The sequence below is a fragment of the Asanoa siamensis genome, from assembly GCF_016862555.1.
Lineage (GTDB): Bacteria > Actinomycetota > Actinomycetes > Mycobacteriales > Micromonosporaceae > Asanoa > Asanoa siamensis.
The window spans coordinates 1-55642 of the sequence record NZ_BONE01000036.1; the positions used below are offsets into that span (position 1 = coordinate 1).

55 protein-coding genes, 1 tRNA gene, 1 pseudogene and 2 riboswitches (1 of these 59 cut by a window edge) are annotated in these 55642 nt (G+C 74.0%); of the genes and pseudogenes, 23 read left to right on the forward strand and 34 right to left on the reverse strand.

Annotation, left to right across the window (positions count from 1 at the left end; genetic code table 11):
* Together Asi02nite_RS21935 and Asi02nite_RS21940 are read right to left on the reverse strand one after the other, a co-directional pair.
* Positions 1-262: pseudogene (locus tag Asi02nite_RS21935) on the reverse strand (tetratricopeptide repeat protein); the annotation flags it as partial.
* A gap of 123 nt (positions 263-385) precedes the next feature.
* A complete protein-coding gene (locus tag Asi02nite_RS21940) occupies positions 386-835 on the reverse strand; it encodes a MarR family winged helix-turn-helix transcriptional regulator (protein WP_203715761.1) in 450 nt (149 codons plus the stop codon).
* A 49-nt stretch (positions 836-884) separates the two neighbouring features.
* Here Asi02nite_RS21940 and Asi02nite_RS21945 point away from each other — a divergent pair, with 49 nt between their 5' ends.
* The gene (locus tag Asi02nite_RS21945; protein WP_203715762.1) at positions 885-1403 is read left to right on the forward strand and encodes a VOC family protein; all 519 of its coding nucleotides are present in this window, start codon (positions 885-887) and stop codon (positions 1401-1403) included.
* A 24-nt stretch (positions 1404-1427) separates the two neighbouring features.
* Positions 1428-2327 (forward strand): hypothetical protein, encoded by a 900-nt coding sequence (locus tag Asi02nite_RS21950; protein ID WP_239126900.1) that lies wholly within the window; start codon positions 1428-1430, stop codon positions 2325-2327.
* On the opposite strand, the gene Asi02nite_RS21955 is transcribed toward Asi02nite_RS21950, so the two are convergent.
* The 3 genes from Asi02nite_RS21955 to Asi02nite_RS41740 form a co-directional block, all read right to left on the reverse strand.
* A complete protein-coding gene (locus Asi02nite_RS21955) occupies positions 2308-2805 on the reverse strand; it encodes a potassium channel family protein (RefSeq protein ID WP_239126903.1) in 498 nt (165 codons plus the stop codon). The genes Asi02nite_RS21950 and Asi02nite_RS21955 overlap by 20 nt on opposite strands.
* A gap of 76 nt (positions 2806-2881) precedes the next feature.
* Positions 2882-3055: a DUF4236 domain-containing protein gene (locus tag Asi02nite_RS21960; protein ID WP_089248056.1), complete on the reverse strand. Its 174-nt coding sequence runs from the start codon at positions 3053-3055 to the stop codon at positions 2882-2884.
* 89 nt (positions 3056-3144) lie between these two features.
* Positions 3145-3375 (reverse strand): hypothetical protein, encoded by a 231-nt coding sequence (locus Asi02nite_RS41740; RefSeq protein ID WP_239126908.1) that lies wholly within the window; start codon positions 3373-3375, stop codon positions 3145-3147.
* A gap of 60 nt (positions 3376-3435) precedes the next feature.
* Here Asi02nite_RS41740 and Asi02nite_RS21965 point away from each other — a divergent pair, with 60 nt between their 5' ends.
* The 4 genes from Asi02nite_RS21965 to Asi02nite_RS21980 all read left to right on the forward strand — a co-directional run bounded on the left by Asi02nite_RS21965 (position 3436) and on the right by Asi02nite_RS21980 (position 9000).
* On the forward strand, positions 3436-4500 hold the full coding sequence (locus tag Asi02nite_RS21965) for a PQQ-dependent sugar dehydrogenase (RefSeq protein WP_239126909.1): 1065 nt from the start codon (positions 3436-3438) through the stop codon (positions 4498-4500).
* A gap of 58 nt (positions 4501-4558) precedes the next feature.
* On the forward strand, positions 4559-5452 hold the full coding sequence (locus tag Asi02nite_RS21970) for an alpha/beta hydrolase family protein (protein WP_203715765.1): 894 nt from the start codon (positions 4559-4561) through the stop codon (positions 5450-5452).
* Positions 5453-5531: 79 nt separating this feature from the next.
* Positions 5532-8147 carry a LuxR C-terminal-related transcriptional regulator gene (locus Asi02nite_RS21975; protein WP_203715766.1) on the forward strand — a complete coding sequence of 872 codons (2616 nt, stop codon included), beginning with the start codon at positions 5532-5534 and terminating at the stop codon, positions 8145-8147.
* Positions 8148-8160: 13 nt separating this feature from the next.
* A complete protein-coding gene (locus Asi02nite_RS21980) occupies positions 8161-9000 on the forward strand; it encodes an SAM-dependent methyltransferase (protein WP_203715767.1) in 840 nt (279 codons plus the stop codon).
* Here the strand turns inward: Asi02nite_RS21980 and Asi02nite_RS21985 are convergent.
* Positions 8990-9574 (reverse strand): suppressor of fused domain protein, encoded by a 585-nt coding sequence (locus Asi02nite_RS21985; protein WP_203715768.1) that lies wholly within the window; start codon positions 9572-9574, stop codon positions 8990-8992. The genes Asi02nite_RS21980 and Asi02nite_RS21985 overlap by 11 nt on opposite strands.
* A gap of 48 nt (positions 9575-9622) precedes the next feature.
* Positions 9623-10207: a TetR/AcrR family transcriptional regulator gene (locus Asi02nite_RS21990; protein WP_239126911.1), complete on the reverse strand. Its 585-nt coding sequence runs from the start codon at positions 10205-10207 to the stop codon at positions 9623-9625.
* 70 nt (positions 10208-10277) lie between these two features.
* Between Asi02nite_RS21990 and Asi02nite_RS21995 the strand changes: the two genes are divergently transcribed.
* Positions 10278-11405 (forward strand): FAD-dependent monooxygenase, encoded by a 1128-nt coding sequence (locus Asi02nite_RS21995; RefSeq protein ID WP_203715770.1) that lies wholly within the window; start codon positions 10278-10280, stop codon positions 11403-11405.
* Positions 11406-11427: 22 nt separating this feature from the next.
* Positions 11428-11787, forward strand: coding sequence for a TraR/DksA family transcriptional regulator (locus tag Asi02nite_RS22000; protein WP_203715771.1), 360 nt, complete (start codon positions 11428-11430; stop codon positions 11785-11787).
* Here Asi02nite_RS22000 and Asi02nite_RS22005 read toward each other — a convergent pair.
* The 6 genes from Asi02nite_RS22005 to Asi02nite_RS22030 form a co-directional block, all read right to left on the reverse strand.
* On the reverse strand, positions 11764-12417 hold the full coding sequence (locus tag Asi02nite_RS22005) for a hypothetical protein (protein WP_203715772.1): 654 nt from the start codon (positions 12415-12417) through the stop codon (positions 11764-11766). The genes Asi02nite_RS22000 and Asi02nite_RS22005 overlap by 24 nt on opposite strands.
* Before the next feature lie 116 nt (positions 12418-12533).
* On the reverse strand, positions 12534-13073 hold the full coding sequence (atpF, locus tag Asi02nite_RS22010) for a F0F1 ATP synthase subunit B (RefSeq protein WP_203715773.1): 540 nt from the start codon (positions 13071-13073) through the stop codon (positions 12534-12536).
* 43 nt (positions 13074-13116) lie between these two features.
* A complete protein-coding gene (locus Asi02nite_RS22015; RefSeq protein WP_203715774.1) occupies positions 13117-15051 on the reverse strand; it encodes a penicillin acylase family protein in 1935 nt (644 codons plus the stop codon).
* Positions 15048-17297, reverse strand: a complete 2250-nt coding sequence (locus tag Asi02nite_RS22020; RefSeq protein WP_275410378.1) for a GNAT family N-acetyltransferase — start codon at positions 17295-17297, stop codon at positions 15048-15050. Before Asi02nite_RS22020 ends, Asi02nite_RS22015 begins: the two co-directional genes overlap by 4 nt.
* Positions 17294-18592, reverse strand: a complete 1299-nt coding sequence (locus Asi02nite_RS22025; RefSeq protein WP_203715775.1) for a lysine N(6)-hydroxylase/L-ornithine N(5)-oxygenase family protein — start codon at positions 18590-18592, stop codon at positions 17294-17296. Before Asi02nite_RS22025 ends, Asi02nite_RS22020 begins: the two co-directional genes overlap by 4 nt.
* Positions 18592-20046 carry a pyridoxal phosphate-dependent decarboxylase family protein gene (locus tag Asi02nite_RS22030; protein ID WP_373312313.1) on the reverse strand — a complete coding sequence of 485 codons (1455 nt, stop codon included), beginning with the start codon at positions 20044-20046 and terminating at the stop codon, positions 18592-18594. Before Asi02nite_RS22030 ends, Asi02nite_RS22025 begins: the two co-directional genes overlap by 1 nt.
* A 92-nt stretch (positions 20047-20138) precedes the next feature.
* On the opposite strand from Asi02nite_RS22030, the gene Asi02nite_RS22035 reads away from it, so the two are divergent.
* The gene (locus Asi02nite_RS22035; RefSeq protein ID WP_203715777.1) at positions 20139-20804 is read left to right on the forward strand and encodes a sulfotransferase family protein; all 666 of its coding nucleotides are present in this window, start codon (positions 20139-20141) and stop codon (positions 20802-20804) included.
* Here the strand turns inward: Asi02nite_RS22035 and Asi02nite_RS22040 are convergent.
* Positions 20789-21637, reverse strand: a complete 849-nt coding sequence (locus tag Asi02nite_RS22040) for a helix-turn-helix transcriptional regulator (RefSeq protein ID WP_203715778.1) — start codon at positions 21635-21637, stop codon at positions 20789-20791. The two genes, Asi02nite_RS22035 and Asi02nite_RS22040, sit on opposite strands and share 16 nt — an antisense overlap.
* Before the next feature lie 7 nt (positions 21638-21644).
* Entirely contained in the window at positions 21645-22640 is a 996-nt protein-coding gene (locus tag Asi02nite_RS22045; RefSeq protein ID WP_203715779.1) for an aldo/keto reductase, read from the reverse strand.
* Between the two features lie 142 nt (positions 22641-22782).
* Positions 22783-22871, forward strand: a riboswitch (adenosylcobalamin (AdoCbl) riboswitch).
* A 43-nt stretch (positions 22872-22914) separates the two neighbouring features.
* Between Asi02nite_RS22045 and Asi02nite_RS22050 the strand changes: the two genes are divergently transcribed.
* A complete protein-coding gene (locus Asi02nite_RS22050) occupies positions 22915-23136 on the forward strand; it encodes a CbtB domain-containing protein (RefSeq protein ID WP_239126912.1) in 222 nt (73 codons plus the stop codon).
* A gap of 13 nt (positions 23137-23149) precedes the next feature.
* Positions 23150-23875: a CbtA family protein gene (locus tag Asi02nite_RS22055; protein ID WP_203715780.1), complete on the forward strand. Its 726-nt coding sequence runs from the start codon at positions 23150-23152 to the stop codon at positions 23873-23875.
* Positions 23876-23909: 34 nt separating this feature from the next.
* On the opposite strand, the gene Asi02nite_RS22060 is transcribed toward Asi02nite_RS22055, so the two are convergent.
* The 12 genes from Asi02nite_RS22060 to cobF all read right to left on the reverse strand — a co-directional run bounded on the left by Asi02nite_RS22060 (position 23910) and on the right by cobF (position 39016).
* Positions 23910-24758, reverse strand: coding sequence for a sirohydrochlorin chelatase (locus Asi02nite_RS22060; protein WP_203715781.1), 849 nt, complete (start codon positions 24756-24758; stop codon positions 23910-23912).
* Positions 24755-25357 carry a precorrin-8X methylmutase gene (locus tag Asi02nite_RS22065; protein ID WP_203715829.1) on the reverse strand — a complete coding sequence of 201 codons (603 nt, stop codon included), beginning with the start codon at positions 25355-25357 and terminating at the stop codon, positions 24755-24757. Before Asi02nite_RS22065 ends, Asi02nite_RS22060 begins: the two co-directional genes overlap by 4 nt.
* On the reverse strand, positions 25354-27051 hold the full coding sequence (gene cobJ, locus Asi02nite_RS22070; protein ID WP_203715782.1) for a precorrin-3B C(17)-methyltransferase: 1698 nt from the start codon (positions 27049-27051) through the stop codon (positions 25354-25356). Before cobJ ends, Asi02nite_RS22065 begins: the two co-directional genes overlap by 4 nt.
* Before the next feature lie 76 nt (positions 27052-27127).
* On the reverse strand, positions 27128-28285 hold the full coding sequence (gene cbiE / locus Asi02nite_RS22075; protein ID WP_239126917.1) for a precorrin-6y C5,15-methyltransferase (decarboxylating) subunit CbiE: 1158 nt from the start codon (positions 28283-28285) through the stop codon (positions 27128-27130).
* Entirely contained in the window at positions 28278-29078 is an 801-nt protein-coding gene (cobM, locus tag Asi02nite_RS22080; protein ID WP_203715783.1) for a precorrin-4 C(11)-methyltransferase, read from the reverse strand. Before cobM ends, cbiE begins: the two co-directional genes overlap by 8 nt.
* The gene (cobI, locus tag Asi02nite_RS22085; protein WP_203715784.1) at positions 29075-29788 is read right to left on the reverse strand and encodes a precorrin-2 C(20)-methyltransferase; all 714 of its coding nucleotides are present in this window, start codon (positions 29786-29788) and stop codon (positions 29075-29077) included. The genes cobM and cobI overlap by 4 nt, the downstream gene beginning before the upstream one ends.
* Entirely contained in the window at positions 29779-31107 is a 1329-nt protein-coding gene (locus Asi02nite_RS22090; RefSeq protein WP_203715785.1) for a cobyrinic acid a,c-diamide synthase CobB, read from the reverse strand. The genes cobI and Asi02nite_RS22090 overlap by 10 nt, the downstream gene beginning before the upstream one ends.
* On the reverse strand, positions 31101-31715 hold the full coding sequence (gene cobO / locus Asi02nite_RS22095; protein ID WP_203715786.1) for a cob(I)yrinic acid a,c-diamide adenosyltransferase: 615 nt from the start codon (positions 31713-31715) through the stop codon (positions 31101-31103). Before cobO ends, Asi02nite_RS22090 begins: the two co-directional genes overlap by 7 nt.
* A gap of 1 nt (position 31716) precedes the next feature.
* Complete coding sequence (locus Asi02nite_RS22100; protein WP_203715787.1) at positions 31717-33711, reverse strand: VWA domain-containing protein; 1995 nt, start codon at positions 33709-33711, stop codon at positions 31717-31719.
* Positions 33712-33767: 56 nt separating this feature from the next.
* Positions 33768-33940, reverse strand: a riboswitch (cobalamin riboswitch).
* 35 nt (positions 33941-33975) lie between these two features.
* On the reverse strand, positions 33976-37524 hold the full coding sequence (cobN, locus tag Asi02nite_RS22105) for a cobaltochelatase subunit CobN (protein ID WP_239126918.1): 3549 nt from the start codon (positions 37522-37524) through the stop codon (positions 33976-33978).
* The gene (locus Asi02nite_RS41750) at positions 37521-38273 is read right to left on the reverse strand and encodes a cobalt-precorrin-6A reductase (protein ID WP_239126920.1); all 753 of its coding nucleotides are present in this window, start codon (positions 38271-38273) and stop codon (positions 37521-37523) included. The genes cobN and Asi02nite_RS41750 overlap by 4 nt, the downstream gene beginning before the upstream one ends.
* Complete coding sequence (cobF, locus tag Asi02nite_RS22110) at positions 38270-39016, reverse strand: precorrin-6A synthase (deacetylating) (RefSeq protein WP_203715789.1); 747 nt, start codon at positions 39014-39016, stop codon at positions 38270-38272. The genes Asi02nite_RS41750 and cobF overlap by 4 nt, the downstream gene beginning before the upstream one ends.
* 42 nt (positions 39017-39058) lie before the next feature.
* Here cobF and Asi02nite_RS22115 point away from each other — a divergent pair, with 42 nt between their 5' ends.
* Complete coding sequence (locus tag Asi02nite_RS22115; RefSeq protein ID WP_203715790.1) at positions 39059-39850, forward strand: (2Fe-2S)-binding protein; 792 nt, start codon at positions 39059-39061, stop codon at positions 39848-39850.
* A 4-nt stretch (positions 39851-39854) separates the two neighbouring features.
* Here Asi02nite_RS22115 and Asi02nite_RS22120 read toward each other — a convergent pair whose 3' ends face one another.
* On the reverse strand, positions 39855-40331 hold the full coding sequence (locus Asi02nite_RS22120; RefSeq protein WP_203715791.1) for a MarR family winged helix-turn-helix transcriptional regulator: 477 nt from the start codon (positions 40329-40331) through the stop codon (positions 39855-39857).
* Positions 40332-40415: 84 nt separating this feature from the next.
* Here Asi02nite_RS22120 and Asi02nite_RS22125 point away from each other — a divergent pair, with 84 nt between their 5' ends.
* From Asi02nite_RS22125 to Asi02nite_RS22135, 3 genes are all read left to right on the forward strand, one after another.
* Entirely contained in the window at positions 40416-41048 is a 633-nt protein-coding gene (locus Asi02nite_RS22125) for an FMN-dependent NADH-azoreductase (RefSeq protein WP_203715792.1), read from the forward strand.
* Between the two features lie 200 nt (positions 41049-41248).
* Entirely contained in the window at positions 41249-41824 is a 576-nt protein-coding gene (locus tag Asi02nite_RS22130; RefSeq protein WP_203715793.1) for a hypothetical protein, read from the forward strand.
* A 74-nt stretch (positions 41825-41898) separates the two neighbouring features.
* The gene (locus Asi02nite_RS22135) at positions 41899-42534 is read left to right on the forward strand and encodes a lytic polysaccharide monooxygenase (RefSeq protein ID WP_203715794.1); all 636 of its coding nucleotides are present in this window, start codon (positions 41899-41901) and stop codon (positions 42532-42534) included.
* Between the two features lie 64 nt (positions 42535-42598).
* Here Asi02nite_RS22135 and Asi02nite_RS22140 read toward each other — a convergent pair whose 3' ends face one another.
* On the reverse strand, positions 42599-43030 hold the full coding sequence (locus Asi02nite_RS22140; protein ID WP_089247988.1) for an SsgA family sporulation/cell division regulator: 432 nt from the start codon (positions 43028-43030) through the stop codon (positions 42599-42601).
* A gap of 303 nt (positions 43031-43333) precedes the next feature.
* On the opposite strand from Asi02nite_RS22140, the gene Asi02nite_RS22145 reads away from it, so the two are divergent.
* The 4 genes from Asi02nite_RS22145 (at position 43334) to Asi02nite_RS22160 (ending at position 47116) form a co-directional block, all read left to right on the forward strand.
* Positions 43334-43852: a TIGR02611 family protein gene (locus Asi02nite_RS22145; protein ID WP_239126922.1), complete on the forward strand. Its 519-nt coding sequence runs from the start codon at positions 43334-43336 to the stop codon at positions 43850-43852.
* A 59-nt stretch (positions 43853-43911) separates the two neighbouring features.
* Positions 43912-43983, forward strand: a tRNA-Val gene (locus Asi02nite_RS22150).
* A gap of 308 nt (positions 43984-44291) precedes the next feature.
* On the forward strand, positions 44292-45641 hold the full coding sequence (locus Asi02nite_RS22155) for an ArnT family glycosyltransferase (RefSeq protein ID WP_239126923.1): 1350 nt from the start codon (positions 44292-44294) through the stop codon (positions 45639-45641).
* A 17-nt stretch (positions 45642-45658) separates the two neighbouring features.
* Positions 45659-47116, forward strand: a complete 1458-nt coding sequence (locus Asi02nite_RS22160) for a bifunctional glycosyltransferase/class I SAM-dependent methyltransferase (RefSeq protein WP_203715797.1) — start codon at positions 45659-45661, stop codon at positions 47114-47116.
* 47 nt (positions 47117-47163) lie between these two features.
* Here Asi02nite_RS22160 and Asi02nite_RS22165 read toward each other — a convergent pair whose 3' ends face one another.
* From Asi02nite_RS22165 to Asi02nite_RS22175, 3 genes are read right to left on the reverse strand one after another with little or no spacing between them, the layout of a single operon-like run.
* Positions 47164-47640 (reverse strand): SRPBCC family protein, encoded by a 477-nt coding sequence (locus tag Asi02nite_RS22165; RefSeq protein ID WP_203715798.1) that lies wholly within the window; start codon positions 47638-47640, stop codon positions 47164-47166.
* Entirely contained in the window at positions 47637-47942 is a 306-nt protein-coding gene (locus Asi02nite_RS22170) for an ArsR/SmtB family transcription factor (protein ID WP_203715799.1), read from the reverse strand. Before Asi02nite_RS22170 ends, Asi02nite_RS22165 begins: the two co-directional genes overlap by 4 nt.
* 32 nt (positions 47943-47974) lie before the next feature.
* Complete coding sequence (locus Asi02nite_RS22175; RefSeq protein ID WP_203715800.1) at positions 47975-48514, reverse strand: DinB family protein; 540 nt, start codon at positions 48512-48514, stop codon at positions 47975-47977.
* Between the two features lie 126 nt (positions 48515-48640).
* On the opposite strand from Asi02nite_RS22175, the gene Asi02nite_RS22180 reads away from it, so the two are divergent.
* The 3 genes from Asi02nite_RS22180 (at position 48641) to Asi02nite_RS22190 (ending at position 53647) form a co-directional block, all read left to right on the forward strand.
* Positions 48641-49216: a dienelactone hydrolase family protein gene (locus Asi02nite_RS22180; RefSeq protein WP_203715801.1), complete on the forward strand. Its 576-nt coding sequence runs from the start codon at positions 48641-48643 to the stop codon at positions 49214-49216.
* Positions 49213-50361, forward strand: a complete 1149-nt coding sequence (locus tag Asi02nite_RS22185) for a DNA glycosylase AlkZ-like family protein (RefSeq protein WP_203715802.1) — start codon at positions 49213-49215, stop codon at positions 50359-50361. Before Asi02nite_RS22180 ends, Asi02nite_RS22185 begins: the two co-directional genes overlap by 4 nt.
* Positions 50362-50560: 199 nt before the next feature.
* Positions 50561-53647 carry an AfsR/SARP family transcriptional regulator gene (locus Asi02nite_RS22190; RefSeq protein ID WP_203715803.1) on the forward strand — a complete coding sequence of 1029 codons (3087 nt, stop codon included), beginning with the start codon at positions 50561-50563 and terminating at the stop codon, positions 53645-53647.
* Here the strand turns inward: Asi02nite_RS22190 and Asi02nite_RS22195 are convergent.
* Complete coding sequence (locus tag Asi02nite_RS22195) at positions 53632-54738, reverse strand: NAD(P)/FAD-dependent oxidoreductase (protein WP_203715804.1); 1107 nt, start codon at positions 54736-54738, stop codon at positions 53632-53634. The two genes, Asi02nite_RS22190 and Asi02nite_RS22195, sit on opposite strands and share 16 nt — an antisense overlap.
* Before the next feature lie 97 nt (positions 54739-54835).
* Here Asi02nite_RS22195 and Asi02nite_RS22200 point away from each other — a divergent pair, with 97 nt between their 5' ends.
* The gene (locus Asi02nite_RS22200; protein ID WP_203715805.1) at positions 54836-55504 is read left to right on the forward strand and encodes a TetR/AcrR family transcriptional regulator; all 669 of its coding nucleotides are present in this window, start codon (positions 54836-54838) and stop codon (positions 55502-55504) included.
* On the opposite strand, the gene Asi02nite_RS22205 is transcribed toward Asi02nite_RS22200, so the two are convergent.
* Positions 55501-55642, reverse strand: the 3' portion of a protein-coding gene (locus Asi02nite_RS22205) for a glycoside hydrolase family 44 protein (protein WP_203715806.1). The gene runs 2258 nt beyond the window's last position; 142 of the gene's 2400 nt are visible here — the last part of the coding sequence; its start codon lies beyond the right edge, outside the window — the gene reads right to left on this strand; the stop codon is at positions 55501-55503. The two genes, Asi02nite_RS22200 and Asi02nite_RS22205, sit on opposite strands and share 4 nt — an antisense overlap.

Sequence of the window (55642 nt, forward strand, 5' to 3'; positions counted from 1 at the left end):
TGCGCGGGTCGTGCGCCCCGTAGAGCCGCGTGGCCGCCGAGTGGGCGTAGGACGCCCAGCCCCGCGCGCCGTGCGCGTCGCCGAGCGCGAGCAGCACCTTGGCCTGCAGCGCGGCGGCGAGCGCGAGCTCGTCGGTGGCGGTCGCCGGCGAGGGGTCGGCCTTGGCGAGCGCGGTGCCGAGCAGTTCCTCCGCGCCGGCCAGGTCACCGGCATGGATCCGGTCCTGTGCCCGCGCGGTGAGGTCACGAAGGCCGATGGACATCGCCTCATCGTGGCTGTCCGGCGACGTTCGGTACAAGAGCCAGTTGGCGGAGATATTGACCGGACCCTACGTGACCTGGGCTCTCCGGCGCAGAAGTCGTCCGTTCGTGCGTATCGCGCAACGCTAGTCGGCCAGGACCGCCTCGCTGATGCCGCGGAGCTGGGCCACCTGCTCCTTGGTGAGCCGGTCGAAGAGGTGGCGGCGGACGCCCTCGACGTGGCCGGGTGCCGCCTCGACCAGGACGCGGTGGCCGTCCGCGGTGAGCACGGCGAGCTGACCGCGCCGGTCGGTCGGGCAGTCCTGGCGCTTGACCCAGCCGGACTCCTCGAGCCGGGCGACGGCGTGCGACAGGCGGCTGCGGGAGGAGCCGCAGGCGTCGGCCAGCTCACTCATCCGCATCTGGCGCTCGGGCGCCTCGGAGAGCCGCACCAGGATCTCGTAGTAGGCGTGCGGCATGCCGGCCTCGTGCTGCAGCTCGCGGTCCAGGGAGTCCATCAGGGCCCGGGTGGCACTGAGGAAAGCACGCCAGGTGGCCTGCTCCTGGTCGTCCAGCCATCGCGTCATGACAGGCATCATACCCTCTTTGTTGAACTCTCAACTAGATGGCGCTACCGTTGTGCCCATGGGCATCCACCGACTCAACCACGCGGTCCTGTTCGTCAGTGACCTCGCCCGCAGCGTCGCCTTCTACCAGGACGTCCTCGGCTTCACGAAGGTCCCGATGACGCCCGACGGGTTCGCGGGCGCCGCGTTCCTGCAGGCTCCCGACTCGACCAACGACCACGACCTCGGGCTGTTCGAGGTCGCGGGTGCCGGCCCGTCGCCGGCCGGCCGCGCCACCGTCGGCCTCTACCACCTCGCCTGGGAGGTCGACACGCTCGACGAGCTGTCGTCGACCGCCGAGCGGCTCAGCGCCGCGGGCGCGCTGGTCGGGGCCTCCGACCACGGCAGCACCAAGTCGCTCTACGGCAAGGACCCCGACGGGCTCGAGTTCGAGATCGTCTGGCTGATCCCGGCCGACCGGCTCGACGACACGGCGCTGGACGCCCGCCGCCGGATCGGCCGGCTGGACATCGAGGCCGAGAAGGCGCGCTACGGCGGTCAGACGCGAGGCGGTGTCGGCATCTCTGTTCCGGCCTGACGCCGGATCGGCCAAACTGGAGGCATGACCGGGCCGATCGACGACGTCGTACGCGAGATCCTCGTGCGGCAGCTCGACGCCTGGGGCCCGGCCGCGCTGCACCGTTCCAAGCGGGCCACCTTCGCGCAGGCCTACGGTGGCCCGCCCGACGGCCTGCCCGAGGCGGCGCTGCGGGTCTTCGACGAGTTCACCGACCTGCTGCGCGGCCGCCGGCTGACCGCCCCGGTGATCGCGCCGAGCCCCGACCGGGCCGCGCTCGACACGGTCTACCAGGAGCTCGACCGGCCGTCCGGGTTGGACATCCACGCCGTCGACGGCGGCGTCGACACGCTGCCGGCCGTGCTCAGCGCGGCCTCGGCGGCGGGCGCGCCGCTGCTCGCCTTCCTCGACGCCGGGTCGGGCCCGCCGCCGTCCGCCGGCACGCTGGCCGCGGTCGCCCGCGGCAAGCCCGGCGAGCTGCTGCTCGTGCTGCCCGCGGGCGTCCGCGAGCACCGGGCCCAGCTCGGCGCCGCCGGGTTCCCGCTGGTCGCCGACGTCGAGCTGGTGGCCCGCGACGAGAGTGCCCGGCTGGTCGCGTTCGCCACCGGGCAGGGCAAGAGCCTCGACGGGTTCAAGGACGCGATGTGGGCGGTCGACGAGTACGCGGGTGTCCGCTACCGCGACCCGCACGACCCCGAGGGTCACCTCCTCGACATCGCCGAGCGCCCGCACCCGGGGCCGCTGCGCCGGGAGCTGCTCGCCCACCTCGCGGAGGTCGGCCGGGCGACGGTGACCGAGCTGCGGCGCTTCGCGGTCACCGACACCGTCTACCGGGCCGCCGACGCCAACCGGGTGCTCACCGCCCTGCTCACCGCCGGCCAGGTGACCCGCGACCCGCCGGCCGGCCGGCTCGGCGGCGACGTGGTCATCGCCCCTGCCGGCTAGCCTTCACCCGGGCGCTGGCCTGGTTGATCAACAGCGAGGCGCCGGTGGCGAGCACCACGATGTTGAACACCATCTGGAAGATCACGAGTACGCGGGCGCCCTGGCCGGCCGCGTGGATGTCGCCGAAGCCCACCGTGAAGAGTGCGGACAACGCGAAATAGAGCGCGTCCGTGCGGGTGTCGAGGCCCGCGAACTGGCCCGGTGCCGAGACCTCCAGCACGTAGTCGGCCAGCGCGAACGCGATCGCCCCGGCCACCAGCGCGACGGCCAGGCCCTCCAGCGGCAACTGGTCGCTACGCAGCCGGCGGCGGATCTGCCAGACCACGAGCGCGATGGCGCCGCCGACGAAGACCAGCGCGGCCAGCGCGCGCAACGCCAGCCGCCAGCCGGCGTCACCCGGCTCGACCGGCACCACGTAGTAGAGGCCGACCAGCAGCACCACCGCCGCCACCACACGGAACCAGGCCGCACGGTTCATATCGGACAATCTACTCAGGGCAGACGCGCGCGCGGCGCCCTTCCGGAGGACCGGAGGGCGCCGCGCGCGGGGGAGGTCAGCTCTTGTCCTGCTTCCAGGACAGCGGTCCCGGCAGGTCGACGCGGTGGGCCCGCGCCCGGGAGTTCCACGACCAGCGACCGATCTTGATGCTCCAGGAGCTGAAGCCGTTCTCCGTGAAGTTCAGGATGATCGGGCCGATCTTCTTCCGCTTACGGAACATCAGACCCATGGTCAGGCACCTCTCGTCTCGGCCGCGGCGCCCGTGCGCGCCGTGGTCGGGCCGGAATGTTCCCAGAACGCCTGTTCGTGAAACCGGGTCTACCGCTGTCCGCTTCGCATGATCCGACCGAGGCCGGCCCACGACATGATCGAGCCGAGGGACGCCGCCGAGAGCAGCGAGAACGCGCTCACCCACGAGCCGACCGAGAACGCCGAGAAGGCCGAGCCGATGGAGCCGATGCTGCCGACCGAGCCGATCGAGCCGATGGAGAGGACCGATCCCTTCGAGGCGATGCAGAGGCACGAGTCCTGCGAGCGGATGCTGAGCATGGCGGGTCTCCCTTCCTCGCCCACCTGGGTGCCCGCTCGGCGCGGCGTTACTCTCGAACGGTGAGCCGGGCTCGGATCGCGTTGACCGTGGTGACCGTCGTCGTCCTCGTCGCCGCCGCCCTCGGAGGTGTCGGCGCCTGGCGGGGGTGGTTCAGCGAGCCTTCGGTCGAGGCCGCCCCCGACGTCCAGCCGGCCGGCGTGTCCGATGTGGTCACCGACCTGCGCGCGCCGTGGGGGCTGGCGTTCCGGCCCGACGGCTCGGCGCTGGTGACCGAGCGGGACACGGCCCGGGTGCTCTCGGTGCGGGGCGACACCGCGCGCGAGGTCACCGTCGTCTCCGAGGCGCGCCCGTCGGGCGAGGGCGGGTTGCTCGGCATCGCGGTCGCGCCGGCCGGCGACTGGGTCTACGTCTACTACACCGCCGACGACGACAACCGGATCGCGCGGTTCCGGCCCGACCAGCCCGACGCCCGTACCGTCGTGTTCTCGGGCATCCCCAAGGCCGGCAACCACAACGGCGGCCGGATCGCGTTCGGCCCCGACGGCATGCTCTACGTCGGCACCGGCGACGCGGGCGACCGCGACGCGGCGCAGGACCGGGCGAGCCTCGGCGGCAAGATCCTGCGGCTCACCCCGGAGGGCGCGCCGGCGCCCGGCAACCCGTTCGGCGCGACCCCGGTCTACACCTACGGCCACCGCAACGTGCAGGGGCTCGCCTGGGACGGCGGCGGCGCGATGTTCGCGTCGGAGTTCGGGCAGAACACCTACGACGAGCTCAACCGGATCGAGCCGGGCCGCAACTACGGCTGGCCGGAGGCCGAGGGCAACTCCGACGACCCGGCGTTCACCAACCCGATCGCGACCTGGCGTACGGCCGACGCGTCGCCCAGCGGCATCGCCGTCGGTCCCGACGGGCTGGTCTGGATGGCCTGCCTGCGCGGCGAGCGGCTCTACACGATCAAGACCGACGGCAGCGGCGCCGAGGCGCTGTTGCGCGGTGAGCACGGTCGCCTCCGGCACGTCGCCGCGGCGCCCGACGGCTCGATGTGGGTGCTGACCTCCAACCACGACGGCCGCGGCGACCCGGCCCCGGGTGACGACCGGATCCTGCGCCTGACGCTCTGACACCGGTGATTTCGCCGATGCGCGGCTGAGGGGCCGCGTCAAACACTGGTCAACGTCGATGTCCCCCGACGGACCAGGAGCCCCCCACGTGAGAACACCCATCCGTCTCGCCGCCGTGGTCACGGCCGCTGTGCTCAGTGTCGGTGTCGCGGGCGTGCCCAACGCGCTGGCGGCCGAGAACCCGTACGAGCGCGGCCCCAACCCGACCACGTCGATCCTGGACGCCACCCGCGGTCCCTACGCCACGTCCTCGACCAGCGTCTCGTCGCTGGTCAGCGGCTTCGGCGGCGGCGTCATCTACTACCCGACCACCACCGCCGACGGTACGTTCGGCGCGATCGCGATCTCGCCGGGCTACACCGCCGCCTGGTCGAGCATCGACTGGCTCGGTCCGCGGATCGCCTCGCACGGCTTCGTCGTGATCGGCATCGAGACCAACAGCCGCTTCGACCAGCCCGCGAGCCGCGGCTCGCAGCTCCTCGCCGCGCTGGACTACCTGGTCAACAGCAGCTCGGTGCGCAGCCGGGTCGACAGCACCCGCCTCGCCGTCGCCGGGCACTCGATGGGCGGTGGGGGCAGTCTCGAGGCCGCCTCGGACCGACCGTCGCTGCAGGCGGCGATCCCGCTCGCACCGTGGAACACCGACAAGAGCTGGACCGAGCTGCGGGTGCCGACGCTGATCATCGGCGGCGAGAGCGACTCGATCGCGCCGGTGTCGTCGCACTCGATCCCGTTCTACAACAGCATCCCGGCGTCGGCGGAGAAGGCGTACCTGGAGCTGAACAACGCCAGCCACTTCTTCCCGCAGTCCACCAACACGCCGACCGGCCGGCAGATGGTCGCCTGGCTCAAGCGGTTCGTCGACAACGACACCCGCTACGAGCAGTTCCTCTGCCCCGGCCCGAGCGGCAGCGCGATCGACGAGTACCGCAACACCTGCCCGAGCAGCTGAGCCAGCCCGGAACGAAGGCGCCCGTCGATAGACGGGCGTCTTTGTTGCGGAGAGCTTTCGGATAGGTGACACTGGATACATGCTTGTTGCACCGGCAGTGCACATTCTCGCGCCAGGCGGGCCGGTGCTGCGGGGGCGGGTGCGCGAGCTCGCCGCGATCGGTCGCCTGCTCCGGCGGGCGGCCGACGGCGCGGGCGGGACCCTGCTGATCGAGGGTGACCCCGGCTCCGGTCGCAGCGCGCTGCTCGCCCACGCGGAGCGGCAGGCGCCGGGTTTCGCCTGCCTGCGGGCGCGCGGGCAGCCGGGGGAGGCCGACCTGCCCTATGCGGCGCTGCCGCCGTCGCCGGTGCCGCGACCGACCCGCCGGCCGCGCACCGCCGAGCAGCGCCTGCGGTCGTGCACCCGGTTCTTCGACGCCGTCGTCTCTCTCAGCCGGCACCGGCCGGTCCTCTGCGTGGTCGACGACGCCGACCGGGTCGACCCGCCGTCCCTGGAGGTGCTGGCCTTCCTCGCCCGCCGTGCCCGGGACCACCGGATCGCCGTGGTCTTCGCCGGCACCGGCGGCCCGGCGGTCGCCGCCACCACGCTGCGACTCGCGCCGCTCGACCCGGGCCAGGCCGCCGACGTGCTGGCCGACCACGGCCTGGGCGGCCCGCTGGCCGAGGTGCTCGCCGGGCTCTCCTTCGGCAACCCCGCCGCGCTGCACGACCTCGTCCGGGCGTTGACCCCGGGCCAGCGCCGCGGCGTCGAGCCACCGCCGGCCGGGCTGCCCGCCGACGGCGACCTGCGCCTCGCGTACCGGACCCGGTTGCGCGCCCTGCCCGCCAGCACCCGGCGCGCGCTGCTGCTGGTGGCCCTCGACGACGGGCTGGACCCGGCGGCGCTGGCGCGGCTCGGCGGCGGCGCGCTGGCCGCGGCCGAGCGGGCCGGGCTGCTGCGGGGCACCGGGTTCACCCACCCGGCCGCCCGCGAGGCGGTGCGCGACGAGGCCACCCTGGCCGACCGGCAGCGCGCCCACCGCACGCTGGCCAAGCTGCTCACCGGTGACGCGCACGGACTGCGCCGCCTGCTGCACCTGGCGGCCGCGACCCCGCCGCCCGACGCCGGCCTGGCCGACGAGATCGAACGGGCGGCACAGTCCGTCGTGGACTGCCGCGTCGGCTCGGTGGCGCTGGAGCGGGCCGCCGAGCTGACCCCCGACGGTGGCCCGGCGGTCGCGCGCCGGGCCGCCGCGGCCCGGTTCGCCTGGCTCGGCGGCGACCTGGCCCGCGCCCGCCGGCTGCTGGCCCGGGCGGGCGCCGGCGGTGCGCTGCTCGCCGGCGAGATCGCGCTGCGCGGCGGCCCGGCCGGTGAAGCGCTCGAGCTGCTGCTGACCTCGGCCGACGAGCTGGCCCCGACCCGGCCCGACCAGGCCTGGCGGGCGCTGGTGCTGGCCGGCGAGGCGGTCTGCCTGGACGGCAACCACGGGCGTTACCGCGAGGTGCTGCGCCGGGCGGCCGTGCTGCGCCGGGCCGGCCACGTCGACCCGGTGCGCTCGGCCCAGGTCGCCGGCCTCGCGGCGATCATGCGGGGCGACCACGAGCGGGCGCGGCCGGCGCTGCGCTCGGTGCTCTCACTGTCCACACCGGACCCGGAGGTCCTGACCAGCGCCGCCACGGCCGGCCTGCTGCTCGGCGACGACGCGGCAGCCCACCGGATCCTGGAGCGCGCGGTGGAGCTGGCCCGGTCGAGCGGCGCGGTCGCGCTGCTGCCGCGGGCGCTGGAGCTGCGCACGTTCGTCGAGTACTGGATGGGCTCCTACGACGCCGCGGCCGCCAGCGCGCGCGAGGGTCTCGTGGCCGCCCGGGCGTGCGGCCAGCGCGCGGCCGCCGGCAACCTGGTCGGCCTGCTCGCCCTGCTGGCCGCCCTGCGCGGCGCCGCGCCGGAGTGCCTGGGCTGGATGCGCGAGCTGCGCTCGGGCTCGCACGCGAGCCGGCCGCGCGCGCTCGTGCAATGGGCGCTCGCCGTCCTCGACCTGGTCGCCGGTCGCGCCGCCGACGCGCTGCGCCGACTGTCCACGATGGCAGATCCGATGTCCGGCAGCGGCACGGTGCTGATCCAGATGACCGCCACGCCCTACCTCGTCGAGGCCGCCGCCGGGGCCGGCGACCCGGCGGCGGCCCACGCGGCCGCGGCGGTGTTCGACCGCTGGGCCGCCGCGACCGGTGACCCGACCCGGCAGGCGCTGGCCGCCCGCTGCCGCGCGCTGCTGGCACCCCGGGGCAGCGGACCCGCCCTGGCGGAGTTCGAGACCGCGCTGCGCCTGCACCCGGCCGACGGCGGCGACTTCGAGCGCGCCCGCACGGAGCTGCTGCTCGGCCGCGACCTGCGCCGTGCCCGCCACCCCCGGGACGCGCGGCCCCACCTGCACCGCGCGGCGGAGGGCTTCGCGCTGCTCGACATGCCGATCTGGGCGGCCCAGGCGTCGACCGAGCTGCGCGCGGCGGGCGAGGCGGGCGACCGGGCCGCACCGCCGCCGGGCCTGACGCTCACCGCGCAACAGCAGCGGATCGCCCAGCTCGTCGCGGACGGCGCGACCAACCGCGAGGTCGCGGCCCAGCTCTTCCTCTCGACCCGTACGGTCGACCACCACCTGCGCAACATCTTCAGCCGCCTCGGTGTCCGCTCCCGGACCGAGCTCGCCCGCACACTGTGATATCCATCGACGCGTGGCATCGATACGCGTGGAGACGACGGCGATCGCGGTCGCGACGATGCGCGCCCTCGAAGCCGACGTCCCGCCCGCCCAGCGCCTGCTCGACGACCCGGTCTCGGCCCACCTGCTGACGGGCGTGCCGGGCTGGATCGCGCGGCACCGACGCGCGCGGTTGACGCTCGGCCGCCTCGCGGAGACGGCCATGCCGGGCGTCCGCGGCACCGCGATCTGCCGTACCCGGGTGATCGACGACTGGTGCCGGGACGCGCTGGCCGCCGGCGCCCGCCAGGTGGTCGTGCTCGGCGCCGGCCTCGACAGCCGCCCCTACCGGCTCGCCGAGCTCGCCGCCGTCCCGGTCTGGGAGCTCGACCTGCCGGGCACGCAGGCGCTCAAGCGGGCGGCCCTGGCCCGGGTGCCCGGGCCGCTGCCGGCGAACATCCGCTACCTGGCCGCCGACGTCACCGTGGACCCGCTCGCGGCCCTGCTGGCCGACGCCGGCTTCGACGCCGCGCTGCCGACGCTGGTGGTCTTCGAGGCGGTCGCACAATACCTGCCGCCCGCCGGGGTCACGCCGACGTTCGTCTGGGCGGGCTCGCTCGCGCCCGGCAGCCGGCTGGTCCTCACCTACCTGCCCGACCGCGTCCGGCGCGGCCGCGCGCGGGCGTCGCGCCGCTACGGCTGGCTCAGCGCCTACGACCCGGCCGAGCTCCCGACGCTGCTCGCGGCCCACGGCCTGACCCTGCGCGCGGACGTGGGCGCCGAGGACTACCCGGCCCGGTACCCGCAACTGCGCGGCCGGCGCCTGACCCTGCGCGAGATCGAGCGCGTGGCGCTAGCGGAGGTCAGCCGCTGACGACACAGCGGCGCAGCGGATCGGTCGGGACGATCCCGGCGTCCTCCAGACGCTGCTCCAGCGCCTCCAGGTCGTGGTCGTGCCGGAACCGCTTCTCCGCCCCGGTGATCGGCAGCAGCCAGAGGACCCGCGCGTGGCCGCCGGGCAGCGGGCACTCCTCCAGGTCCGGACCCCACGGGTACGGCAGGCTCACCAGCAGGTGGTCGCAGCCCGACCCGGGCAGCCAGGGCCGGCCGATGGGCACGGTGTGGCCGTGGTCGAGGACGTAGTCGCCGCCGGAGGCGTGGTAGTACGCGACCATCGTGAGCGTCTCGACGTGCGCCTCGTCGGCGGGGCCGGGCGCGTGCAGCACGAACTCCAGGCCGTGCCCGTCGCGCTGGGTCGCGTCCCACAGGCCGACGGTGGCGTAGACGAGCCCGCCGTCCGGCGGCCGTGTCCGCAGGACGTGCAGGTTCGGCACCAGGCCGGCGATCGGGCCGGGAGCCGGCGGCAGCAGCACGGCCGCGTCACCGGGGAACAGCTCGTCGAAATGCCGCACGAGCGCCCGCCCGGCGGGCGTCAGGTCGTGGTTCACCCGTCGTGGGCGCGGACGGCGGCGGTCAGCGATCGCATGCGCCGCACCTTAGCGAGGGCCGGTGAAGCCCGCCAGCAGCCGGCGGACGGCCGTCGCCAGGTCGGCGCGGTTCTCCGGCGTGCCCGGCGCGGGGGCGGTCAGGGCGCCCGCGCCGACCATCCGGTCGAACAGGAGACCGTCCACACAGGCCACGAAGTGGTCGCCGGCCTGGGCCGGGTTCGGCACCCCCGCGGCGGTCATCAGCGCGCGGGCCTGGTCGCGCGAGGAGCGGCCGTACGCCAGGATCGTCCGCAGCTCCGGGTGGTGCGTGGCCTCCAGCAGGCAGGCGTAGCGGGCCAGCGTGCGTTCCCGGCCGGTCGTCAGCCAGGTGTCCAGGACCCAGGCGACGGCGTCGGCGAAACCGGCCGGGTCCGTCGGCACGTCGAAGCTCCGCGTCGCCAGGTCCGCGTCGTCGAGGTCGGCGAGGCGGCGGACCAGCCCCTCGATCAGGGCCTTGCGGGTCCGGAAGTACGCGGAGGTCGTACCCAGGGAGAGCCCGGCCCGGGCGTCGACCGCGCGGTGGGTGAGGCCGCGCATGCCCTGCTCGGCCACGACGGCGATCGCGGCGTCGGTGAGGTCGGTGAAGCGGGTCACGGGCGGCTCCTGTTCTTCTACACCTGTAGTATGGTCTTCTACAGATGTAGAAAGACGAGGAGGGGTCGTCATGGCGACGGCGATCGTGGTCGGGGCGGGCATCGGCGGGCTCAGCGCGGCGATCGGCCTGCGCCGGCGCGGGTGGGAGGTGGTCGTGCTCGAGCGCGCGCCGCGGATCACCGCCGTCGGCGCCGGCATCACCCTGCTGGCCAACGGCATGCGCGCCCTCGACGCGCTCGGTGTCGGCGCCGCGGTGCGGGCGCAGGGCCAGGTCGAGGCGTCCGGCGGCCTGCGCACCCCCGGCGGCCGGTGGCTCAGCCGGGTCGACGCGGCGGCCATGCAGCGGGTGCTCGGCACGTCGGCGATCGGCATCCACCGGGCCACGCTGCACCGGGTGCTGCACGACGCGCTGCCGCCGGGCACCGTGGTCACGGGCACCGACGTGGCGGAGGTCGTCGCCGGTCCCCAGCCGCGGGTCGACGGGCGGGTGGCCGACCTCGTGGTGGCCGCCGACGGCATCAACAGCGCCATCCGCCGCCGGTTGTGGCCCGACGCCCCGCCGCCCGTCTACGCCGGCGCGACAGCCTGGCGCGGGGTCACCGACGAGCCGTGGCGGGGGCCGCTGGTCGTGGCCATCACCTGGGGGCCCGGCGCCGAGTTCGGCATGGTGCCGCTCGGCGACGGCCGGGTCTACTGGTTCGGCTCGGTCACCGCGCCGCCCAAGGCCTGGCGCGACGACGAGATGGCGGCCGTACGCGAGCGGTTCGCCGGCTGGCACGAGCCGATCCCCGCGCTCATGGCCGCGACCACGACGGTGCTCCGCGACGACCTCTACCACCTCGCCACGCCGCTGCCGTCCTATGTGCACGGTCGGGTGGCGCTGCTGGGTGACGCCGCGCACGCGATGACCCCCCACCTGGGGCAGGGCGCCAACCAGGCGATCGAGGACGCGGTCGTGCTCGCGGCGAGCTGCGACCCGGCCGGCGACCTCGACAGCGGGCTGCGCGCCTACGACGCCCAGCGGCGGCCGAGGACGCAACAGGTGGCCCGCGCGGCCCACCAGATGGGCCGCGTCGGTCAGGGCCTGCGCAACCCGGTGGCGGTCGCGCTGCGCAACGCCGTGATCCGCCTCACGCCGGACAACGCGGGCCTCCGCACGATGAGCGGTTTCGCGAAGTGGGACCCGCCGACGCTGTAGGGCCCTGTCCTAGGCTGGTGGGATGGCCGACACGCCGGTGGAGCGGTTGCGGGCCGAGCGGCGCGACACCGTCGCGCAGATCGAGGCGCTCGGGCGGGTCGTCGAGGGCATCGTGACCGCGCAGACCGGCACCGCGACCGACGACGAGCACGACCCCGAGGGTCAGACGATCGCCTACGAGCGCGCGCAGGCGGGCGCCCTGCTGCAGCGCGCCCGCGACCGGCTCGCGGCGATCGACGCGGCGCTGGCCCGGGTCGAGGACGACAGCTACGGCCGCTGCGAGCGGTGCGGCCGCGAGATCGACCCCGAGCGGCTGGCCGTGCTGCCAGCCGCCCGTACGTGTGTCGAGTGCGCCGGCCTACGCTTCCCGGGCGACCGGTAGCTGGGCGAGCAGCTGGGTCTCGCCGCCCGCGTTCGGGGTCTCGACCCCGAGCTGGCGGAGCTGGCCCTGCATGAACGCCACGAGCTGCGCCCGGTATTCGCGGTCGAACTGCTGCAGCGACTCGATCTCCTGCTGCAACGCCTCGCGCTGCGGCTGCAGGCTGCCGACCGCCTCCTCGTAGCGCTGCTGCGCGTCCTGCTCGAGCGCGTCCGCCGCGTCCTGCGCGTCCTGGGTGATCTGCTCGGCGTTGGCCTGCGCCTCGGTGACCAGCCGCTCCGACGTGTCGTTGGCGTCGGCGACCACCTGCTCGGCGGTGGTCTGCGCCTCGGTCAGCAGACGCTCGCCCTCGCGGCGGACGTCGTCGGCGTGCTGGGCCGCGTCGCGGGCCGACTGCTCCGCCGAGGCGCGCGCGTCGGCGAGCACCTTGTCGGCCTGCCGGCGCATCTCGTCGGAGTAGCCCTGCGCCTCGCGGGCGATCTGGTCGGCGGACCGGCGCGCCTCGGCGAGCAACTGCTCGCCCTGCCGCTGGGCCTGCCCGATGTGTTCGTCGGCGGTGCGCTGTGCCAACGTGAGCACGGCGAGCGCCTGGTGCGAGTTGGGGTCGCCGAATGCCTCGGCTGGCTCAGTCATATGATGCCCATTGTCCGGAGTCGTCCCACCGAACAGCCCCTTCACACGGCCTTTCACCCGGTTGTCTGTCACCGGTTGACCTCCGTTCTCGAGCAGCCCGGTCCGGCCGGACGCTATCAGGCCGGACGGTGGTTGTTCGAGGGGGAAGTGGACGAGTTCAACCCTTGACCAGGGGCGTTCGCCCGGGAATGTCCACGATGTGCGGAAGGACCATCGAGGATTCGGGTCGCGAGCACGCCGGCAAGCCGGTCGATGTCGGGAAGCAGACCTTGCTGGACAGCGGCGCGTTCCGCTGCTAGCCGAGCCCGTCCGGCGGCGATGATCGCGTCGGCCTCGGCACGGGCGGCCGCGAGTGCCTCGGCGCGGATCTCCGCCGCCTCGGTGCGGGCTTCCTCACGTATGCCGGCAGCCTCGGCGCGGGCCTCGGCCAGCCGCTGCCGGTAGTCGTCGCGGACCCGCTCGGCCTGCGCCCGGGCGGCTTCCGCGCGGGCCAGCCCGCCGTCGATCGCGTCGGCCCGCGCCGCGAACAGCCGCTCCATCCGCGGGAACACGACCTTCATCAGGACGAGGCACAGCAGTGCGAACGCGACGGCGCCGACCAGCACCTCCGGCCACTGCGGAATGATCGCTCGGGTATCGGCTGCGCTGAGGAGCATCGACGGCCTCCAGGCGGGGACATCGACTATATCCGAGATCGATTCAGAAACTCACCGGGATGAGCGCGCCGGCCGCCCAGAGCGGCAGCTGGTCGGCGTAGTGCGGGTCACCCGGGCGCCCGCCGGCCCCGAACGGCACGATCCACCGGCTGGCCGCGCGGTCGCCGAGATCCCAGACCCAGCGGGCGACCGGGCCACGCCAGCACGCGTCGGACAGGCCGGGCACGCTGTAGGTCGACAGGACGCAGTCGGTGTCGCCGCCGAGGGGCGTGGTGGGCGCACCGCCCGGCAGCGCCTGGACGGGGGTCAGCAGGTGCCGCCCGCCCCACGGCATGGCCGGTTCCGCCGCGGCGTCCACGAGCGCGTCCGCCGCGATCCGCGCCCGGTCCGGGATGCCCGCGAGCACGCTGGGAAGCGACGCCCCGATCCGGCCGAGCGGGTCGGTCCAGGGCGCGAACAGCTCGTCGTACGCCGACGGCACGCGCAACGGGCGCAGGACCGGATGCGCGTGCAGCCGGCGCACGAGAGCGCCGCGCCAAGCCGCGTAGGCGCCGGCGGCCACACTCGACGCGCTCATCGCGCCGTCCCAGGCGAGCAACCGCTCCCGCAGGTCCGCCGCCGGGCCGGTCACCGCGGCCGCGGCCAGCAGGTCCCGCAGCGGCACCGCCCGGTCGTCGGTGTGGATCGCCGCGGCCGGGGTGCCCGCGTCGAGCAGCTCCCGGATCCGCCGCGCGCGGTGCGGTGGCGCGAAGTCCGTGCCGAGGTCGGCCACCGCGGGCCGGCGGTCGTTGGCGTGCACGGCGACGTCGTCGACCCGCGCCGCCGCCGGCTCGGCATAGCCCCGCCAGGCGAGCCGGGCGTCCCAGGCCGGCACGGGCTCGCGGTGGCACCGCGCGTCCCGCACCGGGACCAGACCGGCGACGAGCTCGCGCACGTCGCCGGTGGTGTCCGCGACCAGCACGCTGTTGACGGGCTCGACCCACGCCCGCAGCGCCGCCACGACGTCGCCGGTGGTCCGGGCCCGCAGCAGCGGCAGCAGCGCGTCGAAGCCGAGCGCGGCCTCGACCCGGCTGGGCGTACGCAGGCTCAGCGCCTCGCCGGTCCGCCGGTCGACGTCGACGACCGGCCCGCGGGCTGTCTCCATCACCTCGACCGCCACCTGCTCGGCGTCGCGGACCGCCACGCGCTCGACGTGCACGGCGACCGGTTCCCAGCCCGCCGGACCGCGTGCCGAGACCTCGCCGCCGTCGCGGCGCAGCTCCTCCCGGTACAGGTCCTGGTAGTCGGCCATCGCGTTGGTGATGCCCCAGGCGACGCCGCCGGTGTGCCCGAAGTGCGGCACGCCCGGCACGCCCGGGAAGGCCAGGCCGATCACGTCGAACTCCGGGCACGCGAGGCCGATCTGCTGGTAGATCCCCGGCAGCTCGAGCAGGCGGTGCGGGTCGCCGGCCAGCACCGGCCGCGGACCGGCCAGCGCCCACGCGTTGCTGCCCGACCCGCCCGGCTCGGCGGCCGCGAACAGCGCGGTGCCGCCGAGCGCGGCGGTGAGGTCGGCCCGCCACAGCTTGTGCGGGAACGTGCCGAACAGCGCGTGCTGCACGAGGAACACACCCAGCGGTGACCACGGCTGCCAGCGGCCCGGGCGGACGCCGACCTCCGCGAACTCCGGCGCGTCGGCCGTCGCCAGGCCCTCGTTCACACCGTCCACGAAGGCCGCCACCCAGCGCCGGGTGTCCGGCGCCAGGGCGGCGAAGCAGCGGCGGGCGGTGTCGTCGAAACGGGCCCGGCGGGCGAACCGGTCCCACGGCAGCTCCGCCGGGCCGAGCACGGCGGCCAGGCGGCCCTCTGCGCGCAGGCGTTCGACCTCGATCTGCCAGGCCCGGTCGGTCGCGGTGACCCGGCCCTGCAGGAAGGCGAGCTGGTCGGCGTCCTGCGCCCAGAGGTGCGGGATGCCGTAGTCGTCGCGGCGTACCTTCATCGCGCGGCGATCGGGTTGACCAGCGTGCCGGCGAAGATCAGCGAGCCGGCCTGGTCGGTGAGGTCGACCATCTGCAGCGTGTTGCGGAGCTGCAGGCGGTTGAGGCACGAGTGGTGGAACTCGGGCCGGTCCAGCGCGAGCCGGCCGCGCAGCTCCGGGTGGTCGGCGCCGTGCTCGGCCACGCACTCCGCGACCAGCGTCCAGAACCGGCTCCAGGGCAGCACGCCGTCGACGTCGAGGATGCCCGCGAGGTGCCGCAGGAAGCCGTCGAACACGTCGGTGTGCAACGCCAGGGCCTTGACGTCGTCGGAGACGTCGATCCTGATCCGCTCGATCGCGGCCGGCAGCGGCCGCTCGGTGCTCATCACGGCGACCTCCTCCCCGATGTCCTTCATGAACACCCGGGTGGGCACGTGCCCGTCGAGCACCAGGATCAGGTTCTCGCCGTGGGGCATGAAGGCGAGGTCGTGCCGGAGGATGCAGTGGACGACCAGGCGCACGTACGCGCGCAGGTAGGTCGCGACCCAGCGGTCGGCCGGCAGCCCGGACGCGGCGACGAGCTCGGCGGCCAGCGACCGCCCGGACCGGTCGCGGTGCAGCAGGCTCGCCATCGTGGCCAGCCGCTCGCCGGGCGCGAGGCGGGGCAGCGGGCTCTCGCGCCACAGCGCCGCCAGCATCCGCTGGTGCGCCGAGACGAAACCGCTGCGGTGGTACGCGTCGCCGGTGTAGCCGGCCGACGCCAGCTCGCGCAGCACGTCGAAGCCGCAGGCGCGCAGGGTGTCGTCGCCGCGCACGACGTCGGCCACCCAGTCGTTGATCGGCGGCGTGGCCCGCATGTAGGTGGGGGACAGGCCACGCAGGAAGCCCATGTTCTGGATCGCCAGCGCGGTCTTCACGTAGTGCCGGTCGGGCCGGTCGGTGTTGAAGAACGTGCGGATCGACTGCTGCGCGCGGTAGCGGTCGTTCCCCGTGCCCAGTGGCACGATCGACCGCCGGGCGATGTCGGGCGCGAACGTGATCGCGTGCTTGTGCTCCCACTGCCACGGGTGCGCGGGCAGAAAGCGGTAGTCGGCCGGATCGAGGCCGAGGCCGCGCAGCCGGGTCCCGAACCGGTCCAGCGTCTCCGGGCCGAGTTCGGCCGCGTAGAAGGCGTCCTCGGACACCCCCTCGCCCGCGGTGAAGTCGCTCTCGTCCTTGCGGACCGCGAGCCAGACGAGCCGGACCGGTTGCCCCGCCTCCGGTGCGTACGCCTCGTGGTCGGCGAGGCCGAAGCCGATCCGCCCGTTGTTGGCCACGAACCCGGGGTGCCCCTCGGTCATCGCGGCCTCGATCGCCTGGAAGTCGGCGTGCACGAGCGCCCGCGCGTCGAGGCGCTCGTGGTGGTGCTTCCACGCGGCGCCCGCGAGGGTGGCCGCGATCTCCTCCAGGTAGGTGCCGACGAGCTTGTCCGGGATGCCGAGCGTGCCGGCCAGCCCGGCCACGAACGCCATCGCGTCCACCGGCCCGCCGTCGTCGCGGGCCAGCGAGTCCGCGTCGACCACCCAGTGCTCCAGGCCGTAGCGGTGCGCCTGGAAGCGGTGGCCGTGCACCGCGAAACCGCCGCCGGGCAACGGCTGGGGCGTGAGGATCCGCTCGTGGCTGAACTCCGCGATCGCCTTGGCGACGAGCCGCCGGTGCGCGACCGCCATGGTCTCCGGCGTCAGGTGCGCGGGCGGTTCCGGCGCGGTCCGCTCGTACGCGGCGCGGGTGCAGAAGCTCAGCCGGGCCACCTTGTCGGAGAGCTGGACGCGGCGCTCCTCGACGAAGCCGACCTCGGCGTTCTTGCGCGCGATGGCCGCGTTGCGCTCGTCGGGCTCGACCACGACGCGGTGGGCGCGCGGGTCGGCGAAGATGAACGACATCACGGCCCGCATCACGCCGGAGGTGAGCCCGTGCTTCGGCGTGGCGCCGGGAGCGGGCGGTGCGACCAGCACGTGCATCCCGACGTCGCCGTCGGCGACCCGGTACTGGCCGGCCAGCTCGCTGTGCGCCGGCTCGTAGGTCTCGGCGAGGAACACCGGCTCGCCGTCGAGCCGGCCGAGCCACGCGTCGTGGTGCGGGTCGCCGGCGATCTCCGCGTACGCCTTGCGCACCGTCTCGACCGAGGCGCCCCGCATTCCCCAGTAGACGGACCGGGGGTGGGTCACCCAGCCGTGCAACAGCTCCGCGTGCGCGTCGAGGTCGAGCGGTTCCAGGGTGTACGTCACGATGCCACCTCCGCGAGCGCCGGGGCCGGCGCGCCGAACTCCTGGAACGCGATGCGCTCCTCCACCGGGTAGATCTCGCGGCCCGTCAGGGCCCGGATGATGACCGAGTTGCGGTAGGCGCCCATGCCCAGGTCCGGCGCGGTCAGGCTGTGCGTGTGCTCCTCGGCGTTCTGCACGAAGATCTCGTCGCCGGCCACGTCGACCGCGTAGCCGAGCGAGACGTCGTACCGGCCGCGCTCGTCCCACCGGATCCGGTCGCGGACGGGGTCGAGGAAGGTCGGCACCCGCGGCGCGTAGCCGGTGGCCAGCACCAGGCCCTGGGTCCGCGCCCGGAACGACCGGTCCTGCTCGGCGTGGTGCAGGTCGAGGGTGTAGCGCTCGCCGTCCCAGCCGGCCGCGGTGACCTCGACGCCGGTGCGCAGCGTGGTCGGGACGTCGCCCGCCAGGCCCTGCTCGTAGAGAGTGTCGAAGATGGTGTCGACGAGGTCGCCGCTGATTCCCTTGTAGAGGTTGCGCTGCTCGCGGCCGAGCCGGTCGCGGGTCGCGGTGGGCAGGGCGTGGTGGTAGCGGACGTACTCCGGAGACGTCATCTCCAGCGTCAGCTTCGTGTATTCCATGGGGAAGAAGCGCGGCGAGCGGGTGAGCCAGCTCAGGTGGTAGCCGTGCGTGGCCGTGCCGGGCAGCAGGTCGAGGTAGATCTCGGCGGCACTCTGTCCACTGCCGACGACGGTGACGGAGTCGAGCGCTTCGAGGCGCGGCTTGGCCGACAGGTAGTCGGCGCTGTGCACCACGGGGCCCGGCAGGTCGCGCAGCGGCGCCGGGATCCTCGGTGCGGTGCCGATGCCGAGCACGAGCTTGCGTGCCCAGACCGTCTCGACCGCGCCGGCGGAGAGCACCCGCAGGGCGTACGCCCGACGGGTCCCGTCGTAGTCGACGCGCTCGACCCGGCTGCCGAAGCGCAGCGACGGGAGCTGGGCCGCCGCCCACTGGCAGTAGGCGTTGTACTCGGCGCGCAACGGGTAGAAGCTCTCCCGGATGTAGTAGCGGTAGAGCCGGCCGGTCCGCTTCAGGTAGTTGAGGAACGAGAAACGTGAGGTCGGGTCGGCCAGCGTGACGAGGTCGGCGAGGAACGGCACCTGGATCGTGGCGCCCGGGATCATCAGGCCCGGATGCCAGTCGAAGCCGTCCCGCTGTTCGAAGAACACACCGTCCACATCGGCCAGGTCGGCGGTGAGGCAGGCCAGGCCGAGGTTGAACGGGCCGACGCCGACGCCGGCGAAGTCGTGGATCCGCATCACACCACCGCCGTCGCGAGCCGCGGGTCGTCCTCGGCGAGCAGCGCGTCGCCGGCCTCGCGGACCCGGTCGAGCACGGCCCGCAGGTGGTCGGCCGTGGTCATCGGGTTGAGCAGGGTGAACTTGAGCCAGGGCCGGCCCGCCCGGGTGGTGCCGGCGATGATGGCCTCGCCGCCGGCGAACAGCCGGGCCCGCAGCCGCGGGGTCAGGTCGTCGCAGGCCGCGTCGTCCAGCGCCGCCGGCCGGTAGCGGAACAGCACCGTGCTCAGCGTCGGCGCGGCGTGCACCTCGAACTCCGGGTCGTCGGTGAGCAGGCCGTGTGCCTCCTCGGCGAGGTCGACGACGCGGTCGAACATCGCGCCGAGCTGCTCGGAGCCGACCGTGCGCAGGGTCATCCAGAGCTTGAGCGCGTCGAACCGGCGGGTCGTCTGCAGGCTCTTGTCGACCTGGTTGGGCACGGTGGCCGTACGCGGGTTGAGGTAGTCGGCGTGGTGGGCGATCCGGCGCATGGCGGCCGAGTGCCGCACGATGATGGCGCTGGAGCTGATCGGCTGGAAGAAGCTCTTGTGGAAGTCGACGGTGACCGAGTCGGCCCGCTCGATGCCGTCGAGCAGGTGCCGGCGTCGGGTCGAGACGAGCAGGCCGCAGCCGTACGCCGCGTCGACGTGCAGCCAGACGCCGCGGCGGGCGCAGGCCTCGGCGATGTCGGCGATCGGGTCGACGCAGCCGAGGTCGGTGGTGCCCGCGGTCGCGACGACGGCCATCGGTGTGAGGCCGAAGCGGGTCAGGCCGTCCAGCGCCGCGGTCAGCGCGACCGGGTCCATCCGGCCGCCGCCGTCGGTGCCGACGGTGACGACGGCGTCACGGCCGAGCCCGAGCAGGATCGCCGCCTGGGTGACGCTGAAGTGGGCCTCGGCGGTGGCCAGGACGCGCATCCGGGACAGGTCGGTGGCCGGGCTCGCCTCCCGGGCGAGCAGCAGCCCGTGCAGGTTGGACTGGGTGCCGCCGCTGGTGAAGACGCCGTCCGCGTCGGGGCCGAAGCCGATCCGGCCGGCGGCCCAGTCGACCAGCCGGCGCTCGATCAACGTGCCGGTGGTGCTCTGGTCGTAGGTGTCGACCGACGAGTTGACGGCGGCCAGCAGCACCTCGGCGCTGAGCGCGGGGAGGGCGACGGGGCAGTTCAGGTGGGCGACGTAGCCGGGCTCGTGGAACCAGACCGCGTGGTCGAGGTAGAGGCGGGCGATCTCGTCGAGGGCGGCGTCGGTGTCGCCCAGCGGCCGGTCCAGGTCGACGGCGTCGACCATGCCCTGCAGGTCGGTCAGGCTCGCGCCCGAGTAGGGGCGGCGCACGGTGCTCACCCGCTCCGCGACGGCGGCGGCGGCCCGCGCGACGTCGTGCTGGAACGTGGTGACAGTGGACCGGCCGAACAAGTGTGGAGTGGAGCTCTCCAACACGACCTCCCTTTAGGTTAGCCTTGCCTAACTCGGGCCAGACGTTACCTGGCTGACGCGCGAAACGGAACAGGGGGTCGCTAGGGTAGGTATTCATGCGGATCATTGGGGTCGGGTTCGGGCGGACGGGGACGCGGTCGCTGCGGGTGGCGCTGGAACGGCTGGGCGCCGGGCCGTGCCTGCACATGCAGGAGCTCAGCGTGGGCGCGCACCGCGAGCGGGAGGCGGCCCGGTGGCTCCGGGCGGCCGACGGCGAGACGGTCGACTGGCACGAGATGTTCACCGGTTGGCAGTCCACTGTCGACTGGCCGGCCTGCAGCCGGTGGCGGGAGGTCTGCGCCGCCTTCCCGGACGCCCCGGTGCTGCTCAACCACCGCGACTTCGACGGGTTCTACCGCAGCGCCGAGCGGACGATCTGGGCCGTGCGCCAGGCCGCCCGGGCGGGCACCCTCGGGCCCCGGCCCGACGGCGAGGTGCAGCCCGCGGCGTTCCGCCACGTGCTCGAACGCCTGGTCTGGCAGGGCGACTTCCAGGGGCGGTTCGAGGACCGGGCCTGGATGGAGCGGATGTACGACCAGCGGCTCGCGGCCATCCGCGCGGAGATCCCGGCCGGGCGACTCGTCGAGTGGCGGCTCGGCCACGACGGATGGGAGCCGCTGGCCCGCGCGCTGGGCGTGCCCGTACCCGACGAGCCCTTTCCCCACCTGCACCACACCGCCGAGTTCCGGGAGCAGGTGGGGCTCGGTCAGTCGGCCACGTAGCGCCGGCCACCGTCGCCGAGGACCCGCAGGAACTCGAAGCTGTCGGCGGTGTGCGAGCCCGGCTGCGGCCGGAAGATCACGAGCCGCTGGCCGGTGCTCTCGGCGCGGACGTAGTCGCACTGGACGTCGAGGTTGCCCGCCCGCGGATGGACGATCAGCTTGCGGGTGCTGTGCAGCGGCGTCACCCGCATCTCATGCCAGTAGCGGGCGAACTCGTCGCTGGCCGACTCCAGGTCGGCGACGAGCCGCTCGACCTTCGGGTCCGGGCCCCGGCGGGAGGCGGCGGCCCGTAGGTCGGCCACGTAGCCCCGGCCCAGCGACTCGTGCTCCTGCGGCGCGTTCAGCTCGCGCGACGCGGGATCCGTGAACCAGCGCCAGACCACGTTGTTGGACCGCTCGTCGCCGTCGGTCCAGCGGCCGAGCAGTGCCCGGCTCAGCGCGTTCTGCGCCAGCATCGTGGTCAGGTCGTCGACGACCTGCGCCGGCACGGTGTCGAGGGTGTCGAGCAGGAACATCAGCGCGGGGTCGACGTATCCGGTGTCGACACCGGGGTTCGGCGCCGAGTAGCCGGCCAGCCGGTAGAGGTAGTCACGCTCCTCGACCGAGAGTCGCAACGCCCCCGCCAGCGCGCCGAGCAGCGTCTCCGACGGCGTGCCGGCCCGCGACTGCTCCAGCCGCTCGTAGTAGTCGACGGAGAGGTTCGCCAGCAGCGCGACCTCCTCGCGGCGCAGGCCGGGTGTGCGGCGCCGGCCGCCCGACGGGATGCCCACGTCGGACGGCCGGAGCGCCTCCCGGCGGCTCCGCAGGAAATCGCCGAGCTCGCCACGTGCCACTACGACCTCACTCCTCGATGGCGGCCATCGCCTCGGGCGTGTAGCGGGCGCCGGCCGCCGCGCCCACCGGCAGGATCACGCCCAGCTCCGCCATGACCGCCGGGGTCAGCTCGATCGCCGCCGCGGCCACGTTCTCCTCGAGGTACGTGCGGTGCTTGGTGCCCGGGATGGCCGTGCCGCCCCGCTCCAGCACCCACGCTAGTGCGAGTTGGGCGGGGGTGACGCCGACCCGGTCGGCGACGGCCCGGATGCGGTCCACGAGCACCAGGTTGCGGTCGATGTTGCCGTCGGCCAGGCGCGGCCACGTCCGGCGGAAGTCGCCCTCCGGCACGTCGTCCATGCTGCGGATGGTGCCGGTGAGGAAGCCGCGACCCAGTGGGGAGTACGCGACGAAGCCGAGCCCCAGCTCGCGGGTGGCCGCCAGCACGCCGTTGGCCTCGACGTCCCGGCTGAACAACGAGTACTCGGTCTGCACCGCCGACAGCGGCGCGGTCGCGTGCGCCCGGCGGATGCTCCGCGCCGAGGCCTCGCTGATGCCCAGATAGCCGACCGTGCCGGCCGTGACGAATTCGCCCAGCGCGCCGATGCTCTCCTCGACGGGCACAGCCGGGTCCACCCGGTGCAGGTAGAGCAGATCGATCCGGTCGACGCCGAGCCGGCGCAGCGACCGCTCGACGGCGACGCGCAGGTACGCGGGCTGGCCGTTGGCGGGCCCGACGAGTCGGTCCTGGTCGTCGAACGTGCCGCCGCCGACCTTGGTGGCGATGACCGTTTCGGCCCGGCGGCTTGCCAGTGCCCGGCCGAGCAGCCGTTCCGCCTCGCCGTAGCCGTAGAAGTCGGCGGTGTCGAACATGGTCACACCGAGGTCGAGCGCGCGGTGGATGGTGGCCGTCGACTCGGCGTCGTCGCGGGTGCCGTACGCGGCGGTCAGGCCGAACGTGCCCAGCCCCTCGACGGAGGCGGTCAGGCCCTGGTTTCCGATCGTGTGTGTACGCAATGCCATGCGGTCCACCGTGCTCCCGCTCGGAGTCGGTAGCGGCGTCCTGGTTATCCCCGGTCCGGGAGGGCGACCTTCGCGCGAACTGAGCGGGAAGTCTCACGTGGTTGACACCTCGGCGCGGGCGACCGTAGCGTCCCGGGCAGACGTGACGACGGTAGGAAGCCGGTGGGAATCCGGCGCGGTCGCGCCACTGTGACCACGCGCAGGCGTGGGAGTCAGACCCTCCGTCGACACCGAAACCCGTCGTGGGACGCGTGATCCCGAGGAGGTTCGCCCCGTGTCCAGCATCTCGTCTTCCGCCACCCCGAGCCCGGCCGTCCAGCCCGTGGCCATCCCGTGGCGTGCGCTCCAGCCCTGGCTCCTGTTCGGCGCCGTGCTCGCGATCGCGTTGCTCTACTTCGTCGGCACCGAGCAGGGTGTGTTCCACCTGATCGGTGGCAGCGGCGTGCACGAGTTCGTGCACGACGGCCGCCACCTGCTCGGTTTCCCCTGCCACTGACGGGCGGGGCATCGTGCTGTCCCCCCGTTCGTTGCTGATCCGCGGCATGCTGGTGGGACTGGCCGCCGGCGTGCTCGCGTTCGTCTTCGCCTACCTCGTGGGCGAGGGCCCGATCGACGCGGCGATCGCCTTCGAGGAGGCGCACTCGCCACCCGGTGAGCCCGGGTCGGTGACCCGCACGGTGCAGAGCACCGTCGGCCTGCTCACCGCGACGCTGATCTACGGCGTCGCGCTGGGCGGGATCTTCTCGATGGTGTTCGCCGCCGCCTACGGGCGCCTCGGCCGGCTCGGGCCGCGGGCCACCGCGGCGCTGGTCGCGCTGGCCGGCTTCGTCACCGTGGCGTTCGTGCCGTGGCTCAAGTATCCGGCCAACCCGCCGGCCACCGGCTCCGAGGACAGCATCGGGCGGCGTACGTCGCTCTACTTCCTCCTGCTGGTGATCGCGCTGGCGGCCCTGGCGCTCGCCGTCTACATCGGACGGGCGCGGGTCGGCCGGCTCGGCCTGTGGAACGCGTCCATCCTGGGTGCCGGTGCGTTCGTCGCCGTGGTCGTGGTGGCACACGTGCTGCTGCCGACGATCGAGGAGATTCCGGAGGGCTTCTCGCCGCTCGTGCTCTGGAACTTCCGCCTGGCCTCGCTCGGCACGCAGGTGGTCGTCTGGACCACCCTCGGGCTCGGCCTGGGCGCGCTCGTGGAGCGCACCCTCCGCCGCGAAGCGGTGCTCACCGCCTCCGCCTAGTCAGCCAGCCAGCCGCTCCGGCCGGCCACCGCCCTCAGTGCTGATGGTGGTGGTCGGCCGGATGCGTGTGCGGCACCTGCGCGGCGCCGACCGCGTGCTCGTGGAACGGCAGGGCGATCCGGTACTTGCACGTGTCGCAGTTGGCGCGGATGTCACCGGCCAGCGCTTCGCGGTAGCGCTCGACCACGATCTCGGCCAGGCCCGCGCAGTCGCCGATCACCTCGGCGGTGCGGACGTCGGCGTGGTGTTCGGTCGCCCACTCGGCCGCCTGGGTGGCGACCCGGCGGGGCAGGACGCCGGTGAAGAGGAAGTAGGGCAGCACCACCGTTTTCGCCGCACCCAGGGCGCGACAGCGGTCGAGGCCGGCCGGCACGCTGGGCTGGGCGAGCGAGACGAACGCGTACTCCACGCCGGACACGTCCGTGGTCTCCGCGAGCAGGCGGGCCACCTTGGCGACCTCGGCGTTGGCGTCCGGGTCGGTGGAGCCCCGGCCGACCAGCAGCACGGTGGTGTTCCTGTCGGCTCCCGCGTCGCTCAGGCGTTCCCGGAGCAGGGCGAGCACGCCCGGGTGCGGGCCGAGCGGTCGCCCGTAGGCGAAGGTCAGGCCGGGATGCCTTGCCCGTTCGGCGGCCAGCGAGCCGGGGATGTCGCCCTTGGCGTGGCCGGCGGCGACGAGCATCAGGGGTACGCAGGCCAGCCGCCGGACCCCGTCCGTCAGCAGGTCGGCGACCGCGTCCTTGACCGGTGGCTCCGACAGTTCGATGAAGCCGCCGGCGACCGGCACGTCGAGGCTCCGGCCGACCCGCGCGACGAAGCGGCGGAAGTCGTCGACCCCGTCCGGGTCCTTGGTGCCGTGGCCGGCGATGAGCAGAGGGGTGGTCATGCGAGCGGATCTCCGTACAGCAGGGCGTTGACGGCGGCGGCGGCGACGGCCGCGCCGCCGCGTGCGGACCGGTTGGACAGGTGCGGCAGCGCGGTCTCGCGCAGGGCGGCCTTGGACTCGGCCGCGCCGACGTAGCCGACGGGGAGCCCGATGACGAGCGCCGGCCGGATCGCACCGGTGGTGGCAAGGTCGATCAGCTCGACCAGCGCGGTCGGCGCGTTGCCGATCACCCAGACCGCGCCGTCCGGGTTTTCCTCGGCGGCGAGCCGGATTCCGGCGGCGGAGCGGGTGAGCCCGGTGTCGCGGGCCAGCGCGGCCGTCTCGGGCGCGGCGACGAGGCAGGTCGCCGGGTAGGTGGTGACGCCGGCCGCCACCATCGACACGTCGGTGACAAGGGGAGCGCCGGCGGCCAGCGCGGCCCGGCCGGCGGCCAGCGCCGCCTCGTCGGTGACCAGGTCGGTGAGCCAGCCAGGGTCCGCGGTGGTGTGGATGATCCGCTCGATTACGTCCCGGGTGTGCGGCGGCAGGGCGGCGGTGTCGGCCGCGCGGCGCAGGATCCGGTAGGACTCCGCCTCGATCGGGTGCACCGTGCGTTTCACGACAGCCACGCGTACTCCCGGGGTGTGACCATCCGCCCGGCCACGACCCGGCTGCGGCTGGAGCCGACCAGGACCACCGATCGCATGTCCACGATGGACGGATCGGCGGCCAGTGCCGCGACGGTGGTGAGGTGGACGTGCTGGCCCGGCCGCGTCGCGTCGCGGACGACGCCGACGGGGGTGTCCGGCGGCCGGTGCGCCCGGAGGATCGCCAGGGCCTCGTCGAACTGGGTGATCCGCGTGCGGCTGCGCGGGTTGTAGAGGCAGGCGACCAGGTCCGCGGCGGCGACGGCCCGGAGCCGCTCGGCGATCACGGGCCAGGGTGTGTGCAGGTCCGAGAGCGACACGTAGGCGTGGTCGTGCCCGAGCGGCGCGCCCAGCAGGGCGCTCGCGGCCAGCGCGGCGGTGACGCCCGGCACGGCCTCGACGTCGACGTCGTCCCCGGCGAGCTCCAGCGCGGGTGAGGCCATGGCGTAGAGCCCGGCGTCACCGGACCCGATCAGCGCCACGGCGTGCCCCTCGGTGGCCAGCTCGACGGCTTCGCGGGCGCGCTTGGCCTCCTCGCCGAGCACGGACGCGACGATCCGGGTGCCGGGGGAGAGGAGGTGGCGCACCTGGTCCACGTACTGGTCGAGCCCGACCACCACGGCCGCCCGGCGCAGCGCGGCGGTGGCCCGCGGGGTGCGCAGGTCCTCGGCGCCGGGCCCGATGCCGACGATGGTCAGCCGGCCGCGGGGCACGAGCCGGGCCACGGCGGCGGTCGCTGTCGGGGTGACCCGCTTGGTCACCACGAGCTCCGCGCCGCGCCCGGCGTCGCGGGCGGCCCGCAGCGCGGCCGCCTCGGCCACACTCGGCGTGCCGACCGCGGCCCGCACGACCTCGGACGGCGTCGGCACGTCCTCGCCGGCCAGCTCGGCGGCGGGGAACGTCAGCACGGGCCAGCCGCGATGGGCCGCGAACGCGAGGATGCCGGCCTCGTCGGCCTTGACGTCCACAGTGGCCAGCGCCCGCACGGCGGCGGGGTCGAGCCCGCCGTCCGCCAGCGCGGCGTGCACCACGGCGGCGACCGCCTCTTCGGTGACGCCCCGGCTCGCGCCGACGCCGACCACCAGGGACGGCGGGCGGTAGACGAGGTCGCCGGTGGCGTCGACGCGGTCCGAGACGACCAGGCGCACCGGGTCGGGGCCGTCGTCGGGTAGGGCGGGAACCGGCCAGGTCCGGTCGGCGACCACGACCGCGCCGGCGCCGTCGAGCACCGCGCGGGTCACCCGGGCGACCGGAGCCGGGTCGGCGAGCCGGAAGCCCAGGTCCGCGCCGAAGCCGTCGAGCGGTGGCAGCCCCGCGCTGTCGGTGGCGGTGGTGACGACGGGTTCGGCGCCGAGCAGCGCGGCGATCCGCCGGGCCGCGTCGTTGGCGCCGCCGTCGTGGCCACCGGTCAGGGCCACCGCGAAGCGGCCCGCCTCGTCGACGCAGACGACGCCGGGGTCGGTGTGCTTGTCGGACAGCAGGGGAGCGATCAGGCGCACCGTCGCGCCGGTGGCGAGGAAGCAGACCAGCACCTCACTGCCCGCCCAGGCTTCGGCGAACTGGTCGCGGACCGGGCCGTCGAAGACGCGGACCTCGCCGGGCCAGGCGTCCGCGAGGCGGGCGGCCAGGCGTCGGCCCGCCGCGGTCGGTGCGACGACGCCGATCATCGGGACCCCCAGAGCAGTCTCACGGGGTTGGTCGCGGCCAGGCGTCGGCCCGCCGCGGTCGGTGCGACCGCGCCGATCATCGGGACCCCCAGACCAGCGTCACCGGGTTGGTCGCGGCCAGGCGGTGCCGGCCGGCGAGGTCGGCCAGACGGTTCGCCTGGATCTGGGCGCCGCCGGTCGTGTAGCCGGCGGCGGCCAGTGCCGTCGCGGCCGGGCCGACCGGTTCGAGTGCGGCGTAGGCCGCGACGACGCGGGCGGGTGCGCGATCCAGGACCGCGCGCAGCACCTCCGGGCCACCGCCGCCCACGAACACCGCGTCCGGGTCCGGCAGGTCGGACAGGGCCCGCGGGGCCGCGCCCGTGACCATCCGCACGGCCACGCCGTGCCGGCCGGCGTTGGCGCGTACCAGGTCCGCGGCCGCCGGGTCGCGGTCGACCGCCACCACCGCGGCGCCGAACCGGCCACACTCGACGGCGACCGAGCCCGAACCGGTGCCGACGTCCCACACGAGCGTGCCCGGGGCGGGGGCGAGGTGGGGCAGGGTGACGGCGCGTACCTCGGCCTTGGTGATCATCGAGTCCCGGTGGGCGAAGGCGTCCTCGGGCAGCGCCCAACCGGCGGGTGGCCGGATACCGCCCGCGAGCCAGCCGGCGGGGCCGTCGCCCGGGTCCCCCTCGGCCAGCACGAGCACCACGTTGGGGTCCGCCCAGTCGCCGTCGGGGCCGGTCAGCCGCTCGTCGGCCAGGCCGAGGTGGGAGGCCACGACGACACGCCGGGGCCAGCCGCGCAGCTCGGCCGCGAGCACCGGCGGCTCGGCGCCGGGGCCGGTGAGGACGGCGACCTTCGGGTACGCGCGGCAGACGTTGACCGCCCGCCGCAGCCCGCCGTCCCGGCCGTGTGCCGACACCACCACCGCGTCGTCCCAGGGCAGCCCCAACCGGGCGAACGCCTGCGCCACCGACGAGACCGCCGGCCGGACGACCGGGTCCACCCCGGCCCGGCGCAGCGCCCGCACGATGCCGAAGAACCCCGGATCGCCGCTCGCCAGCACGGCAACCGGTCCATCGTGGACCGCGACCCGGTCGACCGCCGCCGCCACCGGGCCCATGATCACCCGCTCGGCGTCCGACGACACGCCGGCGAGATGCCGTTCGCCGCCGACCAGCAGCGTCGCCTCGCCCACCGCCGCGGGCAGGGGGCCGCCGTCGTGGCCGTACACGATCACCCTAGGCACGGCGGGCCTTCAGCTCCGAGCGGGCGCCCCGCTCCGCGCGCCGGTGACCGTGGAAATGCCCCGGGTGGTAGAGGTGGCTGCGCGTCCCGTGCGCCGCCAGCGCCGGCCCTACCAGGAACAGCGTGTGCTTCCACAGCTTGTGCGCGCGCACCGTCTCGGCCAGCGTCCCGATCGTGCACCAGGCCAGCAGCTCGTCGGGCCAGCTCACCCGCGATCCGATCACCACCGGCGTCTCGGGCGGGTAACCGCCCTCGACGAGCTGCTCCGCCAACTGCTTGGCGCGCGCCGCCGACAGGAACACCGCCATCGTCGTGCCGTGCCGGGCGAAGTCCGCGATCCGCTCCCCGTCGGGCATCGGCGTCTTGCCGCCTTCGAGCCGGGTCAGGATCACCGACTGGGCGACCTCGGGCACGGTCAGCTCCCGGCCGGCCGCGGCCGCGACGGCGCCGAAGGCCGACACGCCGGGGACGATCTCCGTGGCGAGGTCGAGGCCCGCGCAGGCGTCGAGCTGCTCGGCGACCGCGCCCCACAGGCTCGGGTCGCCCGAGTGGAGCCGCACGACGTGCAGGCCCTCGGCCGCGGCGCGGTGATAGATCTCGACCACGGTCTCGAGCGGCACGGCGGCCGAATCCACGACCTCGGCGCCGGGCCGCACGTGTTCGAGCACCTCCGCCGAGACCAGGCTCGACGCCCAGACCACGATGTCGGCCTCGGCCAGCCGCCGCGCCGCGCGCAGCGTCATCAGGTCGGCGGCGCCCGGTCCGGCACCGACGAAGCTCACCCGACCGGTCACAGCTTTCCTCCCCGTCGCTCGCGGACGGCCGGGATCAGCACCGTCGCCAGGTACGGCAACGGCCCGTCGACCGCGTCGAGCGGTAGCACCTTCTCGTCCGGTAGGCCCAGGTGGCTGCCGACCACGGCGCCCCGGCCGGCCGCGGCCGCGGCGATCGCCGCCATGTGCCGCCCTCCCTTGTAGACGACGACGGTGGCGTCGCGCGCCAGCGCCTCGTGCAGCGGCGCCAGGTCGCCCCGGGCGAGCGGCAGCAGCACCAGCTCCTCGCCGCCCTCGACCAGCGGCCGCCCGGCCGCCGCGGCCAGCGCCTGCATCGCCGTGATGCCCGGCACCGTCTCCACCTCGACCGAGGGCAGCAGCCCGCGTACGGTCTCCGCCAGGTAGCCGAACGTCGCGTACACGTTGGGGTCGCCGATCGTGGCGAACGCGGCCGTGCCGCCGGTCTCCCGCAGCCACTGCGCGACCCGGCGCCCCGCCGCGTCCCAGTAGCGCTCCCGCCGCCCGGCGTCCGTGCGCTCGTTGAGCGCGAAGACCAACCGCTCGATCCGCTCGTGCGCGGCGTGCGCCCGCACGGTCGCCTCGGCCCGCCCGACGTCCGCGGGGTCGAGCACGGGCACGAACACCCGGCCCGCGGTGGCCAGCGCCCGCACGCCCTTGAGCGTCATCAGCTCCGGATCACCGGGCCCGACGCCGACTCCGATCAGGCGCATGCCGCCACCAGCCGTTCCGCGATCTCCGGGGCACCGGCCCAGTGCAGGTGCAGGTAGGAGGCGTGCACGTTGCCCGCCACGAAGCCCTCGGCGGGCCGTTCCCGCCACGCCCACGCGGGCGCGGCGCCGGCGCCGGGCGTGGTCGCCGTGCGGTGGAACTCGTGCCCGGTCACCCGGGTGCCGACCGGCCCGAGCCAGCTCGGCGAGATCGCCACCGCGTCCCGGTAGCCGAGCGTCAGCCGGCCCGTCATCGCGGCATCGGCGGGCAGCACGCCGCACATCGGCGCGCCGTCGAGCGACCGGGAGAGCCAGAGCAGCCCGGCGCACTCCGCCGCGATCGGCGCGCCGGCGGCGGCCAGGGCGGCCACGGACGAGCGCAGCGGCGCGTTGGCGGACAGCTCGGCCGCGTACACCTCGGGGAAGCCGCCGCCGACGACCAGCGCCGCGGTGCGCGGCGGCAGGGCCTCGTCGCGCAGCGGGTCCACGGTCACGACCTCGGCACCGGCCGCGGCCAGCAGCTCGGTGGTCTCGGCGTAGGAGAAGCTGAACGCCGGGCCGCCGGCGACCGCGACCACCGGCCGGGAGCCCGTCGGGTGGACCGGCGGCGACCAGGGTTCGACCGCCAGCGGTGGTGCCGCGGCGGCCTCCGCCGCGATGGCCGCCAGGTCCACACTGGACTCGATCAGCGCGGCCAGCGCGGCCATCGCCGTGGTCGCCTCGGACGCCCGCTCCGCCACCGGCACCAGCCCGAGGTGCCGCGACGGCGCGGCGACCGCGTCGCTGCGCCGCAGCACGCCGAGCACCGGGGTCCCGGTCTCCTCCAGCGCCTCGCGCAGGATCGCCTCGTGCCGGTCGGAACCGACCTTGTTGAGCACCACGCCGGCCAGTCGCACCGCCGGGTCGAAGCCGCGGAACCCGTGCACCAGCGCGGCGATCGACCGTCCGACGGCGGAGCCGTCGACCACCAGCAGCACCGGCGCGGAGAGCAGCTTGGCCACCTGCGCGGTCGAGCCGTGCTCGCCGGCGTGCGCCCGCCCGTCGAACAGCCCCATCACGCCCTCGACCACCGCGAGGTCGGCACCCGCGGCGCCGTGCGCGAACAGCGGCGCGATCCGCTCCGTGCCGACCAGCACCGGGTCGAGGTTGCGCCCGGGCCGGCCGCTGGCCAGCGCGTGATAGCCGGGGTCGATGTAGTCCGGACCGACCTTGAACCCGGCGACCCGCCGGCCCCGGGCCGCGAAGGCGGCGAGCAGCCCGCCCGCGACGGTGGTCTTGCCGTGCCCGGAGGCCGGCGCGGCCACCACGACGCGGGCTACCACTCGATGCCCTGCTGTCCCTTGCGGCCGGCGTCCATCGGATGCTTGACCTTGCTCATCTCGGTGACCAGGTCGGCCGCCTCGACCAGCGCCGGCGCGGCGTCGCGACCCGTGACCACGACGTGCTGGTTGCCCGGCCGGGCGCGCAGCGTCGCGACGACCTCGGCCACGTCGACCCAACCCCACTTCATCGGGTACGTGAACTCGTCCAGCACGTAGAACCGGTACCGCTCGTCCGCCAGGTCCCGCCTGACCTGCGCCCAGCCCTCGGCCGCCTCGGCGGCGTGGTCGCGCTCGTCGCCGGGCCGGGCCAGCCACGACCAGCCCTCGCCCATCTTGTGCCAGGTGACGGGCGCGCCGACGCCGGTGGCCGCGTGGTGGGCGCCGAGCGCCTTGAGCGCGGTCTCCTCGCCGACGCGCCACTTGGGACTCTTGACGAACTGGAAGACGACGATGGGCCAGCCGGCGTTCCAGGCGCGCAGCGCCATCCCGAAGGCGGCCGTCGACTTTCCCTTGCCGATGCCTGTGTGCACCGCGAGCAGCGGCTGCCGCCGCCGCTCGCGGGTGGTCAGCCCGTCGTCCGGCACCTGCTCGACCTTGCCCTGTGGCATCTCAGACCGCCTTGAGGGTGGCGGCGGAGAGCGCCGCGAGCGGGAGGTACTCGGCGTCCAGCGCGATGGCCAGCGTGCGGGCCATGCCCAGCCGGACGGGGCCGGTCTCGCAGTCGACGACCACGCTCGGCACGCCGGCCAGCGCGGGTGCGACCGTGCGCGGATCCGGGCCGCGGGTGTGCCGGCCGTCGGTGACGACCACCAGCAGGGGGCGGCGCAGCGGGTCGCGGCGGCGCTCGCCGGCCAGCGTCCGCGCCGCGGTGGCCAGACCGGCGGCCAACGGCGTACGCCCGCCGGTGCGCAGGTCGGCCAGCCGGCGCACGCCGACCTCGTGGCTGGCCGTGGGGCGCAGCACCGTGGTCGCCTGGGTGTCCCGGAAGGTGATCATGCCCACCGTGTCCCGGCGCTGGTAGGCGTCGCGGAGCAGGGAGAGCACGGCGGTCTTGACGGCGGCCATCCGGGTGCGCGCGGCCATGGACCCGGACGCGTCGACCACGAACAGCACCAGGTTGGCCTCGCGTCCGATGTGGACGGCCTCGCGCAGGTGCTCCCGACGGATCGCGATTCGCGCAAGGAACGGTCCGTTGTTAACGCTATTCGTTAATAACGGACCGTTCCTTGCGCTCTGGTCGCGGGCGGCGGCGAGGACGGTGTCGGGCAGGTGCACGGCGCCGATCCGGCCGCGCGGGGTGCGCGAGCCGGCCACCCGGCCGCGCGCGGCGTAGGCGGGCGAGCGCCGTCCACTGTGGCCGTGGCGGCCCCGGGAGCGGGCGGTCAGCGTCCGGGTCTTGTAGGCCGAGCCGGCAGCGGCGGCCGCCGGTGGGGGAGCGGCGGGTGCCGAACCGGGGCGGTCCTCGGCGTCGGGTGCGGCGGCGCCGCCACCACCCGGGCCGTTGTCGTCCGGCGGCGGGCTGTCGGGGCCGGGGCCGGACGGGCCACCGCCGGGACCGGGGTCGTCGTCCGGCTCGGGCGGCGGGGGTTCGGAAGATCCCGCCTGCTCCAGGGCGTCGTCCAGCGCCTGCTCGTCGGCGCCCGGCGGGTCGAACGGGTCGCGCCGGCGGCGGTGGGGCAGCGCCAGCCGCGCCGCGTCGTCGACCTCCTGGTCGGTGACCACGGCGCGGTCGCGCCAGGCGGCCAGGGCGACGGCGGTGCGGGCCATCACGATGTCGGCGCGCAGGCCGTCGACGCCGTACGCCAGGCAGATCCGGGCGATCCGGTCCAGCGCCGCGTCGGGCAGGGTCACCTTCGGCAGCCGGGCCCGGGCCGCGACGATCCGCTCGGCCGTGGCCGCGTCGGCGGTCGCGAACCGCGCCGCGAAGCCGTCCGGGTCGGCCTCGTAGGCCAGCCGCCGCCGGACCACCTCGGCCCGGTCGCCGGGCTCGGCGGGCGCGCCCACCTCGACCACGAGCCCGAACCGGTCGACGAGTTGCGGCCGCGGCTCGCCCTCCTCGGGGTTCATCGTGCCGACCAGCAGGAAGCGGGCGGCGTGCCGGAGCGAGACGCCGTCGCGCTCGACGAACGCGCGCCCCATCGCGGCCGCGTCCAGCAGCAGGTCGACCAGGTGGTCGGGGAGCAGGTTGACCTCGTCGACGTAGAGCGCGCCCCGGTGCGCGGCGGCCAGCAGGCCGGGCTCGTACGCCTTGGTGCCCTCGGTCAGGATCCGCTGCACGTCGAGCGTGCCGACGACGCGGTCCTCGGTGGCACCGACCGGCAACTCGACCAGCCGCGACCGCCTGGTGCTCGACGTGACCCCGGCGTGCGGGCCGTCGGGGCACGCCGCGTCCGGCGCGGCCGGGTCACAGGCGAACCGGCAGCCCGGCACGACCGCGATGTCGGGCAGCAGCGCGGCCAACGCCCGTACCATCGTCGATTTCGCGGTGCCCTTCTCGCCGCGCACGAGCACCCCGCCGATCACCGGCGAGACGGCGTTGAGCAGCAGTGCCTGGCGCAGGTCGGCGAGGCCGACGACGGCGGAGAACGGGTACGCGGAGCTCATTCCGCGTGCCGGCGCGACGACATGGCGCATCCCTTCCGCGGGTGTCCACGCCCGCGACGGTTCGACGGCGAGCGGCCGAGTGTCCTGGCTCCCGGATCGACGCTCCCCCTCGGCCTTCCAACCCTTGCGGGCCGTGACCAATCGGGTGAGGGTTCGCTCCCCGGTGACAGTGGCGGGACCGCCCCGGAATCGCACCGGGTTCCTCCGCACCGCTCGTTCAGACATGCTGACCCACCGACGCGGGCCGCGTCAAAGGGAGTGAGATTACGCTCCTTCGAGGTCACCTTCCGTCCGGAGATACTCCGCGCGCAGAGCGTCGATGGTCTCCGGGTTCGGCGCCGCCCACAGGCCGCGTTCGGCCGCCTCCAGCAAGCGCTCGGTGATGCCGCGCAGCGCCCACGGGTTGGACTTGTCGAGGAACTCGCGCACCGACGGGTCCAGCACGTACGCGTCCGCCAGCTTCTCGTACATCCAGTCGTCGACCACGCCGGCCGTCGCGTCGTACCCGAAGAGGTAGTCGACCGTCGCCGCGAGCTCGAACGCGCCCTTGTAGCCGTGCCGGCGCATCGCCTCGATCCAGCGCGGGTTGACCACCCGGGCGCGGAAGACGCGCTTCGTCTCCTCGGCCAGCGACCGCGTGCGCACCTCGTCGGGGCGGTGCGAGTCGCCGATGTACGCGGCCGGATCCGTGCCGCGCAGCGAGCGGACCATCGCCACCATGCCGCCGTGGTACTGGAAGTAGTCGTCGGAGTCGGCGATGTCGTGCTCGCGGGTGTCGACGTTCTTGGCCGCCACGGCCATCCGCCGGTAGACCGTCTCGAGGTCGCCGCGCGCCGCCCGCCCGTCCAGCCCGCGACCGTAGGCGTAGCCGCCCCAGACCGCGTACACCTCGGCGAGGTCGCGGTCGTCACGCCAGTTACGGGCGTCGATCAACGGCAACAGGCCCGCACCGTACGCGCCGGGCCTGGAACCGAAGATCCTGGTCGTGGCACGTCGCCAGTCACCGTGCTCCGCCTGGTCGGCCAGCGCGTGCGCACGCACGAAGTTGTCGGGCTCGTCCAGCTCGGCGACGGCGGCGATCGCGTCGTCCAGCAGCGCGATGACGTGCGGGAACGCGTCGCGGAAGAAGCCGGAGATGCGCACGGTCACGTCGATCCGGGGCCGGCCCAGCTCCGCCCGCGGCACGATCTCGAAGCCGTTGACCCGGCGGGACGCGTCGTCCCAGACCGGGCGCGCGCCGATCAGCGCGAGCACCTCGGCGATGTCGTCACCCTGGGTACGCATCGCGCTGGTGCCCCAGACGGTCAGGCCGACCAGCGCCGGCCAGGTCCCGGTGTCCGCGCGGTGCCGGTCGAGCAGCGAGTCGGCCAGCGCGCGCCCGACGTCCCAGGCGTTGCGCGACGGGATCGCCTTCGGGTCGACGGAGTAGAAGTTGCGGCCGGTGGGCAGCACGTTGACCAGGCCGCGGGTGGGCGAGCCGGACGGCCCGGCGGGCACGTAGCCGCCGTCCAGGGCGTGCGCGACGGCGCTGATCTCATCGGTGGTGGCGGCCAGCCGCGGCACGACCTCGGTGGCGCCGAACCGCAGCACGTCCACGACGCCCGTGGGCGCGCTGCCGAGGGTCCCGGTCGTCACCACCGGGGCCTGCTCCGGATCCCAGCCGTGGCTCTCCATCGCGAGGACGAGCGTGCGCGCGACCTCTTCCAGGGCGTCGCTCTCCAGCGCGGTGTCCGCGACGCCGAGGTGGGCCGCCAGGGCCTCGCGCAGGCCCGGCAGCGCGCCGCGGCGGCCACCCCAGACCTGGCGGGCGCGCAGGATCGCCAGCACCATGTCGACCCGCGCCGCGCCGGCCGGTGGCGCGCCGAGGACGTGCAGGCCGTCGCGGATCAGCGAGTCCTTGATCTCGCACAGGTAGCCGTCGACGTGCAGCACGAAGTCGTCGAACTCGTCGTCGCCGGGCTGCTCGTCGACGTGCAGGTCGTGGTGGAGCTCGGCGGCGTGGATGAGCGTCCAGATCTGCGCCCGCAGGGTCGGCACCTTGGCCGGGTCGAGCGCGGCGACCGTGGCGTACTCGTCGAGGAGCTGTTCGAGCCGGGCCATGTCGCCGTACGTGTCGGCGCGCGCCATCGGGGGCACCAGGTGGTCGACGATCGTGGCGTGGCCGCGCCGCTTGGCCTGGGTGCCCTCGCCGGGGTCGTTGACGACGAACGGGTAGACGAGCGGCAGGTCGCCGAGCACGGCGTCGGGCGCGCAGTCGGCGGCGAGGCCGAGCCCCTTGCCGGGCAGCCACTCCAGGGTGCCGTGCTTGCCGAGGTGCACGACCGCGTCCACGTTGGACTGCAGCCACCGGTACGCGGCGAGGTAGTGGTGCGACGGCGGCAGGTCCGGGTCGTGGTAGATGGCGATCGGGTTCTCGCCGAAGCCGCGGGGCGGCTGGATCATCAGCGTGACGTTGCCGTAGCGCAGCGCGGCCAGCACGACCGCGCCGTCGTCGACGTAGAGCTCGCCGGGCGGCGGACCCCAGTGGGTCACCATCGACTCGCGCAAGCTTTCGGGCACGTCCGCGAACCACTCGGCGTAGGTGGCCGCGGGCACCCGGATCGGCGCCGCCGCGAGCTGCTCCTCGGTGAGCCACTCCACGTCGTGCCCACCGGCCGCGATCAGCGTGTGGATCAGCGTGTCGCCGTCGGTGGGCACGTCGCCCACGTCGTAGCCGGCCTGTTGGAGGGCGCCCAGCAGCGCGACCGCCGATGCCGGTGTGTCGAGACCCACGGCGTTGCCGACCCGCGAGTGCTTGGTCGGGTACGACGACAGCACGATCGCCAGCCGCTTGCGCGCGTTGGGGATCGCCCGCAGCCGGGCGTGCCGCAGCGCGATGCCGGCCACCCGGGCGGCCCGCTCGGGGTCGGCCCGATAGACGGGCACCCCGTCGGGGCCGGGCTCCTTGAACGAGAACGGCACCGTGATCAGGCGCCCGTCGAACTCCGGGATCGCCACCTGCATCGCGGCGTCCATCGGCGTCAGCGCCGCGTCCGAGCGCTCCCACGCCTCCCGGGTCGTGGTCAGGCACAGGCCCTGCAGCACCGGGATGTCGAGGGCGGCCAGCGCCTCCACCGACCAGGCCTCGTCGTCGCCGCCCGCGGAGGCGTCCGCGGCGGTCGTGCCGCCGGCCGCGAGCATCGTGACGACCAGCGCGTCGCAGCCCCGCAGCACCTCGTAGAGGCCGGTCTCGGCCGAGCGCAGCGACGAGGCGTAGACGGGCAGCGGCGTGCCGCCGGCCTTCGCGACCTCCGCGGCGAGCGTGTCGACGAACTCGGTGTTGCCGGCCAGCGCATGCGCCCGGTAGAAGACGATGCCAACGGTCGGGCCGGTCTTCTCAGCCCGCGGGCCGTGGTGGCCGTAGGCCGGGAACTCGACCGGCGGCGCGAAGCCCTCGCCGGCCATCAGCAGCGTGTCCGCCAGGAACCGGCGGAGGTGCAGCAGGTTGGCCGGGCCGCCGGCGACGAGGTAGCGCTGCGCGTCGGCGACGACACCGGCCGGCACCGTCGAGAGGGCGGTCAACTCCGCGTCGGGCACCGCCTCGCCGCCCACCGCGACCACCGGCAGGCCGGCGGCGAGCACCGCGTCGACGCCCTCGGGCCAGGTGCGCCGGCCGCCGAGCAGGCGCAGCACGACGCCGGCGGCGCCGTCGAGCAGCGCGGGCAGGTCGTCGGTGGTCAGCCGGGACGGGTTGGCGACCCGCCAGTGCTCCGCCTTGGCGGCGGCGAGCAGGTCGGTGTCGGCGGTCGAGAGCAGTACGAACGTCGCGGTCACGGACCGGAGACTAGTTCGCGGACACGGGCGGCGGCCGCGGCGGGTGTGTCGACGGTGGGCATATCGGGCTCTACAGGACGGTCGACCAGGACCACCGGGATGTCGCGCTCGCGGGCGGCGTCGAGCTTGGCGCGGGTGGCGTCGCCGCCGCTGTCCTTGGTGACCACGACGTCGATGCCGTGCCGGTCGAGCAGCGCGCGCTCGCCGTCGAGGGTGTACGGGCCGCGGTCCAGCAGAACGCGGACGTTGGGCGGCAGCTCCTCGCCGGGCGGCTCGACGCAGCGCACCAGCAGCAGTGGCAGCGCCGCGCAGGCGGGGGCGCCGGTGAAGGTGCGCAGCCGTTGCCGCCCGGTGGTGATGAACGCGCGGGCGCCGTGGGTGGGCAGGACGGCGGCGGCGGTGCGCAGGTCGGGCACGCGGTGCCAGCGGTCTCCACCTTGCTCTGTCCATCCAGGACGGCGCAGGCGCAACCGGGGCACGCCGTGCGCGGCGGCGGCGTGCGCGCTGACCGTTTCCGCGAACGGGTGGGTCGCGTCGACGAGGACGGCGGGGGCGTTGCTCTCCAGCCAGGCGCGGAGTCCGTCCGCGCCGCCGAAGCCGCCGACGCGGACCTCACCGGCGGGGCGGCGGGGGTCGCTGGTGCGGCCGGCGTACGAGGTGACGATCCGCAGTCGACGGTCGGCGGCGAGCAGGGCCGCGAGCTCGGCCGCCTCGGTGGTGCCGCCGAGCACGAGCACCGTCGTGGTCATCGGTCGCGGCGGCGCAGCAGGTAGGTGTCCATGATCCAGCCCTTGCGGGCGCGCGCCGCCGCGCGTACCTCGTCGATCTCGTCCTTTATGTCCGCGAGCCGGCCCGCGCGGACGATCTCGTCCGGGGTGCCGAGGTAGGCGCCCCAGTAGACGTCGACGTCGGTGTCGACCGCGCGGTAGGCGTTGCGGGCGTCGAGCATCACCACGACGTCGTCCACGCCCGGCGGCAGGCCCTCGGTGGCGAGCCGGCGTCCGGTGGTGATCTGCACGGCGCGGCCGACCCGGTTGAGCCCGATCCCGTGGCGGGCGGCGAGGGCGCTGACGCTGGAGATGCCGGGGATGACGGCGTAGGTGAACGCGACGCCGTCGATGTCGTCGAGGATGCCGATCGTGCTGTCGAACAGGGCGGGGTCGCCCCAGACCAGGAAACCGCCGGTCTCGTCCTCGGTGAGCTGGTCGCGGACGAGGTCGCGGAACCGGGCGGCCCGGGCCCGGCGCCAGTCGTCGACGCCGGCGGCGTACGCGTCGGTGGTGCGGTCGCGTTCCGGATCGGTGACGGTCGCCACGCGCGCCCGCGGCGCGTACTGGCGGAGCATGTCCCGGCGCAGGTCGGTGAGGTCCCGTTTCACGTCGCCCTTGTCGACGAGGAAGGCGACGTCGAGCCGGCCGAGCGCCTTGACCGCCTGCAGGGTGAGCTGGTCAGGGTCGCCGGCCCCGATCCCGATGACGAGGACCTCACGCATGGGTGGTCAGTCTGCCCCATCGACAGGTCTAGGCTCACACGCGTGCCGCCCCATACGACCGCCGCAGCGGGCCCAGCGCTCGCGGCCGCAGCCGCGATCGGCCCGTATTTCGCCTGGGAGGCATGGTCGTCGAGGGGGGACTGGCGGCCGTTCACGGCGCTGTTGACGCCCGCCGTCGCGGCCGAGCGGGTAACGGTCGCCCGATCGACGCTGGTCAACGCGTTCGGACTGGCCGAATCGGACGTTCCCGACCGCGTCGTGGCGTCGGTCTGGTTCATGGGCGTGACGGCCCGGTTGCTGTCGCCGCCGCTGGGCGCCGCGCTCGCGGGCGGCGCGCTGCCGCTGGCCACGCGGGCGAACCTCTGGTGGCGTCCGGTTCCGTCGGGCCCGTTGCCGATGGCCTACGGGACGGTCGCGGCGCGCGCGGCCGGGGCGCCGGCCGAGGTGGCCGCGGAGCTGGTCGCGGGGCCGCTGGCGGAGACGGTGACCCCGCTGCTCGAGCTGTTCCGGGACGAGTTCCGGCTGTCCCCGAAGGTCCTCTGGGGCAACGTGGCGTCGGCCCTCGCCGGCGCGGCCGGCGTGCTGGCCGACACGATGCCGCGCCACGCCGCACGGGCCGGCGAGGTGCTGGACCACGCGCTGACCTTGCCCCCGCTGGCCGGCACGGGCCTGGTGGCCCGCCCGGACCCGGCCCGGGCCCGCCGTTTCCTGGTGCGCGCGAACTGCTGTCTCTACTACCGCATCCCCGGCGGCGGCACCTGCGCCGACTGCGTCCTGACCCCGGCCGACGACCGGCGCGAGGCCTGGTCGGCGATCCTCGCGGCGACGCGCTGACCTGTCAGTTGTCCGGGTAGGGAAGCTGGTCGTAGCCCGCGGCGTTCGCCACCCGCTCGGCGATCGCGGTGAGCTGGTCGATCTCGTCGCGCGACAACAGGTCGACCAGCACCCGGCGGACCGTCGCGACCTGGTCCGGGGCCGCGCGGACGGTGATCGCGTAGCCCTCGTCGGTCATCCGCACCATCGTGCCGCGGGCGTCGTCGGTGCAGTGCTCGCGGGTGATCAGGCCGCGTTCCTCCATGCGCCGGAGCTGGTGCGAGATGCGGCTGCGGTCCCAGCCGAGCCAGGTGGCCAGGTCGCGGACCCGCAGCGTACGGCCCTCGGCCTCGGAGAGGGGCACCAGCACCTCGAAGTCGGGCCGGGAGATGCCGGAGTCGCCGAGCTGCCGGACGAGGGCGACCTCGATCGCCCGCTGCATGCGCAGGTAGGCCCGCCACATGCGCCGTTCCTGCGGGTCCAGCCAGCGCGGTTCGGTCATGTGGCCGAGCGTACCCGGTGTTTGTTGACGCATCAGCATCACCGTGTCTACGGTTGCTGACACATCAGCAAAAGGAGTTCGATCATGTCCCTGTTCCGGCTCGACGCGAGCATCCGCGTCGAGGGTTCGCACAGCCGCGAGATCGCCGACATCGTGGAGCGCGAGTGGCGCGCGGCCCACCCCGACGCCCCGATCACCCGCCGCCACGTCGGCACGGCGGCGCTGCCGTCGACGGCCTGGTCGGACGCGACGACGGCGCGGTTCCTGCCGCCGGAGAAGTGGACCGCGACCCAGCGCGCGGCGGTCGACCTGGCCGCCCGGCTGACCGACGAGCTGCTCGAGGCGGACGCCTTGCTGTTCGCGGTGCCGCTCTACAACTACGGCGTTTCGCAGCACTTCAAGACGTGGGTGGACACGGTCCTCGCCGACCCGCGGATGGCGGCGGGCGCCTACACGATCCTGGCCGGAAAGCCCGCGGTCCTCGTCACGGTCCGCGGCGGCTCCTACGGACCGGACATGCCGCGAGCGGGCTGGGACCACGCGACACCGTGGATGCGCCGCATCCTGGGCGACGTCTGGAACCTGGACCTGCGGATCGTCGAGTCCGAGCTGACCCTGGTGGGCATCGACCCGAACCTCGACCAGTTCAAGGACCTTGCGGTCGAGCTGCGGGTCCGCGCCGAGCAGTCCGCCCGCGACCACGGCCGGAGCCTGTAACCGTCAGTGGGCCGGCGGATCGTGGCGCCTGGTTTCCGGAACTGTTTCGGCCGGAAATGACGCCGGTCGATGTTGCTGGGGTGCCGGCGGACGTGATGGAATGGCTCATATCGCCGCGGCACGGGGGCAACCGTGCCGAGCACGGCGTTGCCGGGCCACCTCCATCGCACCTGCAATCGGCGACGAGGTGAGCAGCAATCGTGATTTCCCGGGAGAGTTTCGCGGGATTGTTCCGGAACCGCTTCCTGTGGGTGGCGGTGATCATGCTGGCCGTTTCCGGCGGTGCCGTCGCGCTGGCCAGTTCGGGCGGGTCGGAGGCGGCGCCCGCGGACCTGGGTTCGCGGATCCTGGACCGGATGCGGACGACGCTCGAGCGGGCCGATCCGGGGCAGCACAACCACGGCGGCCAGCACGTGGCCGCGGGTGACCCGGCCAAGGCCGAGGTGATCTGCGGTGTCCGCGTCTACGGCTACGAACCCGCCGAGGTGACGGCGCTCGCCGACGTGCGGACCGTCTACGGCTTCCATCTCTGCGGGATCGCGGAGCCGAAGCGGCCCTGGGACGTGGCCGTCAAGCTGGCCGGCCCGCTGATCATGGACCTGTCCACCGAGCCGCCGGGCATCCAGGTGGTCGAGGCCACCGCCGACGTGATGTACGTCGACCGGCTACGCCAGATGTTCCCGCAGAAGTACGCCGACCTGGCGAGCCGCGAGGCGCTGGCCGAGTCCGAAATGACCGAACTGCGCCGACGGTACGACGACGCGGCCGGGCTTTGATATTTACATCAATCTATGTAATGGTGGATGGAGCGCTCCCATCCCGACCGTTTCCATCGAACGGAGGATGAACAGTGCGTACACCCATCTCACGGGCGCTCGTCCTGCTGGTCGCCGTCGTGGTCGGCCTGTTGCCCTGGGCCGGTCCGGCCCAGGCCCACGGCACGATCATCAACCCGTCGACCCGTGCCTACCAGTGCTGGAAGACCTGGGGCAGCCAGCACATGAATCCGGCCATGCAGACCCAGGACCCGATGTGTTACCGGGCCTTCCAGGCCAACCCCGACACCATGTGGAACTGGATGAGCGCGCTGCGGGACGGCCTCGCCGGCCAGTACCAGCAGCGCACCCCGGACGGGCAACTCTGCGCCAACGCCCTCTCCCGGAACAGCACCCTGAACCAGCCGGGTGCGTGGAAGGCGACCAACGTCTCCCGCAACATCACGGTGCAGATGTACGACCAGGCCAGCCACGGCGCTGACTTCTTCCGGGTCTATGTCACGAAGCAGGGGTTCAACCCGGCTACCCAGAGTGTCGGGTGGGGCAACCTCGACCTGGTCGCCACGACCGGGCGGTACGCGCCGGCGCAGAACATCTCGTTCAACGTCTCGTTCCCGGGGCGCACCGGAGCGCACGTCATGTTCGTGATCTGGAAGGCGTCGCACATGGACCAGACCTACATGTGGTGCAGCGACATCAACGTCAGCTAGGTCAGAGGGCAAAAGAAGGCGCCGCGCGGAGTCGGCAGGATCCGCGCGGCGCTTTTCTCAGGTGTTATCGACCGGCCAGTAGCCGGTTGACCGCCGCGTCGACGTCGAGGTGGTCGGTTTCCCGACCGCGCGGGACGACGACGTAGGTCCGCCGCAGGAACCGCACCAGCACGCTGCGCGGTACCTCGAACAGGGCGTTCCCGTCGGGTGACGACAGGGCCAGCGCGACGAAGTCGCCCCGCGGTGTGGCCCACGGCCACACCCGGACGTCGCCGATGCCGGCGGGCTCGTCGAGGCCCGTGACGAGCAGCTCACGGGCGAACGACCAGCTCACCGCCTCGCCGCCGGCCGAGTCGGCGTGGAACAGGACGTGGACCGCGTACGGGTCGGCTGGGTCGTAGCGCAGGCTGGCGCGCACCGGCAGAGCGGTGGCGTCTGGTGCGACGAGCCGCAATGAGGTTTCAACCTCAACGGTCGTCGGTCGGATGACACTCATGTACGTTCTCCCCCCGGCACCGCTGCGGGACGCGCTTGCCCCGCGTTTCCCATACTCAGGTGATAGTTCTACTTACGCTCCGTCAATCGCTGATCTCACCCAGTAGTGGGAAGACGGTGCGTTATTGCGCTACAAGCCCGGCAAAATGCGTATAATGCCCGACTTGCTGTGGTACTGGGCACCGTCCGGCGTCGGGTAGCTCAGACGTCGACTCAGTTCGGTAACGTCGAGCGGTCCCGTTGAGTGACGGGCCGAGGCGGAGCCGGAGTGGATTGGGCGATGAAACCATCCTCAATGGAGCAAATGGGCAGCGGCGCGGAGCGGGAGGCGACCATCGCGGAGACCGAGGAGCGGAGGCACGGGGTGACGCTCGATCGGAGTAGCCCGCCCGAAAATTCGGATCCAGAGGTACGAACGGGCGTTTCGGCGCCGGCCCACCGGGGCCGCATCGGCGAAACCCTCGAACTGATCCGGGCAAACCCGACCGGACGGATGATCCTCCGCATCACGGTCGCGATTGCCGGGCTCGCCGTCGTCGCTCTGGGTATTCTGCTCATACCGCTACCCGGCCCGGGCTGGTTCATCGTGATCGGCGGCCTGGCCATCTGGGCGGTGGAGTTCACGTGGGCCAAAAAGCTCCTCACCTTCACCCGCCGCAACGTACGAGCCTGGACCGCCTGGATCGGGCGCCAAGCCTGGCCCCTACGCCTGGTCATCGGCGCCGTCGGCCTGATCTTCGTGGCATTCGTCGTCTGGGCCTCCGTCAAGGTCAGCCTCGACATCGACCTGATCACCGAGACCCGCGACTTCTTCGGCTGGTGACTGCTCGCGGGGCGGATGTGCGCCCCGGTGTCGGGATCAGGTATTGTCGTCCGCGCTGAGGGCGATTAGCTCAGCGGGAGAGCGCTTCGTTCACACCGAAGAGGTCACTGGTTCGATCCCAGTATCGCCCACGAGCTTGGGGTGCCCCTGTCCGCGGAACGCGCGGACGGGGGCGCTCGTTTTGTTGGCTCCGGGGGCCGAGCCCCCGGACACCCCGCGGTGCGGTTGTCGCGCCACGTTCGGGGCCTTCTCTTTTCTTGTCCTTCACCTTGTGGCTACCCGGGTCGGGTGAAAGTGGACGTTCTTGGCTCGTGCTCGCTGTGAGGGTTTGGTCACCTGTGGTTGTGGGGACTTGGGCGCGTTGACAGGTGTTGCTGGCGGCTAATAGCGTGCCTTCGGTCACGGGTACGAGCGCGGCTCGGTTTAGGAGTTCTTGGGGATGCAGGCGCAGGGGGCGGCCGCGCGGGATGCGGCTGGGCGTCGCGGCGTCCTGGGTTCGCCCGTTGGGCGGGCAGGGCTTCTGGTTTTTGCCGTTGCCCTCGCCGTGTTGGTTCTCAAGGTTGTGTGGGCCGCTAATACGTGGGGCACCAATGACGTTGGGCACTGGACGCGGTTTGCCGGTGGCGTGGAGAAGTGGGGGCCCGTTGGGATCTACGGGCATGAGTTCAAGGCCGTTTACAACCATCCGCCGCTGATCGGGTACCTGCTTTATACGTACAACTGGCTTGTCGCCCATGGGGTGGCCGACCTGTCCACGTTGGTGAAGCTGCCGTCGATCTTTGCTGATCTGGTTTCTTCGCTGGTTGTGTTCGATCTTGTGCGGCGGGCTCGGTCCCTTCGTGAGGGGACCGCGGCCGGTCTTGCCGTGGCGCTCAGCCCCGCCTTGTTCGTGATCTCCGGGTTTCATGGGAACAACGATCCGTTGTTCGTCATGTTCGCCCTCGTGGCCGCCTGGTTGTTGATGACCCGGCGGTCCGCCTCGCTGGCCGGGGTCGCGATCGCGTTGGCCGTCAGCGTGAAGTTGATTCCGGTCATCCTCGTGCCCGTGCTGGCCCTCGCCGCTTGGCGGTGGGGTTTCAAGCGGCTCGTGGCGTTCCTCGTCGGGTCCGGGCTGACCATGGGCGTCATCTGGGCGCCGGCCGTGCTGCTCAAGTGGACCGACCTCAAGGCGCAGGTGCTCGGTTACGCCGGGATCGGCGTACGCGAGTGGGGTCCTGTGCAGTTCGCCAAGTGGCTGCACGCGCCCGACGGCCTCGTCGACCTGATGATCGGGCCCGGGCGGTGGGTCTCGCTGCTGCTCGGTGCGCTGCTGCCCGTCGCGCTCGTCTGGCGGCGGCCCGAGAAGCTGCACGTCGCCATCGGGCTCGGGTTCGCGGTCTTCCTGCTGCTGAGCCCCGCGTTCGGCATGCAGTACCTGACCTGGCCGCTGGCGGCGGCGTACCTCGTCAACTTCTGGGTGGCGACCGGCTACCACGTGGCGGCTTCCACCTTGATCTGGGTGGTCTACGAGCGGTGGAATGAGTACCGCTGGCCCTGGGACTGGTGGCAGGGCCGGGCCGTGGCGATGAACACCACCGCGTTCACCCTCGCGGTGGTGAGTTGGGTGGCCCTGCTCGCCGTGGTCGTGGCGGGCCTCGTGGTCGTGCTGCGGGCGTGGCGGTCACCCGCGGAGCCGGATCGGGATCCGGACCAGCACGACAGCGACACCAGCGATCTGCCCGCGGGGGAGAGCCGCGACGAGCCGTCCGACGGCTACCGACAGTCCGCCGACGTGGTCGGCGCCAAATGAGCACGGGAGGCTCCGTTATGGCTGACGCTCCGCGCATCGGCATCCTCGTGGTGGCCTACAACGCGGCGACGACGTTGCAGGCGACCCTGGATCGGATCCCGGTCGAGTTCCGGGACCAGATCACCGAGGTGCTCGTGCTGGACGACGCGAGCCACGACGACACCCACCTGCACGGCCTGAGCTGGGCGCAGCGGGAGGACACCCCGCACACGATCGTGATCCGGCACTCGAAGAACCTCGGGTACGGCGGCAACCAGAAGGCCGGCTACCAGCTCGCCATCGAGCACGGCCTCGACATCGTCGTGATGCTGCACGGCGACGGCCAGTACGCACCCGAGATGCTCCCGCAGATGGTCGAGCCGCTGGTCAAGGGTCAGGCCGACGCGGTCTTCGGCTCGCGGATGATGGAGCCCGGCGCCGCCAAGAAGGGCGGGATGCCGTTCTACAAGCGGGTCGGCAACCGGATCCTCACCCGGGTCGAGAACGGGATGCTGGGCACCGGGCTGACCGAGTTCCACTCGGGGTACCGGGCCTACAGCGTGGCGGCGCTCAAGGACATCCCGTTCACCGAGAACACCGACGACTTCGACTTCGACACGCAGATCATCATCCAGCTCCTGCACGCGAAGAAGCACATCGCCGAAATCCCGATCCCGACCTACTACGGCGACGAGATCTGCTACGTCAACGGCATGAAGTACGCCAAGGACGTCGTCAAGGACGTCGTGGAATACAAGCTGTCCAGCAAGGGCTTCGGCACGTCGGCGTGGATCCCCTCGGTCGACGAGTACGCGTTCAAGGACGGCGACGGCACGTCGCACGCGGTGATCCTCGAGATGATGGCGCAGATGGAGCCGGCCAAGGTCCTCGACATCGGCTGCTCCGGCGGCCGCCTCGCCGAGTTCATGCGCGCCGCGGGCCACCACGTGACCGGCGTCGACTACCTCGAGGTGCCCGGCGTCCGCGACCGCGTCGACGTCTTCTACCAGGCCGACCTCACCAACGGCATCCCGCCCGAGATCGGCGTCGGCTTCGATGTCGTGATCGCCGGCGACATCATCGAGCACCTGCCCCGGCCGACCGAGACGATGCGCGAGATCCGCCGGGTGCTCCGCCCGGGCGGTCAGGTGCTGCTCTCGGTGCCGAACTTCGGTCACTGGTACCCGCGGGCCCGGGTGCTGTCCGGCATGTTCGGCTACGACCGCCGCGGCATCCTCGACAACACCCACCTACGCTTCTTCACCCGGGCGTCGCTGCGCCGGCTGGTCCGCAAGGCGGGCTTCGACCTGCTCGACGAGCGCGCGACCGGCCTGCCGCTCGGCGTCGTGACCGACGCCGACAAGACCCCGCTCAAGATGGTCCGCGCGATCGACAAGGGCCTGGTCCGGATGCGCCCGACGTTCTTCGGCTACCAGTGGATCCTGCGGCTCACCCCGCACGCCGAAGAGGCCGTCCTCGTCACCACCACCAACTGACGCGTCGTGCGGGCCGCCCCGGACCTCCGGGGCGGCCCGCCGCGCGTTCAGCTCCGGAACAGGGCCGCGTACCGGTCGAGGTAGAGCGGCCAGCCGTCGTCGCGCGCGATGCCGTCGCTGACCGACTCCCAACCCGGCCCGTGCCGGTCCAGGTCGCGGTGCTCGAGCTCCACCCGGGTGCGGCCCGGCGCCTCGGCGACGAACGTGACCTCGACCTCGCTGGTCAGGTCGTGGTCCGTCTCGACCTGCCAGGTGGGCCCGATGTCCCAGCTGAAGACGACCCGGTGCGGCGGCTCGTACGCGAGGATCCGCGCCCACCGGCACTCGCTCCCGTCGGCCGCCCGGTCGTAGATGTGACCGCCGACCCGCGGCTCGAGCACCGTCTCCGTGATGGGCGCCCGCAACAGGTTGTGCTCGCGCGGCTTGAAGTCACCGAACCGCTCGGTGAACACGGCGAACGCCCGCTCGACCGGTGCCTCGACGACGATCTGCCGCCGCACCACCGCGGCCGCTGCTTGTGTCATGGGTTCTCCTCCTCGGCGATCTCCTGGTAGCCGTCCAGCGCGCGGGCCCAGAACGTGTCGAGCTGGTCCCGCAGCGCGGCCACGCCGGCCGGGTTCAGGCGGTAGACCCGGCGGGTCCCCTCCGCCCGGTCGGTCACCAGGCCGGCGTCCTTGAGCACCTTGAGGTGCTGCGAGACGGCCGGGCGGCTGATCGGCAGCTCCCGGGCGAGCTCGCCGACGGCCCGCGGCCGCTCGGCCAGCGCCGTGACGATGGCGAACCGGCTGGGGTCGCCCAACGCCTCCCAGGCTTGGTAAGTGGCCACGAACCGAAAGCTACGACTTACCGAGTCGATCGTCAAGCGTCGGCGGGGTCTTCGCCCACCAGGCCGTCCACGGACTCGCGGAGGAGGTCCGCGTGGCCCACGTGGCGGGCGTACTCCTCGATCATGTCCATCAGGTGCCGGCGGAGGCTGGCCCGGCGGCCGTCCGGCCAGGCCGCGACCCCGAGGCGGTCGAGGCCGCCGTCGGCCAGCGCCTCGGCGACCAGCGCGCGGGCCCGCTCGACCGACGCCGTCCAGAGCGCCATCAGGTCCTCGGGCGAGTCGTCCGCGGCCGTGCGCCACTCCCAGTCGGGGTCCTGGTCGAAGTCGACGGAGGCGAACGGCTCGCTCATCGGCCGGCCGAACAGCTTCCCGGCGAACGTGTGCTCCTCGACCAGGGCCAGGTGCTTGAGCAGGCCGCCCAGGGTCATCGTGGACGGGCCGAGCGTCGCCCGCAGGCCGGCGGCGTCCAGGCCGCCACACTTCCAGGCCAGGTAGCGGCGCCCGCGCTCGAGCGCGCCGAGCATGGTGTCGAGATCGTTCCCCGCCGCCGGGGGACCGGTGAGAACTGCCATGCGTCCGGACGGTAGTCCCCGCCGGCGCCGGTGGCGATCCCGGCGAGCGGCTGGTCAGCGCCGCCCGGCCGGGCGGTCTAGGGTGAACCGCGAACCGCGACCGCACCGGGAGATGGGGGAGTGTCCATGGCCGAGGTTGTGCTGTTCCACCACATACACGGGCTGACGCCGGGAGTGACCGCGTTCGCCGAGGCGCTGCGGTCGGCCGGGCACACCGTGCACACGCCCGACCTCTACGACGGCAACGTCTTCGACACCATCGAGGACGGCCGGGCGTACGCGCGGCAGGTCGGTTTCGACACCCTGCTCGACAAGGGCGTCGCCGCCGCCGGTGAGCTGCCGGCCGACGTCGTCTACGGCGGCTTCTCGCTCGGCGGCATGCCCGCGCAGTTGCTCGCCCAGACCCGGCCGACCCGGGGTGCCCTGCTCTTCCACACCAGCATCCCGCCCAAGGAGTTCGGCGGCCCGTGGCCGGCGGCGGTCCCGGTGCGCGTCCACGCGATGGACCACGACCCGTTCTTCGTCGGCGACGACGGCGACCTCGACGCGGCCCGCGAGATCGTGGCCGCGGCCACCGACGGCGAGCTCCACCTCTACCCGGGCGACCAGCACCTGTTCACCGACGTGAGCCTGCCGGCCTACGACGCCGAGGCGACGGCCCTCGTCCTCCGGCGGACGCTGGAGTTCCTGGCCGACAAGTGACCCCGCACCATCTCTCCACTCTGGACGCCCGCCGGATCGCGGTCCGCGCCCAGCTCCTGGACAGCGCGCGGCCGACCGCCCTGCTCGACGTGGTGCGGCACCTGACGTTGCTGCAGATCGACCCGACCGCGGCGGTCGCGCCCAGCGCCGAGCTGGTCGTGTGGAGCCGGCTCGGCCCGGCCTGGTCGCCGGCCGATCTGGCCGCCGCGTTGACGAAGCGGACGCTGGTCGAGCTGACCGCGACGATCCGGCCCGCCGAGGACATGGCGCTTCACCGCGCCGAGATGGCCGCGACTCGGGACCGGCCGCCGCCCGGTCGGCGCGGCGAGTTCGTCGCGGCCAACGACGCCTGCCGCCGCGACATCCTGGCCCGGCTGCGGGCGGAGGGGCCGCTGCCGTCGCGCGTCATCCCGGACACCTGCGTCGTGCCGTGGCGGTCGACCGGCTGGACCGACCAGCAGAACGTCATCCGGCTGCTGGAGGCCATGTCCCTGCGCGGTGAGGTGGCGGTCGCGGGTCGGCTGGGCCGGGACCGGCTCTGGGACCTGGCGGAGCGCGTCCACCCCGACGACCCGGTGGTCCCGCTCGACGAGGCGCTGCGCCGGCGCGACGCGCGGCGGCTCGCGGCGCTGGGCATCGCCCGGGCGCGGACCACCCAGGTCCCGATCGAGCCGTACGACGTCGGCACGGCCGGCGAACCCGCGGTGGTCGACGGCGTCAAGGGGATGTGGCGGGTCGACCCGAGGTATCTCGGCCAGCCGTTCACCGGGCGCGCCGCGCTGCTCTCGCCGTTCGACCGGCTGGTGCACGACCGGCGCCGGCTGCTGGAGCTGTTCGGCTTCGAGTACGGCCTGGAGATGTACAAGCCGGCCGCCAACCGCCGCTGGGGCTACTACGCGCTGCCGATCCTGCACGGCGACCGGCTGGTGGGGAAGCTGGACGCGACCGCGGACCGGCGGGCCGGCGTGCTCCGCGTCGACGCCGTGCACGAGGACGAGCCGTTCGGCACGGAGGTGGCGGCGGCCGTGACCGGCGAGATCAGCTCACTGGCGAGCTGGCTCGGGCTCGAGACGCGCGCCGGTCGGCTGACCTCGTGGGCGGGTGTCCCGCGGATCTCGGCGCCGCTTCGCCGGGCCCGAGCGTAGGCGGCGCAAAGGATCCGCGGGACACGTGCTCGCCGGGGCGCACGGCGCGGTTGCGGACCCGCGCCGTGGCCTCGGACCAGCCACCCGGTGACCAGTGTGCGCCGGGCCGGTTGCAGCGGGGTTGCGGCGTCACCGCCGGGTGCGCGAGGCTGCTCGTACACCCGGGAGGTCCACGCTGTTCTTCGATGCCCTGGGCCCGTTGCGGGTCCGCGACCAGGGCAGGGCGGTCCCGCTCGGCACGCCGATGCAGGTGCGCCTGCTGGCGCTGCTGCTCTGCCGCGACGGGCGGCCGGTGGCCACGGACGCTCTGCTCACCGCGCTGTGGGACGGCGCGCCGCCGCCCGCCGCGCGCAAGACGCTGCAGGTCTACGTGCATCGCCTGCGGCAGGCCCTGCGTGACCCGGCGCGGGTGCGGCACACCGGCGACGGCTACGCGATCGTCCTGCACGACGACGAGTTCGACGTCCGGCGCTTCGACGTCGCCGTCGAGCAGGCGCGGGACGCCCGGCGGGGCGGCGACCCGGCCGCCGCGGCCAAGCTGTTCCAGGAGGCGCTCGGGCTGTGGCGCGGCGACGCGTACGCGGGTGTCGTCGGCTCGCCCGTGCTGGCGGAGGCCAGCCGCCTGACCGACCTGCGTGACACCGTGCGGGAGGAGGCCGCCGGCGTCGCGCTCGACCTCGGCCGGCCCGCCGAAGCCGCCGCCGATCTCGCCGTCCTCGCCGAGGAGCACCCCTACCGGGAGTCCGTGCGGGGGCTGCTGATGCTGGCCCTGGTGCGGGCCGGCCGGCAGGCCGACGCGCTCGAGGTCTACCGCCGCAGCCGGGCCCTGCTCGTCGACGAGCTCGGTGTGGAGCCGTCCGCCGCCCTGCGCGCGCTGCACGAGGCGATCCTGCGCGGCGACCCCCGGCTGGCCGGCATCGCCGCCGCCGACCTCGACGGGCTGGCGGCGGCCGCGGCGGCGCGGACGCGACCGACGGTGCCGACGCCCCGCCAGCTGCCGGCCGGAGCGGGCACGTCGGGTTTCACCGGTCGCGGCGCGGAGCTGGCCCGGCTCGACGGGATCCTGCGCGGCCCCGGCCCCGTCGTCGCGGTCGTCTCGGGCATCCCCGGAGTCGGCAAGACGGCGCTGGCCGTCCACTGGGGACACCGGGTCAGCGCGCGCTTCCCCGACGGCCAGCTCTACGTGGACCTGCGCGGCTACGACGACCGCCCGCCGTTGCGCCCGGCGGCCGTGCTCGCGGTCTTCCTGCGCTCCTTCGGCGTGCCGGCCGACGAGATACCGGCCGACCCCGACGAGGCCGCCGCCCGCTACCGCAGCACCCTGGCCGACCGGCGGGTGCTCGTGGTGCTCGACAACGCCGGCCACGCCGACCAGGTGCGCCCGCTGCTGCCGGCCGGTGCGGGCTGCGTCGCGCTGGTCACCAGCCGGGACCAGCTCTCCGGGCTGGCCGTGCGGGACGGCGCCGTGCGCGTGCCGCTGGACGTGCTGCCACCGGGCGACGCCGCGGACCTGCTGCGGGGCGCGCTCGGCGCCGGCCGGGTCGCCGCCGAGCCCGGGTCGTCGGCCCGGCTGGTCGACCTGTGCGGCCACCTGCCGCTCGCGCTGCGCATCGCGGCGGCCCAGCTCACCGGCGGCGGGCTCGGCGACATCGGCTCGTACGTGACGGCGCTGAGCACCGACCGGCTGACCGCCCTGCAGGTGCACGGCGACAGCCAGGCCGCGGTGCGGGCCGCCTTCGGTCTCTCGTACGCCCGCCGGTCGCCGCAGGCCCGCCGGCTGTTCCGGCTGTTCGGCCTGGTGCCGTGCGCGGACCTGACGGTGGGGGCCGCGGCGGCGCTGACGGGCGCGACCGGCCCGGCGGCGCAACGGCTGCTGACGGAACTCGCCGACGGTCACCTGATGGAGCGGCAGCGGCCGGACCGGTTCACGGCCCACGACCTGCTGCGGGTCTACGCCGCCGAACGGGCCCGCGCGGAGGAGACGGAGGCCGACCGCCGGGCCGCGCTCGACCGGCTGCTCGACCACTACCTGCGCACCGCGCTCGCCGCGACGCGGGTGGTCAGCCCCGACGTGATCCGGCTGCCCGACCCGCCCGGGCCGGCCGCTCCCGACTTCGCCGACCTCGCCGCCGGCGTCGCCTGGCTGGAGGACGAGCGGGCCAACCTGCTCGCGCTGGTCACGCACGCCGCCACGCACGGGCCGTACCACTTCGCCTGGCAGCTCACCGATGCCCTGCGGGCCTGGCTCTACCGGCGCGTCTACCTGATCGACTCGCTGACCGCCGGCCGCGCCGCGCTCGCCGCCGCCCGGCGCTCCGGCGATCCGACCGGGCTGGCCGCGGCGTTCGTCTGCCTGGCGTTCGTGCGCTGGCAGGCGGGACGCGCGGACCCGGCGCTGCGCTACTTCAGCCGCGGCCACGCCCACGCGCGCGCCGCGGGCTGGGCCGAGGGTGAGGTCACGGCGTTGTACGGGCGGTCGATCATCCACGGCCTGCGGGGCCGGGGTCAGGACGCGGCCGCCGACCTCGAGGCCGCGCTGACGATCAACCGTCGGGTCGGCTCGGCGCGCGGGGAGGCGCTCTGCCTCAACTCGCTCGCCGTGCTCCACTTCGAGTTCGGTGACCTCCGCGCGGCCCGCGACTACGGTGCGGCCTCGATCCGGCTCTACCGGTCCTTCGACCACGCGTCCAGCGGCGCCGTCGCGACCGGCAACCTCGCCGAGCTGAGCCACCTGCTGGGCGACAGCGAGACGGCGCTCGGGCTGTTCGCGGAGGCGCTGGCCGGGCACCGCGCCCTGGGCAACCTGGGTGCCGAGGCGTCGACGCTGGCCAGCCTGGCCATCGTGCACGCCGACCTGGGCGATCTGGCCCGCGCCGCGGCGCTGGTCGCGGCCGCCCGCGAGCGCGCCGGCGACACCCGCTACGACCGGTTGCAGGCCGACATCAGCAACGTGGCCGGCTCCGTCGACCGCCGGCTGGGCCGGCTGGCCGAGGCGAAGCGGCAGCATCGGGAGGCGTGCGAGCTGATGGCCGACCAGTCGTACCCCCGGACCGTCGCCCTGGTGGGCCTCGCCCGGGCCACGCTCGCCGCCGGCGACCACCAGGCGGCGCGCCGGCACGCCGGGGAGGCGCGGCGGACGACCGTCCCGGCCGGCTACCGGCTGCTCGACGCGTTCGCGCTGGACGTGCTGGCGACGGTGTGGGCCGCGACGGACCCGGCCCGGGCGGACGCCACCCGGGCCGAGGCCGCCGCGACCTTCCGCGCGACCGGTTACGCCTGGGCCTGAGCGTCGAACAGCGCCGCCCACGGCTCGACCAGCATCGTCCTGCCCTTCAGGCCCGCGATCAGCTCCGCGCCGGCGATGCCCTCGACCCACGGGAGCTGGCCCGCCCCGCCGTCCGGGCCGAGCGGCACCGCGATGACGATCGGCTGGCGCGTGTAGGCCGCCTGCTCGCCCGTGCCGGTGATCGCCGCGCGGAGGTTCGCCGCGACCAGTTCCGCCTGCGCGACCGCGGTGCCGATGCCGTCGCGGTCGGCGTCCGTGAGGTCGCCGACGGCGTAGACCCCGTCGGCCCCGTCGACCCGGAGGTGGGCGTCGACCCGCAGGTAGCCGTCGTCCCGGCGGGCGGCCGCCAGCGTGCCGCGCAGGAAGCCGGACGCCGGGCTGACGCCGAACGCCTGGTACCAGACGTCGGCCGTCAGCTCCTCGCCGGATTCCGTGGTCACCACGACGTCACCCCGGGCGGTCGGTGGCGCCGCCGGGAGCGTACGCACGGGGCTGTTGAGCCTGACCTCGACGCCGAGCTTGTCGAGCTGGCGCCGCAGCTCGTCGCGGAGGCCCTGGTCGAACGGCCCGGGCATGACGTCGTCTCCGGCGCTGACGATGGTGACCGTCTTGTCCGGGTGGAACGCCTTGATCTCGCCGGCCAGCTCCAGCCCGGCCGGCCCGGCCCCGACGACCAGCACGCGGTCGGAGTCGAGCAGTGCCTCGTGGGCCAGGCGGACCTTGGCCCGCGCGGTCGCGGCGTCGGGCTCGTCGACCTTGGCCGGGAACGGGTAGCCGGTCCCGGTGGCCAGCACGAGGTGGTCCGGCTCCAGGACCTGCCCGGAGGCGAGCGTCACCCGCCGGCCGTCGACGGCGACGGCCCGGTCGCGGACGAACCGGCCCCGGTGCAGCAGGCGGTCGTACGGCAGGAAGATCCGCTCGAGCCACTCCGGCTCGACCAGGGCCCGCCAGGCGGCGCTGTTGTGCGTGAAGGCGTCGCCGGGTGCGACGAGCGTCACGTCGGCGACGTCGTCGAGGGCCTTCGCGACCTTGATCCCGGCGTACCCGCCGCCCAGGACGAGGACGGTCGGGCGGTTATCGGTGCTGCTCACAGTGCTTTCTCCTCGATTTCTTTAGCGGAGACACATCTCCGGTACGAGGAGTTATAACGGAGAGGTGTCTCCGGTATTCCCGCTTATCCTGGAGCGCGTGCGAGACGAGAGGCGGGCCACACCGCGGCGCGAGCGCAGCGACAGCGTCCGCAACCGGGAACGGCTGCTGTCGGCCGCCCGGGAGCTGTTCGCCGCCGAGGGCCTGCAGGCCCCGCTCGACCGGATCGCGACCGCGGCCGGGGTCGGCCCGGGCACCCTCTACCGGCACTTCCCGACCCGGTCGGCGCTCTGGGAGGCGGTCCTCGAGGAGCCGCTGCTGGCCCAGCTCGCCCTGGTCGACCGGGCGCTGGCCGACCCCGACCGGTGGGCCGGGGTGGCCGGCTACATCCTCGAGACGTGCGCGCTGGAGGCGGAGCGGGGCGGCTACCTCAACCTGATGACGACGCGCTTCGACGACGCGCCGCGGCTGCTGGAGATCCGCACCCGGATCCAGCGCCGGATCGTCGAGCTGTTCAGCCGGGCCCGGGCGGAAGGTGCCATCCGCCCGGACTTCACGACTGAGGACCTGCTCTTCATCACGCTCTCGAACAGCCGCGTCGCCGAGGTCACCCGCGACGTGGCCCCGCGCGCCTGGCGCCGCAACGCGCAGCTGTTCCTCGACAGCCTGCGCCCGGAGCGGGCCCACCCCCTGACGGAGCCGCCGCTGAAGCCCAGCGACGTCGCCCGCACGATGATGACCCGCCCCACCGCGCGCCGGCCGGACTAGGGCTCGGTGCCGGCCACCTTCGTCCCGTCGACGTAGACCGTGATGCGCGCGTTGGTCGCGTAGCCCGGCGCGTTCGGGCGGTAGCTGTGGTCGTCCGGCTCGGTGAAGCGCGACCAGTCGGCCTTGGCCAGGCGGAGC

Coding starts and splice junctions, on each gene's coding strand:
- Asi02nite_RS21940 (WP_203715761.1), bottom strand. CDS start 835: ATGCCTGTCATGACGCGATGGCTGGACGACCAGGAGCAGGCCACCTGG.
- Asi02nite_RS22125 (WP_203715792.1), top strand. CDS start 40,416: ATGTCCCTGTTCCGGCTCGACGCGAGCATCCGCGTCGAGGGTTCGCAC.
- Asi02nite_RS41740 (WP_239126908.1), bottom strand. CDS start 3,375: ATGCTCAGCATCCGCTCGCAGGACTCGTGCCTCTGCATCGCCTCGAAG.
- Asi02nite_RS22120 (WP_203715791.1), bottom strand. CDS start 40,331: ATGACCGAACCGCGCTGGCTGGACCCGCAGGAACGGCGCATGTGGCGG.
- atpF (WP_203715773.1), bottom strand. CDS start 13,073: ATGCTCCTCAGCGCAGCCGATACCCGAGCGATCATTCCGCAGTGGCCG.
- Asi02nite_RS22180 (WP_203715801.1), top strand. CDS start 48,641: ATGGCCGAGGTTGTGCTGTTCCACCACATACACGGGCTGACGCCGGGA.
- Asi02nite_RS21975 (WP_203715766.1), top strand. CDS start 5,532: ATGCTTGTTGCACCGGCAGTGCACATTCTCGCGCCAGGCGGGCCGGTG.
- Asi02nite_RS21945 (WP_203715762.1), top strand. CDS start 885: ATGGGCATCCACCGACTCAACCACGCGGTCCTGTTCGTCAGTGACCTC.
- Asi02nite_RS22140 (WP_089247988.1), bottom strand. CDS start 43,030: ATGAGTGTCATCCGACCGACGACCGTTGAGGTTGAAACCTCATTGCGG.
- Asi02nite_RS22175 (WP_203715800.1), bottom strand. CDS start 48,514: ATGGCAGTTCTCACCGGTCCCCCGGCGGCGGGGAACGATCTCGACACC.
- Asi02nite_RS22000 (WP_203715771.1), top strand. CDS start 11,428: ATGGCCGACACGCCGGTGGAGCGGTTGCGGGCCGAGCGGCGCGACACC.
- Asi02nite_RS22155 (WP_239126923.1), top strand. CDS start 44,292: ATGCAGGCGCAGGGGGCGGCCGCGCGGGATGCGGCTGGGCGTCGCGGC.
- Asi02nite_RS22045 (WP_203715779.1), bottom strand. CDS start 22,640: ATGGCATTGCGTACACACACGATCGGAAACCAGGGCCTGACCGCCTCC.
- Asi02nite_RS22035 (WP_203715777.1), top strand. CDS start 20,139: ATGCGGATCATTGGGGTCGGGTTCGGGCGGACGGGGACGCGGTCGCTG.
- cobF (WP_203715789.1), bottom strand. CDS start 39,016: ATGCGTGAGGTCCTCGTCATCGGGATCGGGGCCGGCGACCCTGACCAG.
- Asi02nite_RS22100 (WP_203715787.1), bottom strand. CDS start 33,711: ATGAGCTCCGCGTACCCGTTCTCCGCCGTCGTCGGCCTCGCCGACCTG.
- cobJ (WP_203715782.1), bottom strand. CDS start 27,051: ATGATCGGCGTCGTCGCACCGACCGCGGCGGGCCGACGCCTGGCCGCC.
- Asi02nite_RS21970 (WP_203715765.1), top strand. CDS start 4,559: ATGTCCCCCGACGGACCAGGAGCCCCCCACGTGAGAACACCCATCCGT.
- cobO (WP_203715786.1), bottom strand. CDS start 31,715: ATGCCACAGGGCAAGGTCGAGCAGGTGCCGGACGACGGGCTGACCACC.
- Asi02nite_RS22015 (WP_203715774.1), bottom strand. CDS start 15,051: ATGAAGGTACGCCGCGACGACTACGGCATCCCGCACCTCTGGGCGCAG.
- Asi02nite_RS22165 (WP_203715798.1), bottom strand. CDS start 47,640: ATGACACAAGCAGCGGCCGCGGTGGTGCGGCGGCAGATCGTCGTCGAG.
- cobI (WP_203715784.1), bottom strand. CDS start 29,788: ATGCGCCTGATCGGAGTCGGCGTCGGGCCCGGTGATCCGGAGCTGATG.
- Asi02nite_RS22025 (WP_203715775.1), bottom strand. CDS start 18,592: ATGCGGATCCACGACTTCGCCGGCGTCGGCGTCGGCCCGTTCAACCTC.
- Asi02nite_RS22145 (WP_239126922.1), top strand. CDS start 43,334: ATGGGCAGCGGCGCGGAGCGGGAGGCGACCATCGCGGAGACCGAGGAG.
- Asi02nite_RS22060 (WP_203715781.1), bottom strand. CDS start 24,758: ATGACCACCCCTCTGCTCATCGCCGGCCACGGCACCAAGGACCCGGAC.
- Asi02nite_RS21960 (WP_089248056.1), bottom strand. CDS start 3,055: ATGGGTCTGATGTTCCGTAAGCGGAAGAAGATCGGCCCGATCATCCTG.
- Asi02nite_RS21950 (WP_239126900.1), top strand. CDS start 1,428: ATGACCGGGCCGATCGACGACGTCGTACGCGAGATCCTCGTGCGGCAG.
- Asi02nite_RS21955 (WP_239126903.1), bottom strand. CDS start 2,805: ATGAACCGTGCGGCCTGGTTCCGTGTGGTGGCGGCGGTGGTGCTGCTG.
- Asi02nite_RS21995 (WP_203715770.1), top strand. CDS start 10,278: ATGGCGACGGCGATCGTGGTCGGGGCGGGCATCGGCGGGCTCAGCGCG.
- Asi02nite_RS22160 (WP_203715797.1), top strand. CDS start 45,659: ATGGCTGACGCTCCGCGCATCGGCATCCTCGTGGTGGCCTACAACGCG.
- Asi02nite_RS22005 (WP_203715772.1), bottom strand. CDS start 12,417: ATGACTGAGCCAGCCGAGGCATTCGGCGACCCCAACTCGCACCAGGCG.
- Asi02nite_RS41750 (WP_239126920.1), bottom strand. CDS start 38,273: ATGACCACGACGGTGCTCGTGCTCGGCGGCACCACCGAGGCGGCCGAG.